At 59.8% G+C, this 57671-nt stretch carries 46 protein-coding genes (2 of these 46 only partly in view); 16 read left to right on the forward strand and 30 right to left on the reverse strand.

Annotation, left to right across the window (positions count from 1 at the left end):
• Both G5253_RS04430 and G5253_RS04435 read right to left on the reverse strand, forming a co-directional pair.
• Positions 1–1236: the 5' portion of a methyl-accepting chemotaxis protein gene (locus tag G5253_RS04430; RefSeq protein WP_266134426.1), read on the reverse strand. Its footprint begins 477 nt before the window's first position; 1236 of the gene's 1713 nt are visible here — the first part of the coding sequence; the start codon lies at positions 1234–1236; the stop codon falls past the left edge of the window.
• A gap of 224 nt (positions 1237–1460) precedes the next feature.
• Complete coding sequence (locus tag G5253_RS04435; RefSeq protein WP_266134425.1) at positions 1461–3311, reverse strand: MOSC N-terminal beta barrel domain-containing protein; 1851 nt, start codon at positions 3309–3311, stop codon at positions 1461–1463.
• A 77-nt stretch (positions 3312–3388) separates the two neighbouring features.
• Between G5253_RS04435 and G5253_RS04440 the strand changes: the two genes are divergently transcribed.
• The 6 genes from G5253_RS04440 (at position 3389) to yciA (ending at position 12109) form a co-directional block, all read left to right on the forward strand.
• On the forward strand, positions 3389–4141 hold the full coding sequence (locus tag G5253_RS04440) for a substrate-binding periplasmic protein (protein WP_266134424.1): 753 nt from the start codon (positions 3389–3391) through the stop codon (positions 4139–4141).
• Positions 4142–4317: 176 nt separating this feature from the next.
• Complete coding sequence (locus G5253_RS04445) at positions 4318–5964, forward strand: NAD(P)-binding protein (RefSeq protein ID WP_266134423.1); 1647 nt, start codon at positions 4318–4320, stop codon at positions 5962–5964.
• Positions 5961–9536 (forward strand): pyruvate:ferredoxin (flavodoxin) oxidoreductase, encoded by a 3576-nt coding sequence (gene nifJ / locus G5253_RS04450; RefSeq protein ID WP_266134422.1) that lies wholly within the window; start codon positions 5961–5963, stop codon positions 9534–9536. The genes G5253_RS04445 and nifJ overlap by 4 nt, the downstream gene beginning before the upstream one ends.
• Positions 9537–9773: 237 nt before the next feature.
• Positions 9774–10580: a hypothetical protein gene (locus tag G5253_RS04455; RefSeq protein WP_266134421.1), complete on the forward strand. Its 807-nt coding sequence runs from the start codon at positions 9774–9776 to the stop codon at positions 10578–10580.
• 246 nt (positions 10581–10826) lie between these two features.
• On the forward strand, positions 10827–11645 hold the full coding sequence (locus G5253_RS04460; protein ID WP_266134420.1) for an SDR family oxidoreductase: 819 nt from the start codon (positions 10827–10829) through the stop codon (positions 11643–11645).
• Positions 11646–11704: 59 nt separating this feature from the next.
• Positions 11705–12109, forward strand: coding sequence for an acyl-CoA thioester hydrolase YciA (gene yciA / locus G5253_RS04465; protein ID WP_005337875.1), 405 nt, complete (start codon positions 11705–11707; stop codon positions 12107–12109).
• Here the strand turns inward: yciA and G5253_RS04470 are convergent, their stop codons facing one another.
• A complete protein-coding gene (locus tag G5253_RS04470; protein ID WP_005337874.1) occupies positions 12110–12334 on the reverse strand; it encodes a hypothetical protein in 225 nt (74 codons plus the stop codon). It abuts the gene before it with no gap.
• A gap of 107 nt (positions 12335–12441) precedes the next feature.
• Between G5253_RS04470 and G5253_RS04475 the strand changes: the two genes are divergently transcribed.
• Entirely contained in the window at positions 12442–13287 is an 846-nt protein-coding gene (locus tag G5253_RS04475) for an endonuclease/exonuclease/phosphatase family protein (protein WP_005337873.1), read from the forward strand.
• Positions 13288–13410: 123 nt separating this feature from the next.
• On the opposite strand, the gene G5253_RS04480 is transcribed toward G5253_RS04475, so the two are convergent.
• From G5253_RS04480 to G5253_RS04520, 9 genes are all read right to left on the reverse strand, one after another.
• Entirely contained in the window at positions 13411–13707 is a 297-nt protein-coding gene (locus G5253_RS04480) for a GrxA family glutaredoxin (protein ID WP_223849348.1), read from the reverse strand.
• Positions 13708–13801: 94 nt separating this feature from the next.
• Complete coding sequence (gene dacB, locus G5253_RS04485) at positions 13802–15241, reverse strand: D-alanyl-D-alanine carboxypeptidase/D-alanyl-D-alanine endopeptidase (RefSeq protein WP_266134419.1); 1440 nt, start codon at positions 15239–15241, stop codon at positions 13802–13804.
• Positions 15242–15353: 112 nt separating this feature from the next.
• Positions 15354–17114, reverse strand: a complete 1761-nt coding sequence (locus G5253_RS04490; RefSeq protein WP_266134418.1) for a DEAD/DEAH box helicase — start codon at positions 17112–17114, stop codon at positions 15354–15356.
• A 115-nt stretch (positions 17115–17229) separates the two neighbouring features.
• Positions 17230–18267, reverse strand: a complete 1038-nt coding sequence (locus G5253_RS04495) for an HlyD family secretion protein (protein ID WP_075115488.1) — start codon at positions 18265–18267, stop codon at positions 17230–17232.
• 3 nt (positions 18268–18270) lie between these two features.
• Positions 18271–18609, reverse strand: a complete 339-nt coding sequence (locus G5253_RS04500) for a DUF3302 domain-containing protein (RefSeq protein ID WP_257124649.1) — start codon at positions 18607–18609, stop codon at positions 18271–18273.
• Between the two features lie 223 nt (positions 18610–18832).
• A complete protein-coding gene (locus G5253_RS04505; RefSeq protein WP_164537187.1) occupies positions 18833–20254 on the reverse strand; it encodes a carbon starvation protein A in 1422 nt (473 codons plus the stop codon).
• 140 nt (positions 20255–20394) lie between these two features.
• Complete coding sequence (gene btsR, locus G5253_RS04510) at positions 20395–21099, reverse strand: two-component system response regulator BtsR (protein ID WP_019445442.1); 705 nt, start codon at positions 21097–21099, stop codon at positions 20395–20397.
• Positions 21096–22766 (reverse strand): sensor histidine kinase, encoded by a 1671-nt coding sequence (locus tag G5253_RS04515; protein WP_266134417.1) that lies wholly within the window; start codon positions 22764–22766, stop codon positions 21096–21098. The genes btsR and G5253_RS04515 overlap by 4 nt, the downstream gene beginning before the upstream one ends.
• Before the next feature lie 353 nt (positions 22767–23119).
• Positions 23120–24355 carry an HD-GYP domain-containing protein gene (locus G5253_RS04520; RefSeq protein ID WP_266134416.1) on the reverse strand — a complete coding sequence of 412 codons (1236 nt, stop codon included), beginning with the start codon at positions 24353–24355 and terminating at the stop codon, positions 23120–23122.
• A gap of 230 nt (positions 24356–24585) precedes the next feature.
• Between G5253_RS04520 and G5253_RS04525 the strand changes: the two genes are divergently transcribed.
• The gene (locus G5253_RS04525) at positions 24586–26202 is read left to right on the forward strand and encodes a phosphoethanolamine transferase (protein WP_266134415.1); all 1617 of its coding nucleotides are present in this window, start codon (positions 24586–24588) and stop codon (positions 26200–26202) included.
• 71 nt (positions 26203–26273) lie between these two features.
• On the opposite strand, the gene nagC is transcribed toward G5253_RS04525, so the two are convergent.
• Genes nagC through nagB form a run of 3 tightly spaced genes read right to left on the reverse strand, consistent with a single transcriptional unit; the run spans position 26274 to position 29448 of the window.
• Positions 26274–27488, reverse strand: a complete 1215-nt coding sequence (nagC, locus tag G5253_RS04530) for a DNA-binding transcriptional regulator NagC (protein WP_005334312.1) — start codon at positions 27486–27488, stop codon at positions 26274–26276.
• A 4-nt stretch (positions 27489–27492) separates the two neighbouring features.
• Positions 27493–28638, reverse strand: coding sequence for an N-acetylglucosamine-6-phosphate deacetylase (nagA, locus tag G5253_RS04535; RefSeq protein ID WP_128816550.1), 1146 nt, complete (start codon positions 28636–28638; stop codon positions 27493–27495).
• Positions 28639–28647: 9 nt separating this feature from the next.
• Positions 28648–29448 carry a glucosamine-6-phosphate deaminase gene (gene nagB / locus G5253_RS04540; RefSeq protein ID WP_266134414.1) on the reverse strand — a complete coding sequence of 267 codons (801 nt, stop codon included), beginning with the start codon at positions 29446–29448 and terminating at the stop codon, positions 28648–28650.
• A gap of 273 nt (positions 29449–29721) precedes the next feature.
• Between nagB and nagE the strand changes: the two genes are divergently transcribed.
• The 3 genes from nagE (at position 29722) to glnS (ending at position 36004) form a co-directional block, all read left to right on the forward strand.
• Positions 29722–31200 carry an N-acetylglucosamine-specific PTS transporter subunit IIBC gene (nagE, locus tag G5253_RS04545; RefSeq protein WP_266134413.1) on the forward strand — a complete coding sequence of 493 codons (1479 nt, stop codon included), beginning with the start codon at positions 29722–29724 and terminating at the stop codon, positions 31198–31200.
• 121 nt (positions 31201–31321) lie between these two features.
• Positions 31322–33985: a beta-N-acetylhexosaminidase gene (locus G5253_RS04550; protein ID WP_043818486.1), complete on the forward strand. Its 2664-nt coding sequence runs from the start codon at positions 31322–31324 to the stop codon at positions 33983–33985.
• 357 nt (positions 33986–34342) lie between these two features.
• Positions 34343–36004 (forward strand): glutamine--tRNA ligase, encoded by a 1662-nt coding sequence (gene glnS / locus G5253_RS04555; RefSeq protein ID WP_005334302.1) that lies wholly within the window; start codon positions 34343–34345, stop codon positions 36002–36004.
• Positions 36005–36120: 116 nt separating this feature from the next.
• Here glnS and fur read toward each other — a convergent pair whose 3' ends face one another.
• A complete protein-coding gene (gene fur / locus G5253_RS04560; RefSeq protein WP_005334301.1) occupies positions 36121–36549 on the reverse strand; it encodes a ferric iron uptake transcriptional regulator in 429 nt (142 codons plus the stop codon).
• 241 nt (positions 36550–36790) lie between these two features.
• On the opposite strand from fur, the gene G5253_RS04565 reads away from it, so the two are divergent.
• Entirely contained in the window at positions 36791–37264 is a 474-nt protein-coding gene (locus G5253_RS04565; protein WP_005334300.1) for a DUF4442 domain-containing protein, read from the forward strand.
• 90 nt (positions 37265–37354) lie between these two features.
• On the opposite strand, the gene fldA is transcribed toward G5253_RS04565, so the two are convergent.
• From fldA to G5253_RS04585, 4 genes are read right to left on the reverse strand one after another with little or no spacing between them, the layout of a single operon-like run.
• Positions 37355–37879 (reverse strand): flavodoxin FldA, encoded by a 525-nt coding sequence (gene fldA / locus G5253_RS04570; protein ID WP_005334298.1) that lies wholly within the window; start codon positions 37877–37879, stop codon positions 37355–37357.
• Between the two features lie 39 nt (positions 37880–37918).
• Positions 37919–38215, reverse strand: coding sequence for a LexA regulated protein (ybfE, locus tag G5253_RS04575; RefSeq protein WP_005334297.1), 297 nt, complete (start codon positions 38213–38215; stop codon positions 37919–37921).
• A 20-nt stretch (positions 38216–38235) separates the two neighbouring features.
• On the reverse strand, positions 38236–38457 hold the full coding sequence (locus G5253_RS04580) for a DUF2788 domain-containing protein (protein WP_005334296.1): 222 nt from the start codon (positions 38455–38457) through the stop codon (positions 38236–38238).
• A gap of 55 nt (positions 38458–38512) precedes the next feature.
• Positions 38513–39295: an alpha/beta fold hydrolase gene (locus G5253_RS04585; protein ID WP_266134412.1), complete on the reverse strand. Its 783-nt coding sequence runs from the start codon at positions 39293–39295 to the stop codon at positions 38513–38515.
• A gap of 274 nt (positions 39296–39569) precedes the next feature.
• Here G5253_RS04585 and seqA point away from each other — a divergent pair, with 274 nt between their 5' ends.
• Positions 39570–40079, forward strand: coding sequence for a replication initiation negative regulator SeqA (gene seqA / locus G5253_RS04590; RefSeq protein ID WP_058056013.1), 510 nt, complete (start codon positions 39570–39572; stop codon positions 40077–40079).
• A gap of 58 nt (positions 40080–40137) precedes the next feature.
• On the forward strand, positions 40138–41787 hold the full coding sequence (pgm, locus tag G5253_RS04595; RefSeq protein ID WP_021231101.1) for a phosphoglucomutase (alpha-D-glucose-1,6-bisphosphate-dependent): 1650 nt from the start codon (positions 40138–40140) through the stop codon (positions 41785–41787).
• Positions 41788–41889: 102 nt separating this feature from the next.
• On the opposite strand, the gene mltB is transcribed toward pgm, so the two are convergent.
• The 10 genes from mltB to G5253_RS04645 form a co-directional block, all read right to left on the reverse strand.
• Complete coding sequence (gene mltB / locus G5253_RS04600; RefSeq protein WP_236768574.1) at positions 41890–42972, reverse strand: lytic murein transglycosylase B; 1083 nt, start codon at positions 42970–42972, stop codon at positions 41890–41892.
• Between the two features lie 132 nt (positions 42973–43104).
• Positions 43105–43719: a CDP-alcohol phosphatidyltransferase family protein gene (locus tag G5253_RS04605; protein ID WP_266134411.1), complete on the reverse strand. Its 615-nt coding sequence runs from the start codon at positions 43717–43719 to the stop codon at positions 43105–43107.
• Positions 43720–43735: 16 nt separating this feature from the next.
• Entirely contained in the window at positions 43736–44386 is a 651-nt protein-coding gene (locus G5253_RS04610; protein ID WP_266134410.1) for an ATP-binding cassette domain-containing protein, read from the reverse strand.
• A 23-nt stretch (positions 44387–44409) separates the two neighbouring features.
• Positions 44410–46044 (reverse strand): ABC transporter permease, encoded by a 1635-nt coding sequence (locus G5253_RS04615; protein ID WP_266134409.1) that lies wholly within the window; start codon positions 46042–46044, stop codon positions 44410–44412.
• A gap of 77 nt (positions 46045–46121) precedes the next feature.
• A complete protein-coding gene (locus G5253_RS04620; RefSeq protein ID WP_266134408.1) occupies positions 46122–47342 on the reverse strand; it encodes an ABC transporter substrate-binding protein in 1221 nt (406 codons plus the stop codon).
• Between the two features lie 17 nt (positions 47343–47359).
• Positions 47360–49513, reverse strand: coding sequence for an FAD-dependent oxidoreductase (locus tag G5253_RS04625; protein ID WP_266134407.1), 2154 nt, complete (start codon positions 49511–49513; stop codon positions 47360–47362).
• Positions 49513–50094 carry a carboxymuconolactone decarboxylase family protein gene (locus G5253_RS04630; protein WP_266134406.1) on the reverse strand — a complete coding sequence of 194 codons (582 nt, stop codon included), beginning with the start codon at positions 50092–50094 and terminating at the stop codon, positions 49513–49515. Before G5253_RS04630 ends, G5253_RS04625 begins: the two co-directional genes overlap by 1 nt.
• 25 nt (positions 50095–50119) lie before the next feature.
• Positions 50120–50794, reverse strand: coding sequence for a DUF1499 domain-containing protein (locus G5253_RS04635; RefSeq protein WP_266134405.1), 675 nt, complete (start codon positions 50792–50794; stop codon positions 50120–50122).
• Between the two features lie 179 nt (positions 50795–50973).
• Positions 50974–51252: a peptidylprolyl isomerase gene (locus G5253_RS04640; RefSeq protein ID WP_033136755.1), complete on the reverse strand. Its 279-nt coding sequence runs from the start codon at positions 51250–51252 to the stop codon at positions 50974–50976.
• Between the two features lie 144 nt (positions 51253–51396).
• Positions 51397–51771, reverse strand: a complete 375-nt coding sequence (locus tag G5253_RS04645; protein WP_266134404.1) for a hypothetical protein — start codon at positions 51769–51771, stop codon at positions 51397–51399.
• 514 nt (positions 51772–52285) lie between these two features.
• Here G5253_RS04645 and G5253_RS04650 point away from each other — a divergent pair.
• Positions 52286–54061 carry an autotransporter assembly complex protein TamA gene (locus G5253_RS04650; RefSeq protein ID WP_266134403.1) on the forward strand — a complete coding sequence of 592 codons (1776 nt, stop codon included), beginning with the start codon at positions 52286–52288 and terminating at the stop codon, positions 54059–54061.
• Between the two features lie 61 nt (positions 54062–54122).
• Positions 54123–57671, forward strand: partial view of a translocation/assembly module TamB domain-containing protein gene (locus G5253_RS04655; RefSeq protein WP_266134402.1) — the 5' portion only. 252 nt of this gene lie beyond the right edge of the window; only the first 3549 of its 3801 coding nucleotides appear in the window; its start codon is at positions 54123–54125; its stop codon lies off the right edge, out of view.

Consider the following 57671-nt stretch of genomic DNA (forward strand, 5'->3'; position numbering starts at 1 on the left):
ATCGGCGATGCCGCGGATAACGCCGATGATCTCCGAGATCTGCTGGGTATGGCTGTTGAGTTCTGCGATGGTGCTGGCTGCTTCACCGACCGTGGTGGAGATATTCTCGATGCTGCCAAGCGTCTCCTTGATGACCCCGGAGCCCTCCTCCAGCGTGTCGGCTGAGACCTTGCTGAGCTCGTCTGCATGGCTGGCATTGTCGGAGAGGTGGCTGATGCTCACCACCAGCTCTTCGATGGCGGCGGCCATGGTCTGGGTACTGGTTTGCTGATCGGTGGCGAACTGGGCGGTCTGCTCCGCTATCTGGGCGATGCTGTCGGCCGAATTGGACAACTCCTCGGTGGAGTGGGAGACCTTGCCGATGATCCCCTTGAGGGTGCTCTGTGTGGTGCCAAGCAGGCCGATAAGACTCTCTTTCGAGCCTTGGGGCACCTTGATGGGGCGGGAGAAATCCCCTTCCGCCAGCAGATGGAGATCGGTCTTGAGCTGTTCGACCGAGGTGCCCACCAGATCGAGCAGGGAGCGATAGGTGCGCCAGAGGAAGAACATCAATACCAGGCCCAGAGCGATAAAAAGGTAGCGCAGCATGTCGGTATTGGCGGTGGCACTCTCGACCGCCTCCTGGTTGCGCCCCTCCATCATCACGTAGAAATCGTCGATGGGTGACATGATGCGACCCTTGTTCTGGTGATAGGCCTTGTCATGCATCATGGCGATGGCCTTCTGCTGGTTGGCGGCCAGATCACCGTCCGTCTGCTGCACCAGTTTGAAGGCAGCTACCTCGGTGTTGACCAGTGCATCCGAGTTGTTCTTGGCCTCGTTGAGCTTGGCGAGTTCAGCATCGGTGAAACCGGCATCCTTCATCAGATCGATCAGGCCGCGGCGAACATTGCTGTCGGGGCGAGGATTCTGGCCGTTGGCCGCGACAAAATCCCAATAGATACGGTTGTAGCCATCCGGTCTCGGCTGTTCGCCGTTGCGAATGGCCAGTATCCGCATGTACTGCTGCTCGTAGGCTGGATCCTTGGTGATGACGTAGGTGCGACCGAGTCGGGTCAGGTCATCGGAGGATTGGCGCAGCTCGTCGGCCAGCAGGTAGGAGAGATATTGTTGTCGATAACTCTCTTCCAGTTGTTTACCCGCCCAGCTGTAGGCGAAAAACACCAGTGACAGCAGGATCAGGGTGATCACGGAGAGCAAGAGGTTGAGTTGAAAGGCGGGTTTGTTCTGTTCCATGGTTTGAGCGTCCTTATTCTCACCGGGTAACCCCCTTGGTCAGACGGCAAAGGCCGCTACGTCGGAGGGGTTTTGTTGTTATTGCTGTGAGTATAGAAGTCATCGTCGGCATGGTTGCGCAGGCGGGGCGAGAAAGAGACGAGAATGGAGGAACCGCGGGTCGACAGGGGGGAAAAGGTCGGCCAGGATCGGGGCCCAGCCAGCCTTTTCGTGGCTCGATCACCTTATTTGATGACGATGTCTGTGAGCGGTACGGCGCAGCAGGTGAGGATTTTGCCCTCTGCCCGCTCGGCGGCACTGATGGCGGGGGCGCCGGGGTGATCCACCTCGCCCGAGATCAGCGTCTGTTTGCAACTGCCGCAGATCCCGGCGCGGCAGCTCCAGGGCAGCTCTACGCCTTGCTTGTTGGCCTGATCCAGCACAGTGCCCTGATTGTTGCCGGTAAAGGCTTGGGCGCCGATACGCAGTTGTACCGCCTGATGGGGGCGGGCCACCGAGAGAATGGCGCCGCCAAAACTCTCCTGTTTGATCCGTGCGGCCGGAACGCCGAGGGCCGCAACTTTGGCGGCAGCATCGGCCATAAAACCGTGGGGGCCGCAGATAAAGACCTCTTTTTCGGCCAACCCTTTGACCAGTCGCAGATGCTCATCATTGAGTCGCCCTTGCAGCCCCTGCCAGTGATTGTCCGGCTGGCTCAGGATAATGGTGAGGGTCATGCCCTGCTGCGCCATGGCGTACAGTTCGCTGGCGGCGGGAATGTCCGCTTCACTGCGGCACAGGTGCATAAAGTGAACCTCTTCCAGCTCCCCGCGTAGCGCCAGGGTGCGGGCTATCGCCAGCATGGGGGTGACGCCGGAGCCTGCGGAGAGCAACAGGAGGTTGCGCTCGGACCCTAAGTGAAATTCGCCAGCGGGGTTGGCGGCCAGCAGCCGATCACCCACCTGCAACTGCTGGTGCAGCCAGTGGGAGATGCGACCCCCCTCCACCTTTTTGACGCTGATGCTGTAACGCTCCGGGTGATCCGGCGTAGAGCTCAGGGTATAGCGGCGCTGGATCCGCTCGTTTTTGATATCGAGACTGATGGGCAGATGCTGGCCCGGCAGGTAGTCGGGCAGGGGCTCGCCATCGGCTGCTTCGAACCAGAAGGTCTCCAGATCCCGCGCCAGCGGTTCGCGGGCCACGCAGACCAGCTCCCGCTTCTTCGGTGCGGCGGCGGGATAGACCACCGGACGGGTGCGTTCCAGTACCTCGATCTCGCTGCCTGCCTCAATCCAGCCCTCGTTCAGGGCGATCAGGTTCTGGCCGAAGTAGACCTCGCCATCCTCGCCACGGCGGTAGCGGGTGAGGGTGGCCAGCGGCTCTTTCAGTGCGTTGAAACGATCGGTGCCCGCTTCCACCGTGGTCATGATGCAGCGGCTGCAGGGCTTGACCACCTTGAATTCCACTTCGCCGATGCGGATACGCACCCAGCTGTCCTCCTCGAAGGGCTGGGTATTGCTTGCCACCAGATTGGTGCGGAACTGGCTCATCTGGTGCAGCGCATCGGAGCGCAGATTGAGATCCTCAAGGGAGGCCTGGCTTATCAGCAGCAGCGGATAACCGTCGGCAAAGCTGACCCGGGTGCCGGTCTTTTCGCGAAAACGATCCGAGGTTTCACCCAGCCAGAGCAGTTGCACCGTCTCCCCTGCCACCCGGCTTAGCCACCCATCAGCTTTGGGGTCGGTGTGCAGGGCGGTGAAACGGTCGCTCCAGACTCCGGTAGCTTGCGGGGCGCGGCTGAAGTCGACCTCTTGCAGGGTGAGGGGTTCAAAGCCCGGATAGCGCAGTTGCAAGCCCCCTTCGATGGGGGTGGCCACGACCTGTTGCAGCTGGGGATGGGTACGGGCTGTGATAAAGGTACCGTCCGGTTTGACCACCATGTAGCGGCGATCCCCTGCCAGTCCCTCTTCGGTCACCCGGGCGCGAGCCAGCGGCATACCTGCAGTCGATTTGATGGTGTAGAGGTGAATGCTGTCTAGCCTGGGCATCTTCATATCCTTGTGACGCGGCGCGATCGCCTGGAAAAAGGGGAACATAACGGTTCCCCGGCGATCCGGCAATCCTTTCAAGGGGGCGGTCTATAGTTGGGAAAACAGAACAAGAGGGCATCGGGATGAAAATAAGCTGGTTGCTGGCGGGGAGCCTTTTTTGCCACGGGCTCTGGGCGCAGGAGCTGACCTTGACCACGGGAGAGTATCCCCCTTACTGCTCCGAGACGCTGAAATATCAGGGGCTTATCCCTCATGTGGTAAGCGAGGCATTCAAGAGTGAAGGGGTGAGCGTCAAGTTCCAGTTTTTGCCCTGGAAGCGGGCCTTTCGCTTGTCGGAGGAGGGAGTGGTGGATGGCACAGTCCACTGGTATGAGTCGAGCGAGCGGCGCAAAACCCATATCTACAGCGATCCCATCCTGAGCGAGACCTACGTCTGGTTCTATCTCAAGTCAGATCCGCTGGAATGGCGTGGCTATCAGGATCTGGCGGATCGCAAGTTGGCTGCGGTCAGTGGCTATACCTACAATGCAGATTTTTTTGCAGCCATCGCGCAGGTGCCGCTGCAGGTGCAGTTCGTCACCCGGCTGCGCCAGAGTTTCGATCTGCTGCTCTCCGGCCGCGCCGACCTGACCCTGGAGAACATAGATGTCGGCTACTACTCCCTGCGTCAGTTCTACCCGGCCAGCACGGTCGATCTCTTTGCAACCCATTCAAAACCCGTGATGAAAGTTGAAGGTCACCTGTTGATCAGCCGCAAGCGTGCCAACGCTGACGAATTGATCAAAACCTTCAATCGGGGGCTCGCCAAACTGAAAGCCAGCGGTCAGCTGGAGAAGATGTTACTTGAGTCACGTTCTGGTCTCTATGAACCATAAAGTGCAACATTTTTTGATCCTGATTCGCTAATCAGTACAAAAAAGCGGCCATTATCGACTTAGTTCCCAGTTTCTAACGCTTTCGCTTCTTCCCCATCCGGCCACCGTCCGCTTCGGCTACACGGTATCAAGCGCCATCGGGTGGGGCCTGTCACACAAAAAGAAGAAAGCAATGTATGAGCAAACAACTGGACATGACCCCATTGCCGGATCTCTCCCTGAAAACGGGAACAGGCCCGGTGCGTACCCGGCTACCCGTTTGGCGGCCGGCCCTGCCACCCTGCAATCACGCCTGCCCGGCCGGAGAAAATATCCAGGCCTGGCTCTCTTTGGCGCAGGCCGGCCGTTTTGAGGCGGCTTGGCAGACCCTGATCGAAGAGAACCCCTTGCCCGCCATTCATGGCCGGGTCTGCTATCACCCCTGCGAGAGCGCCTGCAACCGCGGTCAGGTGGATGAATCCGTCTCTATCCATGCCATCGAGCGTTTCCTCGGCGACGAGGCGCTGGCCCGCGGCTGGCTGCCTGCGCCACCTGCCCCTGCCAGCGGCAAGAAGGTGCTGGTAATTGGCGCTGGCCCCTCCGGTCTCTCCTGCGCCTGGCACCTCAACCGGCTCGGCCATCAGGTGGAGATCCGCGAAGCGGGGCCACTGGCGGGCGGCATGCTGCGTTTCGGCATTCCCGCCTACCGTCTGCCCCGCGACGTGCTGGATCGGGAGGTGGCCCGCATCGTGGCGGCCGGAGTGACCCTGACCCTCAACCACAAGGTGGAGGATGTGCTGCGCGAGCGCGACGAGGGGGGCTTTGATGCCGTCTTTATGGCCATCGGCGCCCATCTTGCCAAGCGGGTCGATATTCCGGCCCGGGAAGCGGGCAAGATCCTCGATGCGGTGAGTTTCCTCGAGCAGGCCAGTCTTGCCGAAGAGAAAGGACTGCCACCGCCAAAACTGGGACGGCGGGTTGCCATCTACGGCGGCGGCAACACCGCCATGGATGCGGCCCGTACCGCTCGTCGCCTCGGGGTGGAAGAGGCGATGATCATCTACCGCCGCGACCGGGACCATATGCCGGCCCACGCCTTTGAAGCCGATGAGGCCGAGGAGGAGGGGATCAAGATCAACTGGCTGCGCAGCATCCGCCAGCTCGACAACACCAATATCGAGGTGGAGGTGATGGCGCTGGATGCAGAGGGCAAGCCGGTACCCACCGGCAAGTTTGAAACCCTCGAAGCGGATTCCCTTATTCTGGCGCTCGGTCAGGAGGTCGACCTCTCGGTGCTGGAGAGCATCCCCGGCGTGCGGGTCAACAAGGAGGGGGTGGTGCAGGTGGCGGGCAATCTGATGACAGATGTCGCCGGGCTGTTTGCCGGCGGCGATATGGTGCCCTCCGAGCGCACTGTTACCATCGCCACCGGTCATGGCAAGAAGGCGGCGCGCCACATGGATGCCTGGCTGCGTGGTCGCCACTATCAGAAGATGCTCTCCTACCCGCTGGTGGGGCCGGAGCAGTTGCAGCTCTGGTTCCAGACCCACGCGCCCGCCAGCAATCAGCCGGTCAAACCGGCGTGGGCGCGGGACGACTTTGGCGAGATCATCGGTGGGCTGGATGAGGTGGCCGCCCGTTACGAGGCGGCGCGTTGCTACTCCTGCGGCAACTGCTTCGAGTGCGACGGCTGCTACGGCAGCTGCCCCGAGCAGGCCATCGAGAAGCTGGGGCCGGGCAAGGGCTATCAGGTGGATGCCGAGCGCTGCACCGGCTGCGGCGCCTGCCACGACCAGTGTCCTTGTCACGCCATCGAGTTGCGCCAACCACAGGAGTCCCAATGAAACATGAACTGATCATGGTCGACGGCAACGAAGCCGCGGCCCGGGTGGCGTACCAGCTGAGTGAAGTGTGTGCCATCTATCCCATTACCCCGAGCTCGACCATGGCCGAACTGGCCGACGCCTGGGCGGCGGAGGGGCAGACCAACCTGTGGGGCAACATTCCCACTGTGGTGGAGATGCAGAGTGAAGGGGGGGCGGCCGGTACGGTACACGGCGCCCTGCAGGCGGGGGCGCTCGCCACCACCTTCACCGCCAGTCAGGGACTGATGCTGATGCTGCCCAACATGTACAAGATCGCCGGTGAATTGACCTCGGCGGTGTTCCATGTGGCGGCCAGATCGCTCGCGGCGCAGGGGCTGTCGATTTTTGGCGACCATCAGGACGTGATGGCGGCGCGCAGCACCGGCTTTGCCATGCTTGCCTCCGGCTCGGTGCAGGAGGCGCAGGACTTGGCCTTGGTTGCCCACAGCGTCACCCTGCAGTGCCGGGTGCCTTTCATCCACTTCTTCGACGGCTTTCGCACCTCCCACGAGGTGAACAAGATCACCGCCCTGCATCGGGATGAAATTCGCGCCCTTATCGACAACGACTGGGTGCGCGCCCACCGCGCGCGGGCCCTCAACCCGGATCATCCGGTGATGCGTGGCACCGCCCAGAACCCGGATACCTATTTCCAGTCCCGCGAGAGCGTCAACCCCTTCTACGAAGCGGTGCCGGCACGGGTGCAGCAATGCATGGACAATCTCGGCGAGCTGACCGGCCGCCACTACCGCCTGGTGGAGTACCACGGCGCGCCTGATGCCACCGATGTGATCGTGCTGATGGGCTCGGGGGCGGCTACCGCCCGCACCACAGTGGATTGGCTCAACCAACAGGATCGCAAGACCGGGGTACTGGTCATTCGCCTCTATCGCCCCTTCCCGGTACAGGCGCTGCTCGATGCGCTGCCGCAGAGCGTGCGGCGCATGGCGGTGCTGGATCGCACCAAGGAGCCGGGCGCCGGTGGCGAGCCGCTGCTGCTGGATGTGCAGAGCGCGCTGATCGATGGCTTGCAGCGCGGCCTTATCAAGCGGCTGCCGTGGCTCAGTGGCGGTCGCTACGGCCTCTCTTCCAAAGAGTTCACCCCCGCCATGTGCGCGGCGGTGTTCGAGGAGCTGGCATCCGATGCGCCGCGTCCGCGCTTTACCGTGGGGATAGTGGACGACGTGTCGGGCCTCAGTCTGGCCTGGCACCCCATCGGTGATCTGGAGCCTGCCAGCCGGGTGCGGGCGCTCTTCTTCGGCCTCGGTGCCGACGGCACTGTGGGCGCCAACAAGAACAGCATCAAGATCATCGGCGAGCTGGAGGGGTTCCACGCCCAGGGTTACTTCGTCTACGACTCCAAGAAGTCGGGCTCGCGTACCGTCTCCCACCTGCGCTTTGGCCCCGAGCCCATCGATGCCCCCTGGCTTATCGAGCAGGCGAGCTTTATCGGCTGCCACCAGTGGTGCTTTGTCGAATCGGTCGATCTGCTGGAGCACGCCGCCGAGGGGGCGACCCTGCTGCTTAACGCCCCCTATGAGGCTGACAAGGTGTGGGGCCAGCTGCCCGAGCGGCTGCGTGCCCGTATTCGCGCCCTCAATATCCAGCTCTACTGCATCGATGGGGATCGGGTGGCCGAGCAAAACGGTATGGGCAATCGCATCAACACCATTATGCAGACCTGTTTCTTCGCGCTAGCCGGAGTGTTGCCACGGGACGAAGCCATTGCGCTGATTAAGGAGAGCATCGAGAAGAGCTATGCCCGCAAGGGGCCAGAGGTGGTGGCGCGCAACTTCGCGGCGGTGGACGACACCCTGGCTCACTTGAGCAAGGTGGTCATTCCGGCCGGTGAGGAGCAGATCAGCGACTATCCGCTGCCGTTGGCACCGGGTGGCAGCGAGTTTGTCCAGCGGGTCACTGGCGAGATGCTGGCGGGGCGTGGCGATCTGATCCCCGTCTCCATGTTGCCGGTGGATGGCACTTACCCCACCGCCACCAGCCGCTTCGAGAAGCGGGATATCGCCCGCGAGATCCCGATCTGGCACTCCGATATCTGCATCCAGTGTGGCAACTGCGTCTTTGTCTGCCCCCACGCGGCGCTGCGGGCCAAGTTCTACCATCAGGACTGGCTGGCGACCGCCCCCGAGGCAGCGCAGTCGGTGCCCGTCACCGCCAAGGGTTTCCCCGACAGCCGCTACACCTTGCAGCTCTATCCGGAGGATTGCACCGGTTGTGGCCAGTGCGTGCAGGCTTGTCCGGTGCGGGCAGGAGCGGATGAGAGCCATGAAGGCGAGCGCGCCATCGCCATGATGGACAAGGCGCCCCATCTGGCTGGTCAGAAACAGGCGCTGCGCTGGTTCGAAAGCCTGCCGTGGCCTGCCCGCGAGCGGGTGGACTTCTCCACGGTGCGCGGCACTCAGTTCCTCGAACCCCTGTTCGAGTTCTCCGGTGCCTGCGCCGGCTGTGGCGAGACCCCTTATCTCAAGCTGTTGACCCAGCTGTTTGGCGATCGCATGCTGGTGGCCAACGCCACCGGTTGCTCCTCCATCTACGGCGGCAACTTGCCGACTACCCCGTGGGCCAAGAACGGCGAAGGGAAGGGGCCCGCTTGGTCCAACTCCCTGTTCGAGGACAACGCCGAGTTTGGCTTTGGTTTTCGTCTCACCGCCGATCAGCATCACGGTCAGGCGGTGGCGGCCCTCGAAGCGATGAAGGGGGAGCTGGGCGCCGAGCTGGTCGATACCCTGATTAGCGCGCCGCAGCGGCTGGAGTCGGAGATCCGCGCCCAGCGCAACCGGGTCGCGCAAGTGCGGGAGCGGCTGGAAGAGGTGAAATCCGGCAAGGCCCGCGAGCTGCTGTCACTCATCGATCAGCTGGTGCGCCGCTCGGTCTGGATTATCGGCGGCGATGGCTGGGCCTATGACATCGGCTCGGCGGGGCTCGATCATGTGCTCGCCTCCGGCCGCGATGTGAACGTGCTGGTGATGGATACCGAGGTCTACTCCAACACCGGCGGTCAGATGTCGAAATCGACCCCGCTCGGTGCCGTCGCCAAGTTTGCGGCGGGGGGCAAGACGCTGGCCAAGAAGGATGTAGCCTTGCAGGCCATCTCCTACGGCAATGTCTATGTTGCCCGTATCGCCTTTGGTGCCAACCCGCAGCAGGCGCTGCAGGCCTTGCGTGAGGCGGAGGCCTATCCGGGCCCGTCGCTTATCATCGCCTACAGCCACTGCATCGCCCACGGTATCGATATGGAGTTTGGCCTGACCCAGCAAAAACGCGCCGTGGCCTCCGGTCACTGGCCGCTGATGCGCTACAACCCGGTACTGCGACAAGCGGGGCAGAACCCCTTCAGCCTCGACAGTCTGCGCCCCTCCATTCCCCTTGCTGAATACCGGCAGGAGGAGACCCGTTATCGGGTGCTGGCCCAGAGCCATCCACAGGAGGCCGAGCGGCTGATGCAGGTGGCGCAAAAAGTGGCGTGGCAAAAGTGGGCCACTTACGAGGAGATGGCCACCCGCGAAGCCAGCCACTTTCATCCGCCGGTGTGAGGATAAGGTGAGTGAAATATAAACAAGCGGGCCATTGGCCCGCTTTTTGTCTCGGGAGGCTATTGGATGTCACTCCTCACTATCTGATAGCAACAACAGGCGTTGTGTTGGTGAAATCAAAAATGATGTGTTGATATGTTAGAGGAAGCTGGGCAGGATATATGCAGAAAAAACAGACCATTACATTAATTCTTTAACTTAAAACCGGAAAGCTTAACATTATCACGCAAGGTAAAAATGGAACATTTATTAGAAGATAAGAATATATCGTTGGCACATGACGTGATATTACCCAATGGGCAGTTGGCTGAAGGGGGAAGTAAGATTACGATTCTATCCTCTCAAGGTTGCTTTAATGGCTACAATATGCGAGTTCCACCTCCAGAGTTTGAAGCTCTTATGTTTTTCAATTCTCTTAATGCGGCTGTAAAAGCAGAAATATTAAAGAAGGGTATTAAAGTACAAAAATCAAATTTTGACAAAATGCCTGAAGTGGACTCTTCGGGAAAAAATATGAAATTATTTTTCGCAATGTGTCAGCAAGCAATGGCTGCTATCACATTTTCAATCGGAGCTATAGAGTCATGGGTTAACAAGTCATTTATTTTATACGGAACAGAAAATGGCAAGGTTTCACAACTGAAACTAGAGCGACCTGGCAAGCCGGATAGAATTATTGCAGCTGACAAAATTGCATCTGATCCATCAATACCTATTAGGCCAAAAATTTTCCAACTCGCTCCACAGATCTTCAATGTCCAGCCTCTTAAAACTCATAGCACTTTAAGAAATGCTGTTGCCGATATTGTAGATGAGAGAAATATTGTAATGCATATGCAATCTAGCTTGTCCATAAATAATATGGAGTTAGATAGGGTTAGTTATGCCGTAAAACTATACAAGATTAGTGCTTTAAATGGGCCGGAGCAGGTTTTAAAATACTTGAACTATATCTATCAAAATTCGGCAATATCTTCACCGTCTTGGTTGGAAATTGCAAGCAATGAATTAAAGGTGGTTAGGGAAAAGCTTAAGTCATTATAACGAAATATCACAATTGCCCTTAGATAACTTAGCAGTTTTTATTGTTAGGTGACTTTGATGGAATGATAGACCTGTAAATGTATTTTTTGTCGGTTCTATTTTATTTTACGTTGTGTGTTTTTACATTGCAGTTTCATTCTCAGAGGTACCATATATTCCGTCAGTATTTCGTACCTATTGTGTTTTTCTTTTTATGTAACGGCAGGTAAGCTGCGGGGCAAATAGCGTCAAGCAGGAGAAGGGACGATGACAGAACAACATATCGCCGGGACGATCGGCATTCTGGGGGCGGGTTGGCTCGGGCTGCCGCTGGCGCGGGCCATGCTGGCGGCAGGCAAGCAGGTCGCTGTCACGGTCAGTAGCGCCGAGAAGGCAGCCCGTCTGCAGGGGGAGGGGATCGATGCCTATCCGCTGACGATTTCTGCCCATATGTCGGATGCGTGGCCCATCCCCTGCGAATCGTTGGTTATCTGCGTACCGCCCAGCAAGACCGATGACTATCCGCAGGCGGTGGCAAGGGCCTGCGCGTTGGCCAAAGCGAGCGGCACCCGGCGGGTGCTGTTTGTCAGCGCCACCTCAGTGTGGGGTGCAGGGCAGCAGGAGGGGGAAGAACCCCAACCCCGCCATGCCCGTGGCGAGCGGATGCTGGCGGCGGAACAGGCGGTGCTGGCAGCCGGCTTCGAGACGGTGATGATAGTGCGCCCCTCCGGCCTTTATGGCCCGGATCGCCATCCCGGCCGTTTCCTCGCGGGCAAGACCCTGGATGGCGGCGCCCAGTCGGTCAATCTGGTCCATCTGGACGATGTGGTGGCGGCCTGCATCTTGCTGCTTGAGCGGGGCAAGGACGGGGATGTTTTCAACCTGAGCGCGCCTGTGCATCCGCGTCGCGAGCAGTTTTACCCCTTTGCGGCGCGCCAGCAGGGGCTGCCCGCGCCGGTCTTTATCGAGCCTGCCGGTGAATTTCAGCCCATCGACGGTCAGCTGATTTGCCAGCAGATGGGATTCAACTATCGCTGGCCCGATCCGGCCCACTGGTTTGCCGAGCTCGCCGCCTCGGGCAATTGAGGTTTGCCAAGGGGGTGATCGCCCCCTATCATGCCGCCATCCATGAGAGAGAGGCGGTAATGATGGTAGATACAAAACGTCACCCCGATGGGGAGTTGTTGCTGAGAACCCTGGCAATGCCAGCCGATACCAACCCCAATGGCGACATCTTTGGTGGCTGGATCATGTCCCAGATGGATATAGGTGGGGGCATTATGGCCAAGGAGCTGGCAAAAGGACGTATTTGTACCGTATCCGTCGAAGGCATGACCTTCCACAGTCCGGTCAAGGTGGGCGATGTGGTCTGCTGCTACGGCCGCTGCATGAAGATCGGCCGCAGCTCCATGAAGCTCAAGCTGGAGGTGTGGGTCAAGCCGGTACTGCGGGAAAACGATGCCCAGCGTTACTGCGTGACCGAGGGGATCTTCACCTATGTCGCCATCGACGAGCAGGGCAAATCCCGCCCGGTTCCGGTGAGTGCCTGATTAAATCAGCCGGGCATTGATGATGGATATTTCCTGCTCAAGCCCGGTTTTTTGCCGTATCATGCGTTCCAGCATCTCTTCCGAGCCCACATATTGCAGGGTGTCAAACAGGCAGAGATCGCATTGAGGGTCCCGTCTTATCTGATAGACGGTGGCCAGCTCCACTTGATGACAATTTCCTTGTTGATCATAAAACGTCACGTTGTACCGAAGTTCTTTCGCCATGAGACAAGGTCCTTCTGGTTGGGTGGAACAGGGACTATCAGCTTAGTCGGCGTGGATGACGTTTGTGATGGTCGCAACAAAAAGCAAAGGCGGGCGGTTGTTAGCCAATGAAAAATAGTTATCGCATTCTTGGCACCTCCCTGCTGACCCTGGGGTTGGTAGGCTGTTTTGAGGTGCCGGATCAGAACCATCTGGTCACAGCTCAAGGGATTGTGCCGGGACTCGACTGCCAGCGTCCGCCGCTGGTAGCGTTGGCGACCACGGCGCTGCCTCGTGAATTCGGGGTGACGGTGTGGAATCTCTACAAGGGCCAGCGCAAAAACTGGCGCGAAGGGATGGACAGTTATGCCAAGGGGCAGGATCTGGTGCTGCTGCAAGAGTCGGCCACCCGTCCCGATATGCTCGACTGGCTGCGCGCCGGTGATTTCCAGTGGCAACAGCTGCAAGCCTTCACCCAGGGCGGCGTGTCGTTCGGGGTAATGACGGTGGCCAAGACCCCGCAGGCGTTCGTCTGTGGCGTGCGCTCCCCCGAGCCTTTGCTGCGCATCCCCAAATCCGGGCTGGTGAGCCTCTATCCGCTGCAGGGCGATCCTGACGGCGTTATGGTCATCAATATCCATGCGGTCAATTTCGAGCTGGGGATGGCTACCTTCCGCGAGCAGCTCAACGATCTGACTGCGCTGGTGCGCCGCCATCAGGGGCCGGTGATCCTGGCCGGTGATTTCAACACCTGGAGCGACAAGCGCCAGTTCTGGCTGAATAAATTGGTGGACGAGCTGGGTCTGCAAGAGGCCGTGCCGGTGCCTGACTTGCGCCGAACCGCCTTCGGTCGCCCGCTGGATCACCTCTACTACCGCAATCTGGATTTGGTCGAGGTGAGCTCACCGGCGACCGACAGTTCGGATCACAACCCCATCATTGCGCGCTTTGCCGCCCAGTCTGTGACTCCCTGACCCCAGTCTGTGACTTCCTGACAAGGGATGGTGCGAGTTCCGCTAATAAAAAATCCGGCGCCTGATGGCGCCGGATTTTTTATACGTTCTGGCGGTCAACCCGCTCGGGATGACCCGCAGGCATTACTGGTAGAGACCCAGATTCGCTTTGGCGTAGGCTTCGAAATCGGTGCAGCCGCCGATGTGCTGCTCATCCAGGAAGATCTGCGGCACGGTATTGACCGGCTTGCCGGCGCTCTTGGCCAGATCTTCTTTGGTGATCCCTTCGGCATGGATATCCACGTAGCGGAATTTGAAGTCATCGCGCTGTTCGGTCAGCTGCTCGGCGATCTGTACGGCACGGACACAGTAGGGGCAACCCGGGCGACCAAAAATCACTGCAAACATATTTTCTCTCCGTTTTTTAAGCCGTTTATGTATGGCCGTTGATATGAGGCAGGCAACAGCATAGCCCTGCCTCGTGGCGACTTGAAGCCGAAATTATCGATACCGTGATTCGAGTGGGCCTATTGGCTCAGCTCTCATCGGCGATCTGGATCGGCTGCTGCTGATAGATGCTCTCCAGCACCCCCTTCTCGAATACAGTCCAGGGCCACGGCGCCTTGCTGGCACGGTAGCGCTCATGGGTGGCCGGATCTTGGGACAGGCCGCGCTGGAACATCACGAACGCCTTGCGCTGGCCGCCCGCAGTGTCGATAAAGCCCACCAGATTGGAGGTGCCGGTGATGGTGCCGGTCTTGGCGTGGACCTTGTTCTTCATCATGGGGGCGGTGACACTGCGGCGCCACGCCAGGGTGCCATCTACCTGAGAGCTCGGCAGCAGCTTGATCAGGCCAAGCTCGGCATCATTTTTCTGGATGAAGTTCAGCACCGACATCATCTGACGGGCGCTGATGAGATTGTGAGCGGAGAGACCGGAGCCGTCAGCCAGAGTGGCGTTGCCCAGATCGATACCGTTCTTGGTCAGAATGGCGCGCACCGCCATGGTGCCGCTGCGATAGCTGCCCGGCTTGTTGTAGTAGTGACGGCCCACGGTTTTGAGGAAGGTATCGGCGTAGAGGTTGTCCGATTTCTTCAGCATCTTGGCGAGCATCACCGGCAGGGAGACCGAGTAGTGGGTGCCCAGCGTCTCTGCCCCTTCAGGGGCCTTGTGGGTGACCCGCAGCAGGCCATCATGCTTGATACCGGCCCGGTTCATCGCCCAGCGGATATTGTCCCAGCCCCAGGCTTCCACGTCGTGGATGGCGAAACGCAGCCCCTGCGGCTCTTTATTCGGGGTGATGCAGCCCTTGAGCTCGTAGAAGTTGCCCTTGGCCATGTCCACTTCCAGCGCGCAGAACTGGCGCGCCATGTCGCCATAGCTCATCACCTCCACGTTGTCGGCCCCGACCCCGATGGGGACGCCGGTGGCCACATTGCCCACAGCTGGTTTGCCGATCTGGGTGGCGGTGATGGTGGCGTAGGCGCAGTTCTTGTCGATGATGACCGAGGAGACAGGTGCTGCGAAGCAGAGGGTCTGATCTCCCCACGACCAGCCGTTGCCGCGCTCGTAGCCGTTGTAGGCGCCGGTGTTGACGTAGACATTGCCCTTGATGCTGGTGACGCCGAGCTGTTTGAACAGGGCGAGCAGATCCATGCGGGAGAGGGTGGGGTCGCCGACGAAGTTAATCCAGATATCGCCGTTGATGGTGTCACCCTGTTTGGCGCCCGGCTGGGACTGAATATCGGTGGCGAAGCGGAAATCGGCACCCAGCTCGAGGCGGGCCGCCAGCGCGGTGAGCACCTTCATGGTGGAGGCGGGGGCGATCATCTGATCCGCATGGCGGGCGAACTCGACGCCGTTATTGCCCTGCACCATGATGGCGTACTGGCCACCCTGAGGGGGCGTCAGCGGGGCGGCATGAGCCGCCAGAGAAGAAAAGAGAGCACAAAAACCAATCAACAGCCGCTGCATAACATCCTCTAACGTGACGAAGGGCCCGGCAGTGGTGCCGACCCTGATAATTCAACCCGCCGATGCGGGATCGACGGGATAACGCAATTCATGCCATGTATGCCGGTCGCCATCATGTCATCGAGTTGGCGGTACGATAGCGACCCTCATAATCAAAAATTTTCTCTTTTATCTGCCAGAAGCGACCCGATTTGCGGGCGATGACAAAATCGGGATGACGGAACTGGCTTTGCGCGGCCAGCACGCTCGCCAGGGTGGCAAATTCGGGCTCCAGCCCCGGGGCGGGCCAATGATGACGCACAAAGTGCTGTTGAAACAAGCGCCGTGCGCCCGGGGAGTGAAATCCGAAGTATTCACTGAGGGTCAATCCATCCTCATCGTGGTAGGTCACCTCCAGCCGCTCCCCCTGTTTGCCGCGCCCTGCTGTGAGGGTTAGCCCCGCACAGCGGATCACCATACAATCCTTGAGATTGAGCGCCTCTTTGAGCTTGTCGTCAGGGTCCACCAGCAGCTGATCGCAGCTCTGGCAGCGGCGGGCGGCGATGTCGTTCTCCGCGCCACAGCCGGGGCAGATCTTGGCGCGAAAGCGGTAGTCGCACTCTTCACGGTTGCCCTCGTCATCTTCAAACAGCCCCTGACAGCGGCGTCCGTAGTGCTCGATCACCTTGCCATCCTCGTCGGTCTTGCCCCAGAAGGTGTTGGCAAAACCGCAGGCGGGGCAGGGTACTTGTACCGGCTCGGTACCGGCGTGGGGGCGAGGCTCCCCCACTTCGGGGGCGAACAGGTTGAAGTTGTTGCCCGCATAGTCGAGCACCAGACAATCGCTCTTGCCCGGCGAGAGGCGCAGGCCCCGCCCCACGATCTGCTGGTAGAGGGAGACCGACTCAGTGGGCCTGAGCATCACGATAAGATCGACATGGGGGGCGTCGAAGCCGGTGGTGAGTACCGCCACGTTGACCAGAAACTTGAGCTCCCGCGCCTTGAAGGCGCTGATGAGGGCATCGCGCTCCGGCCCCGGCGTCTCGCCGGTGATAAGGGCTGCCTGCTGGCCTCGGGCGCCCAGCAGACCGTGAATTTCGCGGGCATGCTCGACGGTGGCGGCGAAGATCATCACCCCCTGCCGGTCGGCGGCATACTCCAGCACCTGACTCAGGATATGGGGGGTGACCCGCTGCTGGCGCTTGAGCTCTCCGTTGAGATCTGCCTCGCTAAAGAGGCCGTTCTCCCTCGCCACCAGCTTGCTGAAGTCGTAGTGGACTATGGGGGCATCCACCATGCGCGGCGGCGTCAGGTAGCCGTTTTTCACCATAAAACGCAAGGGCAGCTCGAACACGCAGTCGCCAAACAGCCGCTCGCCGTGGCTCTTGACCATGCCGTGGTAGTGGCGCCGGTAGATCCAGCCCAGCCCGAGCCGATAGGGGGTGGCGGTGAGGCCGAGGATCTTGAGGGCGGGATTGGCGGCCTTGAGGTGGCCTAACACCTGATGGTACTGGCTGTCGTCATCGAGCGAGACCCGATGGCACTCATCGATGATCAGCAGCGAAAACGCCCCGTCGAAGGCCGCCAGATTGCGGGCGACCGACTGCACCGAGCCGAACACCACCTGGGCGCTCGCCTCCTTGCGATCCAGGCCGGCAGCGAAAATATCGGCCTTGAGCCCCCACGCCTCGTATTTAGCGTGGTTCTGCTCCACCAGCTCCTTGACGTGGGCCAGCACCAGCACCCGACCGCGCGCTTTGCGGGCCAGCTCGGCGATCACCAGACTCTTGCCGGCCCCGGTGGGCAGCACCACCACGGCGGGATCCGGGTGTTTGCGAAAGTGGCTGATAACGGCGTTGACGGCGTCGGTCTGATAGGGTCTGAGAACGAACATGCAGGCTTGGGTATGTCGATGTGGGGTGGTGCAAGATGGCGCCATTATAGGGTGCTTGCCGTCACAAAAACAGCGGGCCGGCATGATGCCGGCCCGCAGGGTGCTTGGGTGCTGATCAATGGAACGGGAAGATGTAGTTCATCCAGCTTGCCATGCGCAGCAGCACTTTGCGCATCACAGATACATGGTGGAAGTAGTGGGTATAGATGGCAGCCTGCCCGCTGGAGCCTGCAATTACCTGATACTTGGCCCACTCGGGGTCGGTGATGGAGATAACCACCGGCAGACGACCCGGGCGCACCGCAGTGGTTTGATCCAGCAGACCGGCGTTGGCCTGCACGTTACCGGCGGCAATGGCCGGAACCACGGCTGTCACCTTGCCTTTGAAGATCTTGCCGGGTACGCCATCGATCACCACTTCGGCCTCATCGCCCACCGCCAGTCTCTGCATGCTGTTCTGCCAGAACCAGCCGACGTAGGCGGTGTCATCCTTGTGGATGAAGGTCATCACCGGACGATACATGAAGGGGGTGGCGATCATGCCGGGGCGTAGGGCCAATTGCACCACATGACCATCGCTCGGGGCATAGACCACGGTTTGTGACTGCTGGTACTTGGCTTCCATCAGCTGGGCCTGCAGATCGTTCAGGGTGGCTTTCTGCTGGTCAATCTGGGCCACGATGTCGTCCACGTTGGCCTGGGTGACGTCGAGGTCGCGCTGCTTGCCCACGCCACGGCGCATCAGGTCGCTGGCGCGATCCCGATCCAGCCTGGCGGAGCGCAGTCTCGCCTCGATGGACTTGAGGTGTTCGCGGTTGGATTCGACCCGTGCGGTGAGGCTCTCCACTTTCAGGCGGAACGGCTCGTCATCGATGCGAAACAGCACATCCCCTTTTTTCACCGGCTGGTTGGCCTGTACCGGCACCTCAACCACCCGGCCCTTGACCAGCGGCACTATGGGGGTGGAGACGTAGTAGTTGCGCGCCATCTCGGAGTAGGGGTGGTTGTAGTTCATCAGCATGATCAGGGTGCCGATGAGCAGCACGCCGCCCAGTGCTGCGGTGGGGACGGTCCACTTGTTGAGCGGGATGCGGAAGATTTTGAATATGGCGACACACAGTGCCGTGTAGGTCAGGATCAGTAGCAGGTCCATGGTTTATCCCTGTTGCTCACTCTGTTCGATAGTGTTGATACGGCTCTTCAGATCCGCCAACTCCTGCTTGAGGGCCGCCAGCTCCTCTTCATCTTCTTGCAGCCGCTGGCTAAAGCCCCAGCCGCGATCCGGCCGATAGAGGGTTGCCCAGATCCAGAGGAAGGGCCACAGCACGTGCAGGGTAAACAGGCTGACCCAACCTGCCACATGAATGGCATCCTGATGAGGGTGATTCCGATGTTTGGCAATCTCGTAAGGAATATCGTGGATAACGATGACGCCATAAAAAATGACCAGCCCGACAAAGACGAGCAGACCAAGGGCAAAATAATCAAGGGCCATTTATAACCTCCACTGGCATGACGCACAGCTTAATCATGGGTTCCAACAAGCACTAAAGCAATTAAGAATCACACATTTATCGTCAGTTTGCCCGGAATCTTAAAGCTATTCGCTGTATTGAAGCTGAAGCCGTTCGACAGTTGTCTTATTAGTCTTTTTGTCATTAAAAAAGGCGCCATCAGGCGCCTTTTTTGTGCTGCTTTCGCAGCAATTTTTTGCTGCTTTACCCTTCGCTGGTACTGCTGACCAGCGGCTGGCGGAACTTCATCAGGAAGGCCACGGTAATGGCCGCCGTTGCCGTCAGGCCGATGATGGTGGAGGTCCCCATCTCCAGCCCGAACCCGATGGGGGCGTTGGCCAGATAGGTGATCACCACAGCGGTCATGAACATGGCGGGAATGGTGCATATCCAGTGCAGCTTGCCCTCTTTGATGAGGTAGGCAGCCGCAGCCCACAACATGATGACGGCGGTGGTCTGGTTGGCCCAGCCAAAGTAGCGCCAGATCACCCCGAATTCAGCCTTGGAGATGATGAAGCCAAGGATAAACATGGGGATGGCGATCAGCAGACGCTTGGCCAGCGGCTTCTGGGTCATCTTCAGGAAGTCCGCCACGATCAGGCGAGCACTGCGAAACGCGGTGTCACCGGAGGTGATGGGCAGGATCACCACGCCGAGGATGGCCAGAATGCCGCCGACTGTGCCGAGCAGGCTGGTGGAGACTTCGTGTACCACGGCTGCCGGGCCGCCGTTGGCCATGGTAGCGTTGAGCGCTTCGGTGCTGTCGTAGAAGGAGAGACCCAGGGTGCACCAGATAAGGGCGATGATCCCTTCACCGATCATTGCGCCGTAGAAGATGAAGCGGCCGGATTTTTCGTTCTGCATGCAGCGCGCCATCAGCGGTGACTGGGTGGCGTGGAAGCCCGATACCGCGCCACAGGCGATGGTGATGAACAGCAGCGGCCATAGCGGCAGCTCGGTCGGGTGCAGGTTGGAGAAGTCCATCCCGGTGTTGTAGAAGCCTTTGCCGGAGACGATCAGGCCAACGATGAGGCCGACCGACATAAACACCAGCAGGGCGCCGAAGATGGGGTAGAAGCGACCGATGATCTTGTCGATAGGGACTATGGTCGCGAGGATGTAGTAGGCAAAAATTGCCACAATCCAGTAGACCAGATCGGTGGAGGTGAGGTTGGCGAGCAGCCCTGCCGGACTCAGCACGAATACCACGCCCACCAGCATCAGCAGTACCACGGCAAACAGGTTCATGAAGTGCTTGGCAGCGGTGCCCAGATGTTCACCGACCACGGTTGGCACCGAGGCCCCCTTGGCGCGCACCGACAGCATGCCAGAGAAGTAGTCATGTACCGCACCGGCGAAGATGCAGCCAAAGACGATCCAGAGCATGGCGACCGGGCCGTAGAGGGCACCCAGGATGGGGCCGAAGATTGGGCCGACACCTGCGATGTTGAGCAGTTGAACCAGATAGACTTTCTTGTCCGACATGGGGACATAGTCCACCCCGTCAGCCATGGTGATGGCGGGGGTTTTCAGCTCGGGTTTCGGGCTGAATATCCGTTCGATGAATTTGCCGTATATGAAGTAGCCGGCCACAAGTAAGCCGACACAGAGGAAGAACCAGATCATTGCTACGCTCCTGCATTGTTATTTTTTAGTGTGCAGCGCGAGTCTAAAACGGTTGCGCCTGACTGGCAGGTGAAACTCCCCGAGCGGCGCTTTGGCGTGCCGAGCGGTTGGCGGCTGTGATCCGGCGCACACTCCGCGGTTCAGTCCAGCCCCAGCTGATCTTTGAGCTCCTTGAGATAGCGACGACTGACCGGCACCCGGGCGCCGCTCGGGGTGACAATCTCTGCAAGCTGGTTATCCAGCAACCGGATCTCGAAGATGGCGTTGGGGGAGACCAGATACTGGCGGTGGCAGCGCAGCAGCGGGCTCTTTTCTTCCAGCGATTTGAGGGTGAGCTGGGTGTGGAACAGCTCGCCCTGACAGGCCACATGGACCCCGCCCAGATCGGAGAAGGCATACTCCACCTGCGCGATGGGCAGCAGCCTGACCCGATTGTGCAGATAGCCCGGAATATGTTCGATAGTCGGGGCCAGCCGATCTATGGGCTGCGGGGAGATATCCTGCTTGAGGCGAGCGAGGGTCTTGGCGAGCCGAGCGGGCTCCACCGGTTTGAGCAGGTAGTCGAAGGCGTTCTCTTCAAATGCCTGAATGGCATATTCGTCAAAGGCGGTGACAAAGACAATGCGGGGCAGGGGGTCGAGCATGGCGACCAGCTCCATGCCGCTCAGCTTGGGCATCTGGATATCGAGGAACACCACGTCGGGCTTGAGGCGCTGAATAAGCGGCAGCGCCTCGATGGCGTTGGCCGCTTCCCCCACGATCTCGATGGCAGGATCGCAGGCCAGCTGTTGCCTCAGCTCTTCGCGGGCGTAGTGTTCGTCATCGACTATCAGGGTGCGGATCATGGTTGCTCCTTGGGGATGGTGAACGAGACCTGGGTCCACTGCTCAGGCTCGCAGGCAATAGTCACGCCATAGCGCTCGCCAAAGGCGCTTTTCAGCCGCCGATCGACAATGGTCATGCCCAGACCGTCGCCAGCGGGATGTGCTTGCCAGGTGCCTGCATTATCTTCCACATGGATGGTGACGCTGGCGGGTTGCTCATCGGTCCAGAGGCGAATGCGCCCCTGCTCCAGCAGGGTCGAGATGCCGTGCTTGATGGCATTCTCGATCAACGGTTGCAGGGTGAAGCTGGGCAGTCGCAGTGTGGCCAGATGGGGCGGGATCTCGTTTATCACCGTCAGTCGATCACCAAAGCGGGCCAGCTCGATCTCCAGATAGGATTGGCAGTGCTCCTGCTCCTCCTGCAGAGTCGCAAGGCCGCTCTGGCGTTTGAGGTTCTTGCGAAAGAACAGCGACAGATGCAGCAGCAGATCCCGCGCCTTGTCCGGATCGCGCCGGGTGATGGCACTGATGGTGTTGAGGGTGTTGAACAGAAAGTGGGGGTTGATCTGGGCCTGGATCAGCTTGAGTTCGGACTGCACCAGCAGCCGCTGATGCTGCTCCAGCCGACCGGCCAGCAACTGCTGTGACAGCAGGTTGGCAATCCCTTCCCCCAGGGTGTGGTTGATCTTGAGAAACAGCCGCTTCTTCGGTTCGTAGAGCTTGATGGTGCCGATCACCCCCTTGTCCCCCTGCAGCGGGATCACCAACACAGAGCCCAGCTGGCAGGCGGGTGAGAGACTGCAGCGATAGGGCTGGCTGTTGCCATCGGCAAACAATACCTTGTTGCGGGCGATGGCCTGCATGGTGATGGCTGACGCGATAGGGGTGCCCGGCAGATGATGATCTTCGCCGGTGCCGATAAAGGCGAGGATCTGCTCGGTGTCCGTGATGGCGACCGCCCCCACGCCGGTCTCCTCCTGAATGATGCGGGCAATCTTGTTGCTCGCCTCCGGGGTAAAGCCCTGACTCATGATCCCCACTGTACGGTTGGCGATATTGAGCGCCTTGGCGGAGAAGACCCTGGAGAACTTCTCATACATCCGCTGCTGGTCGCGGATCATGCTGATAAAGAGCGCCGCGCCACAGGAGTTGGCCAGAATCATCGGGGTGGCGATGGTGCGTACCAACAGCAGGGATTTGTCGAACGGGGTCGCCACCAGCAGGATGATGACCATCTGCATGATCTCGGCATAGAGAGTGGTAAAGAAGGCGATGCGTGGTTCAAACAGGGCATCCGTTCGCCCCGAGCGCATCAGTCGCCAGTGCACTATGCCCCCGAGCAACCCCTCGCAGGTGGTGGAGATGGCGCAGGCGAGATCGGTAAATCCCCCCAGCGTATAGCGGTGCAGACCGCCGGTCAGCCCCACCAGAAAGCCTACCAGCGGTCCCCCTAATAATCCCCCCAAGACGGCGCCGACCGCCCGGGTGTTGGCGATGGCATCGTCGATATCGAGGCCTACATAGGTTCCGAGGATGCAAAAACATGAAAATATTATGTATATCAGTATCTTGTGAGGAAGCCTCACTGAATAGTTGGCAAGCGGGCGAAGCAGCGGGCTTTTCGAGAAGAGATAGGCGATCACCAGGCTGACGCTCATCTGCTGTAACAAAGAGAGAACCAACTGCATAAAAAACGCGCCTCATCAGCCAGCCTAAAAAACAACCAGCCCGTGAATAAGTGTGATCAGGATCTTGTTCTGTTGGCCCAACTGGGCGCAACGGGCCGTCAGTTTGCCAGAAAAACTGGATAAAACTACATTAAATCAGCATGTTAAATTGATATTTGTGTAAGAGGTGATGGATTGCTATTGATGAATGGAGCATGAATGTATCCGCCGGATACGCCACACGGAGGTGGCATGCTCCGCCCGGCCCCTTGGCTGGGCGTTTTTTATACATGGTCAGTTGGCAACCTTCTGATGGGGGTTTGAGCAATTATTCCGGTTTGTCCAATGAGTTATCCCCAGCTTCTGGGGATAACTCAGAATGCAAAGTAGTAACAGAAGCGGCGGGTCAGATTGAAGAACTGCCGCTGTCCCTCATCCAGCTCCTCCTGTTTGATAAAGGCACTGATGGTGCGTTCATCTTCCCGCAGATCGATCATGGCGACCGCTTCCGGCCGCTGGGCCTTGATATAGGGCAGGATCTTCGGCTTGAGGGGCATGGTGGGTTCGGTAGATAGCACCAGCGCAATGCTCTCGTCGGAGAGTTTCACCAGGGAGCCCGGTGGGTAGACCCCCAGCACCTTGACCAGCAACTTGACCAGATTCTGGTCGAACTTCTTCTGGGATAACTTGTAGAGCTGGCTGATGGCCTGACTCGGTGCCGCCGGCGTGCCACTGTTGCGGGGATGAAGCAGCTCGTCGTAGAAGTCGACCAGTCCGATCAGCCGCGCCAGCGGCGGGATCTCCCCCCCCTTGATCCCCAGCGGATAACCGCTGCCGTCGAGCCGTTCGTGGTGCAGATGGGCTACCTGACGAATTTTGGGCTCAAAGGCATTGAGTTGGTTCAGCATGTCAAATCCGTACTGGGGATGCATCTTGAGGAAGTTCTGCTCGGCCTTGTTTAGCTCACCACGCTTTTGGGTGATCTGGCTGGGAATTTTCAGTTCACCTATGTCGTGGATAAGTCCCGCAAGGCCGGTCTCTTCCAGCTCGATGGGATTCATCCCCAATTCGCGGGCCATCAGCATGGCAATGAAAGCCACATTGAGACTGTGCTGCAGCAGGACATCGGTGTGGGGACTACGGATCAGGTGGAGCCCGAGGGGGCCCTCGTGCTGACTGAGGGTGAAGGCGGCATTGCGGACGATCTGGGCGGTGTTGGCCAGCCCTTCATCCGGTTTGAGGTTGAGCGCCCCGAGTGCATCGCGTAGCTCGCTGATGGATTGGCCAAAGGCCTTGTCGGCGGCGCGCATGGAGCGGCGAAAGGCTTTCTCGTCAAAGGGGGGCGGGCCCGAGGCAATCAGCTCTTCCAGTTCATCAAGATCAGGCCCGGCATCGGGGATATCGCCACGCAACAGTGGCTCGATAGGCAGATCGCTCTTGTCCGGATCCACCATCATCAGGCTCAGATCAAGGTGGCGGATGATATCCAGCTGCTGCTGATCTTTGATTTTGAAGGCATTGAACATAAACGGGTGGTTGGTCCATCCGGTGGGGAGATGGATATAGTGGCCTACCCGCAACTGTTCTATGGAGGCTTGGATCAGTGCCATCGGTTAACCTGCATTTCTGGAATGCCTACTCAACAAGCTAGCAAAATCCGATGGATAGACAACTAAAAATCCATTTCGGGGCAGCGGAGCACCCCGTGCTGTGATGGGGCGCACGAGCGCCGTGCTTCTCCTCTTAATTCGCGCTTAAGTTTTACTTCCTACGCTGGCCCCGTCGTTTTTGTTGGCTTGGCCGGCCCGCTGCACTGCAGGCCGGTATGTAGGAGTTGTTTATGCGTGTAACTCTCGGTGTACTGCAAACCAATCTGTTGCTGGTGCTCTTTTTCGCCCTGGTACTGAACTGGCCAATCTTTTTGCATTTCTATACGGTGCTCAGCGCCCTGACCCATGTCAAAGCCGGATTTGCCATCTCGATCCCGCTGGTGCTGATCGCGGCGCTCAATGCCGTGTTTATTCCCTTCACGTTCCGGTTTGTGCTCAAGCCCTTTTTTACTGTGCTCATTCTGACTGGCTCCATCGTCAGTTACGCCATGCTCAAATACGGCGTCATCTTCGATGCCGGCATGATCCAGAACATAGTGGAGACCAACAGTGGTGAGGCGTGGGCCTATTTGAATGGCTCGGTTGCGCTCTGGTTTCTGCTGACCGGGCTGCTGCCTGTTCTGGTGCTCTGGTCACTGCGGATCCGCTATCCGGCTCGCTGGTATCAGGGGGTGGCGTTGCGGGCATGTGTATTGGCTATCTCTCTGCTGTTTATCGGGGGCGTCGCGGCACTTTACTATCAGGATTACGCCTCGGTCGGGCGCAACAACAAGTCGCTGGCCAAAGAGATTGTGCCTGCCAACTATGTGCACGGCCTCTACAAATATGGGCGGGATGTGCTGTTTGCCACACCGATCCCCTACCAGCAGTTGGGGACCGATGCCAGGGTGGTGGCACGGGGAAGCAAGCCGACTTTGATGTTCCTGGTGGTGGGGGAGACGGCACGCAGCCAGAACTACTCCCTTAACGGGTATGGCAAGGCAACCAACAGCTTTACGGCAAAAGAGCAGGGGGTGGTGTCGTTCAGGGATGTGCGCTCCTGCGGCACGGCCACCGCCGTCTCGGTGCCCTGCATGTTCTCCAACCTCACGCGCCGCGGCTACGATGACCAGCTTGCCAGCTCCCGTGACGGCCTGCTCGATGTGCTGCAACATGCTGGAGTCTCGGTGTTGTGGAAAGAGAACGATGGCGGTTGCAAAGGGGTGTGCCGCAATGTGCCGACCATCGAGATCCTCCCCAAATCCTATCCTGCGCTCTGTCAGGGGGAGTCCTGCTATGACGAGGTGCTGCTGGAGGGGCTGGATCAGCAGATTGCCGGCATGAAGGGCAACAAGCTGGTGGCCTTTCACCTGATGGGCAGCCATGGCCCGACCTATTTCCGTCGTTACCCTGCCAGCGAGCGCGTCTTTATGCCGGATTGCCCGCGCAGCGACATCGAAAACTGCAGCAACGAAGAGCTGGTCAACACTTATGACAACACCATCCGCTACACCGACAAGGTGGTGGGGCTGCTGATAGACAAGCTCAAGTCGCTGGAGAGCCAGTACGATGTGGGGCTGGTCTATCTCTCCGATCACGGTGAATCCCTTGGGGCTATGGGGCTCTATCTGCACGGCACGCCCTACAAGTTTGCGCCGGATGATCAGACCCGGGTGCCGCTGCTGACCTGGTTCTCGCCTCAGTTACAGGCCGATCGCCAGCTTGATATGGGTTGCCTGGCAGCGGAGGCGAGCAGTCAGCGTTTCTCCCACGATAATTTGTTCCACTCCATGCTGGGGATCATGGATGTGCAGACCAAGGTTTACGACGGGGCTCTGGATCTGTTCAAACCGTGCCGGGCGGGCTAAACCGCCAGCAAGCACACAATAGAAAACGGCAGCCAGTGGCTGCCGTTTTGTTATCTCGCAAGGTCAGTGCCTTACTTCTGCTCCATGATGATCTGCAGCAGATCTCCCTCCAGCAGGGCGCGCTTGACCAGCGCAAAGCCGCCATAGGTCGGCTGGTTCTGGAAGCGGGCTTTCACGATGGGCAGGCCACGGTGGAAGCTCGGCAGGGATTGATGCTCGACGCAGCGACGGATGGCCGGGAAGAGGATCTCTTCGGCGGCGGTGATTTCACCGGCGATCAGCACCTTCTGCGGGTTGAACAGGTTGACCGTGATGGCCACTGCCCGTCCCAGATGCTCACCCACGTTCTCGATGACGCTGCGGGCCAGTTCATCACCTGCCAGCGCCGCCTTGCACACCTCCTGAATGGTGATGTGCTTCTCCTGCAGCGCGCTCTGGTGGCCGCGGCTGATGAGCTCCTTCACCTTGTCGATGATCGCTTCGTTGGAGGCGATGGTTTCGAGGCAGCCGAAGTTGCCACAGTGGCAGCGCTTGCCGAGCGGCTCGACCTGAATATGGCCGATCTCGCCGACGTTGCGGTTCTGACCGAGGAACACCTGACCCTTGGTGATGATCCCGGAGCCCGTCCCCTGATGGACACTCACCAGAATGGAGTCCATGCAGTCGCGGGACTCGCCGAAGAAGTGTTCGGCCAGTGCCAGAGAGCGGGTGTCGTTGCCCACGTAGCAGGGGAGGTTGAAGTGGTTCTCAAGCAGCTTCGCCAGCCCCAGATTGCGGATCTGGTACTTGGGGGTGTAGATGACCATGCCGGATTCCGGGTTGACCAGACCCGGCATGGTCAGCGCGATGCTGATGAGGTTGCGACAACGTTCGCGGTTGGCATCGATAAAGGCGCCAATCTCCCGCAGCAGCATGTCGACCACGGGTTGCTGGTCGATCTCGGTCACCTGAATGACGTGCTGGTCGAGCTCCTTGCCATCGAGGTCATAGAGACTCAGTTGCAGATAGCCGCGGCCCAGCTTGGCAGAGACAAACTGAAAGCGATGTTTGATGGTGGTCAGGGAGATGGCACGCCGCCCGCCGGTTGAGGCTTGCGGAGAGGTCTCCTTGATCAGGCCATGCTCGATCAGTTGCCGGGTTATTTTGGTCACGCTGGCCGGGGCCAGCTGACTCAACTCGGCAATCTTGACCCGGGAGATGGGGCCTTGCAGGTCGATGAGCCGATACACGGCTGCACTGTTGACCTGCTTGATAAGATCTACGTTTGCTATTTGTCCGCCAGTCATGATGTCACTGTTGTGTGTAGTGTCCGTTAACCACGGTCCCACGGACCGTGAAGTCCTGATCGAAGACAGTGAGGTTGGCTACTTTACCGACCTGGATACTACCGAGACGTGAGTCCCATCCAATGGCGCGAGCGGGGTAGAGGCTGGCCATTCTCAGTGCTTCATCGAGCGGTAATCCGACCTGCTTGACCAGATTTTCCACCCCCTCAATCATGGTGAGGGAGGAACCGCCGAGTGTACCATTCTCGTCGACACACTGACCATCGCGTAAAAAGACGGTGGTGCCACAAAAATCAAATTTCTCAAAGCCTTCCGGTGCACCCGCTGCTGCGGTGGCATCGGTGACCAGCACCAGCCTTTCCCCCAGCGCCTTGTGAGCCAGACGCACGTTGGCCCAGTGCACATGGTGGCCATCGACGATGATGCCCGCGTAGACATCTTTGCGATCGTAGATGGCGCCCACGACGCCCGGCTCGCGACCATTGAGGGTCGGAGTCATGGCGTTGTAGAGGTGGGTCGCAAAGCGAATACCGTTATCGAACCCGGCCATCGCCTGATCGTAACTGGCGGCAGTGTGACCGGCCGAGACCAGAATGCCCGCTTCCACCAGACGGCGGATATGGGCCGGCTCGTTGCGCTCCGGAGCCAGGGTGATTTTGGTGATGGCATCCGCGTTGGCGCAGAAGAAGTCGATCATCTCGTCCGCTGGCTGGCGAATTTGCGCGGCAGGGTGGATCCCCTTGCGCTTGAGGTTGGTGTAAGGCCCTTCCAGATGGACGCCCAGCACCTCGTTGGGGTGTGCCGCCATGTAGTCACGGGTCACCGCAACGGCCTGCTTCATGTCGGCATCCGGACTGGTGATCAGGGTCGGCAGGAAGCTGGTGGTACCGGATTTGAGGTTGGCCGCCTGCATGGTCGCCAGGGTCTCGACCGTAATGTCAGTGTTGAACATCACCCCGCCACAGCCGTTGAGCTGCACATCGATAAAACCGGCGGTCAGGTTGGCGCCTTTGAGATCAATCAGCTCGATGCCTGCAGGCAGTTCGGCCAGGTGAGAGATGGCGACAATCTTGTCGCCCTCGATAAGCACCCCGTAGCCGGTCAGCACGCAGCTGCCGGTGTAGAGGGTGCAGTTGGTCAATGCGTACATGACGACTCCTTACAGACGGCCGATGTTGGCGGCTTCCAGCTGCTGGAAGTAGCGAACGGTCTTGACCTTGAGCTCCATGGTGGAGGGCTCGTCGCACACCATCATTCCCTTCGGATGCAGTTGCAGGGTGGAGATGGTCCACATGTGGTTGACGCTGCCTTCCACGGCGGCCTGCAGGGCCAGTGCCTTGCTGTGACCGGTGACCAGGATCATGATCTCTTCCGCATCCATCAGGGTGCCGACACCCACGGTCAGGGCCAGTTTGGGCACCTGCTCCATGTCGCCACCGAAGAAGCGGGAGTTGGCGATGCGGGTGTCTTCGGTCAGGGTCTTGACCCGGGTGCGGGAGGAGAGGGAAGAAGCTGGCTCGTTGAATGCGATGTGGCCGTCATTACCCACGCCACCCATGAACAGGTGGATCTTGCCGTAGGACTTGATCTTGTCTTCGTAGCGCTTGCACTCGGCCACCAGATCCTCGGCATTGCCGTTGAGGATGTTGATGTTCTCGGGACGAATGTCGATGTGGCTGAAGAAGTTGTTGTGCATGAAGCTGTGGTAGCTCTCCGGGTGATCTTCCGGCAGGCCGACGTACTCGTCCATGTTGAAGGTGACCACATTCTGGAAGCTCACTTCACCGGCTTTGTGCAACTCGATCAGGCGCTTGTAGGTGTTGAGCGGGGTGCCACCGGTGGGCAGGCCCAGTACGAAAGGGCGATCGCTGGTCGGCTTGAACGCGTTGATGCGGTCAACGATGTAACGAGCAGACCACAGGCCTACTTGGCTGGCAGATTTCAACGGGATCAGGCGCATATGGGATACCTCTGTGTCGGGTTGCGACCGGTTTGGCGGTGGCAATTGGCTAAGACGGATTCAAGTTGTTTTATAGCGTAAATAAAGATTGCGAACTAAGCCACATCTATCCACCACCTTTATCTTGTTTGGGTGATAACGATCACGATTATTGGTTTATTAATTTGCGCAGCGAAATAAAAGCCCTAGACTGCCAATCAAGCCTTGATGGCTTATGCGTCAAACGTGATAAGCACTTAATTTCTAGAAAAACATTAACTAAGGAGAGGAACCGTGAACATTCTCGGTTATTTGCAAAAGATCGGCCGTGCCCTGATGGTGCCGGTAGCGGTATTGCCTGCCGCAGCGATCCTGATGGGGGTTGGCTACTGGATTGACCCGAATGGTTGGGGTGGTGACAGCGCGCTGGCTGCCTTCCTGATTAAAGCGGGCGCAGCCATTATCGATAACATGTCCGTACTGTTCGCAGTCGGTGTTGCCTACGGTATGTCCAAGGATAAAGACGGTTCTGCTGCGCTGGCAGGTCTGGTCGGCTTCCTGGTCGTTACCACCCTGCTGAGCCCGGGCGCTGTGGCCCAGATCAAGAGCATCCCGGTGGAGCAGGTTCCTGCCGCGTTTGCCAAGATCAGCAACCAGTTCGTGGGTATCCTGTGTGGTGTTATCGCCGCTGAGCTGTACAACCGCTTCAGCAGCGTCGAGCTGCACAAGGCACTCTCCTTCTTCTCCGGTCGTCGTCTGGTACCGATCGTAACCTCCGTGGTGATGATCGTCGTATCTTTCATCCTGATGGCCGTATGGCCGGCAATCTACGGTGGTCTGGTCTCCTTCGGTGAGTCCATCGTGAGCCTGGGCTCTACCGGTGCCGGTATCTACGCCTTCTTCAACCGTCTGCTGATCCCGATCGGTCTGCACCACGCCCTGAACTCCGTGTTCTGGTTCAACGTGGCCGGTATCAACGACATCCCGAACTTCCTGGGTGGTCAGGCTACCATCGATGCCGCTCTGGCCGCTGGCAAGAGCCTGGAGCAGGTGAAAGGCGTGGTCGGTATGTACCAGGCTGGCTTCTTCCCCATCATGATGTTTGGTCTGCCGGGTGCCGCTCTGGCCATCTACCACTCCGCCAAGAAAGAGAACAAAGAGAAAGTTGCTTCCATCATGATCGCAGCTGCCTTTGCCTCCTTCTTCACCGGTGTGACCGAGCCGCTCGAGTTCTCCTTCATGTTCGTGGCGCCGGTACTGTATGTCATCCACGCCGTACTGACCGGTATCTCCGTGTTCATCGCTGCCTCCATGCAGTGGATGGCCGGTTTCGGTTTCAGTGCCGGTCTGGTGGATATGGTGCTCTCCAGCCGTAACCCGCTGGCGACCAACTGGTACATGCTGATCCCTCAGGGTCTGGTCTTCTTCGGCCTCTACTACACCGTGTTCCGCGTAGTGATTGCCAAGCTGAACCTGAAAACCCCGGGTCGTGAAGATGATGAAGAGAGTGCTCCGGCTGCCGCTCAATCTACCAACCGTACCGAGCTGGCCAAGCAATACCTGGAAGTGCTGGGTGGGCAAGATAACCTGGTCTCCATCGATGCCTGCATCACCCGTCTGCGTCTGACTCTGAAAGACCGCAGCATCGTCGATGAGCGCAAGCTGAAAGCCCTGGGTGCGGCCGGTGTGGTCAAACTCGGTGAGCAGAACCTGCAGGTGATTCTGGGCCCATTGGCCGAAATCATCGCCGGTGAGATGAAAGCCCTGCGTTAATCGAGCGACTCGCTCACCTCAAGTCTAAGTCCATTGTTGACATAACTAAGGGCCCCGCTCAGGGGCCCCATATAAAAAAGCCAAGAAAATCCAACCTTTACTTCAAATGAGAGCAGCAGTTATGAACTTGAAACATTCTCTGTTAGCCATTGCCATGTCTACCGTTTTTGTCAGCCAGGTCCAGGCAGCCGATGCCGCCAAGCAGGCTGTGGTCGACTCCCTCGCCAACAATCTGGTGGTCAAGTATGAAGTGGTCACCAACGACGGTGCCGGTGCCGGCCTCGATTGCCAGGCGCTGGGTTCCGAGTGGGCGAGCTGTGGCGTTGCCAAGCTGCACCTGACCAATACCGGTGCGGACGTGACCTCCAAAGACTGGAGCATCTACGTCTCCTCCATCCGTCGTATCCAGCGTGTGGATAACGACCAGTTCACCATCACTCACCTGACCGGCGATCTCTATCGTTTGACGCCAACCGAGAAGTTCCAGGGCTTTGCCAAGGATGCCACGGTCGAAGTGCCGCTGGTGGTGGAATACTGGGTACTGTTCGAATCTGACATCATGCCGAACTGGTATGTCGCCAGCGAAGGTGCCGAGCCGAAAGTACTGGCCAGCATGAGCAACATCAATGATGCCAGCACCTACGAGAAGCCGATGCCGGCTGATGGCTGGAAGCGCACCAAGGATGACAAGAACATCCTGATGAACAGCGAGACCCGTTTCGCGGCCAACCAGACCAGCACCCTGCTGCCGGCTGGCAAGATTGACAACCAGATCCTGCCGACCCCGATGAAGCAGGTAGTCAAAGCTGGCCCGCAGGTTGACTTCTCTACCATCAAACTCAATGCCCTGGATCTGCCGAGCGATCGCGCCGAGGCCCTGAAGGCTCAACTGACCAAGCTGGGTGTTACCCTCTCCGACACCGGCTACCCGGTGACCATCAAGCTCGGCAGCAAGCTCAAGCAGGCTGAAGGCTATGACATGACCATCGGTCAGAAGGGCACCGTGATCCAGGGTCGCGACATCGACGGGGCATTCTGGGGTGCACAATCCCTGATCTCCCTGCTGGGTGTTGATGACAAGCTGGTGAGCCCGATGACCGTCGAGGATGCGCCGCGCTTTGAATACCGTGGCATGCAGACCGACGTGGCCCGTCACTTCCGCAGTCTGGATACCATGAAGAAGCTGGTTGACCAGATGTCTGCCATGAAGCTCAACGTGCTGCACCTTGGCCTGACCAACGATGAAGGCTGGCGTCTGGAGATCCCGGGTCTGCCGGAGCTGACCCAGGTCGGTAGCCAGCGTTGCCACGACGAGTCCGAAACCAAGTGCCTGATGCCGCAACTGGGTTCCGGCCCGACCAGCGACAACCAGGGTTCCGGTTTCTACAGCAAGTCTGACTACGTGGATCTGGTGCGTTATGCCAAGGCCCGCGGTGTGACCGTGATCCCCGAGATCAACATGCCGGCTCACGCCCGTGCTGCCGTGGTCTCCATGGAAGCGCGCTACAAGCGTCTGATGGCGGAAGGCAAAGAAGCGGAAGCCAACCAGTTCCGTCTGACTGATCCGGCTGACACCTCCAACGTCACCTCCGTCCAGTTCTACGACAAGATGTCCTTCATCAACCCTTGCCAGCCGGGTGCTGCCACCTTCGTGGCCAAGGTAATGGATGAAGTTGCCCAGATGCACCAGGCCGCCGGTCAGCCGCTGACCGCATGGCACTACGGTGGTGATGAGGCGAAGAACATCATGCAGGGCGGTGGCTATCAGGATCCGGCCGTCACCAAGAAAGAAGAGCTGGTCGCCTGGAAAGGCAACGTCGACTCCAGCAAGCAGGACAAGCCGTTTGGCAAGTCCCCGATGTGCCAGAAGATGATCGACGAAGGCAAGATCAAGGAAGTGGGCGAGCTGCCGGTTTACTTCGCCAAGGAAGTGGGCCAGATGGTCAAAGATCGCGGCTTCTCTACCCTGCAGGCGTGGGAAGATGGTCTGAAGTACGCCAGCGGTGCCAAGGACTTCGCCACCGACAACACCCGTGTCAACTTCTGGGAAACCCTCTACTGGGGTGGCTTCAACGAAGCGATGAAGTGGGCGCACAAGGGCTACGAAGTGGTGCTGTCCAACCCGGATTACCTCTACTTCGACTTCCCGAACGAAGTACACCCGGCTGAGCGTGGCTACTACTGGGCAACCCGTTTCAACGACACGCGCAAGGTGTTTGCCTTCGCCCCGGAAAACCTGCCGCAGAACGCCGAGACCTCGGTTGACCGCGATGGCAACGCCTTCGTGGCCAAGGGTGACCAGGATCCGGTCAAGTTCAAGGGGATCTCCGGTCAGCAGTGGAGTGAAACCGTGCGTACCGATGCTCAGTACGAGTACATGGTCTACCCGCGTATCTTCTCCGTGGCCGAGCGTGCCTGGCACAAAGGTGGCTTCGAGCTGAACTATGTGAAGGGTCGCGAGTTCTCCGGCGAGACCAAGTTCGTCAACAAGGCCACCCTCAACAAAGAGTGGAACCAGTTTGCCAACGTACTGGGTCAGCGCGTGCTGCCGAAACTGGATCAGGCCGGTGTTGAATACCGCCTCTCCGTACCGGGTGCCAAGGTAGTGAACGGTGTGCTGGAAGCGAACGTGGATCTGCCGGGTCTGCCCATCCAGTACAGCCTGGACGGTACCAACTGGAGTGCCTATGACGCCGCGGCCAAGCCGAGCGTGAATGGCAAGGTTTACCTGCGTACCACCAGCTTCGATGGCAAGCGCACCAGCCGCGTCACCGAACTGAACTGATAGCAGTCAACCGTTAACATGAGGTGGGTCGCAAGACCCGCCTTTCCCAAGGGCGATGGCGCATCGGGTTTGGGAAAGGTTGACTGTGCGTGTGAGCCTTTGTTGTGTGTAATTGTCTGTTTTGTGTTTTTCATCACTTTCAGCCCCGCCTCGTGCGGGGCTTTTTTATGCATTTGGGGTGCAATGTGCCAAGCCACGCCGTTTTTAGCGGTGCAATGGCCGGGAAATGGCCCGGAAGTGCCAAATTCAGGTTGAGACAGCGCCCGTAATAAGGGATCATACCCGGCTTGACGGCGGGGGGATGAAAGGGTGCCAGCCGGCACAACTTCCGCCAGTGACGCTTTTTTGAGGTGAGCCATGAGTCAGGCGAACAGCCCAACTAACTTTATTCGTCAGATCATTGATGAAGATCTGGCCAGCGGTAAGCACAGCAGCGTGCATACCCGTTTTCCGCCCGAGCCGAACGGTTATCTCCATATCGGCCACGCCAAGTCCATCTGCCTGAACTTCGGCATCGCCCGCGACTATCAGGGCCAGTGCAACCTGCGTTTCGATGACACCAACCCGGTGAAGGAAGATATCGAGTACGTAGAGTCCATCAAGCAGGACGTACAGTGGCTCGGCTTCCAGTGGAACGGCGAGATCTGCTACTCCTCCGACTATTTCGACAAGCTGCACGGCTACGCCATCGAGCTGATTGAAAAGGGTCTGGCCTATGTGGACGAGCTGACGCCCGAGCAGATGCGCGAGTACCGTGGCACCCTGACTGAAGCAGGCAAGAACAGCCCGTTCCGCGATCGCAGCGTGGAAGAGAACCTGGCGCTGTTTGCCAAGATGAAGAATGGCGAGTTCGCCGAAGGCACCGCCTGCCTGCGCGCCAAGATCGACATGGCATCCCCCTTCATGGTGATGCGTGATCCGGTTATCTACCGCATCAAGTTTGCCCACCACCACCAGACCGGTGACAAGTGGTGCATCTACCCGATGTATGACTTCACCCACTGCATCTCGGACGCGCTGGAAGGGATCACCCACTCCATCTGCACCCTGGAGTTCCAGGACAACCGTCGTCTGTACGACTGGGTGCTGGACAACATCACCATCGACTGCCACCCCCGTCAGTACGAGTTCTCTCGTCTGAACCTCGAATACACCGTCATGTCCAAGCGCAAGCTGAACCTGCTGGTGACCGAGAAGCACGTCGATGGTTGGGACGACCCGCGCATGCTGACCGTCTCCGGTCTGCGTCGTCGTGGTTACACCCCGGCCTCCATCCGCGAGTTCTGCAAGCGCATCGGTGTGACCAAGCAGGACAACATCGTCGAGATGAGCATGCTGGAAGCCTGCATCCGCGAAGACCTCAACGAGCATGCACCGCGCGCCATGGCCGTGCTGCACCCGGTGAAAGTGGTCATCGAGAACCTGGCTGCCGACGAAGTGCTGACTGCCCCGGCCCACCCGAGCAACGCCGAGATGGGCACCCGCGAGCTGAATTTCACCCGTGAAATCTTCATCGACGAAGCGGACTTCAAAGAAGAGGCGAACAAGCAGTTCAAGCGTCTGGTGCTGGGCAAGGAAGTGCGTCTGCGCAACGCCTATGTGATCAAGGCCGAGCGCATCGAGAAAGATGCCGATGGCAAGGTCACCTGCATCTACTGCTCCTACGACCCCGAGACCCTGGGCAAGGATCCGGCCGATGGCCGCAAGGTGAAAGGGGTGATCCACTGGGTCAGCGCCACTCACTCCCTGCCAGCGGAAGTGCGTCTCTACGATCGTCTGTTCAAGGTGCCGAACCCGGGCGCCGAGGATGACTTTGAAGCTGCGCTGAACCCGGAATCCCTGGTGATCATCGAGGGTGCCCGTGTCGAGGCATCCCTGAAGAACGCCAAGCCGGAGCAAGCTTACCAGTTCGAGCGTGAAGGTTATTTCTGCGCCGACAACAAGCTCTCCAGCCCGGAGCATCTGGTGTTCAACCGCACCGTTGCCCTGCGCGACTCCTGGGGCAAGGTAGAAGGCTAAGCCGATGGGGTAGGGGAAACCCTGCCCTGTGTGCTGCCAGCGGCCTGCGCCGGACAATAAAAAAGCCAGCTGATGCTGGCTTTTTTATTGTCCGTTATCTGCAAGTCGCAGGCGAATTATTCGTCGTGCTTGCACTCACCGGTAGCACAGTGACCGTAGAGGTAGAGGCTGTGGTTGGTGAGACGGATATTGAATTTCTTGGCGATCTCGCGCTGGCGCTGTTCGATAACTTCGTCGGAGAACTCGATCACCTTGCCGCAGTCGAGGCAAACCAGGTGGTCGTGGTGCTCCTGAGTGGCCAGCTCGAATACCGACTTGCCACCTTCGAAGTGGTGACGGGTAACGATACCGGCATCATCAAACTGGTTGAGAACGCGATAGACGGTAGCGAGACCAATCTCTTCACCCAGGTCGATCAGTCGTTTATAGAGATCTTCGGCGCTGGTGTGCTGGCAATCCGGCTGTTGCAGGATTTCCAGGATTTTGACCCGGGGCAAGGTGATCTTGAGCCCGGCCTTTTTTAACGCTTGGTTGTTGTCTGCCATATTCTACTTATTCGCATTCTCGAAGGTGGGGTTATTCTGATGGACTGCCGCAGGAATGGCAACCTTGAACTCGCTTGGCCTGTCATTATAGGTCGTAGCCTCCCTAAAAATAAACCCAGCAATTCAAGGGGTTTAGTCATAAATGGCCGGTTGGATTGAAATAATCAATCGTGTCGTCCGACTTGCTGGCATGGCAGATGTTGATAAGATGTAACTTTCATATTCTGGTCGGATGAGATCCATGGATTGGCTTTTTGACAATGCGGCCTGGGTGCGCCGCGCACTCAACGCCTGGCCCCCTTTCTGGGGTGCCGGTATCAAGATAGAGACCCTGAGCGATGACTTTCGCTACTGCCGGGTGACCCTCAAATCCCGTTGGTGGAACAAGAATGCCAACCGCACCCAGTTTGGCGGCAGCATGTTTGCCATGACGGACCCCATCTATCCGCTGATGCTGATGGGCTACTTCAAGAATCGCTACTACGTCTGGGACAAGGCGGGCAGCATCAACTACATCAAGCCGGGCAAGGGCAAGCTGGTGGCCGAGTTCAACCTGACCGAGGGAAAGCTGGCCGAAATCGTGGCGGCGACCGAAGGTGGCAACAAACACTTCCCAGAATTCGAGGTGACGGTGCAGGACAAGAGCGGCGAACTGGTGGCGCAGGTCAAGCGCACCCTCTATGTGCGAGCCAAACCGGAGCACAGAGGTGAATAACAGGGGAGAATGAAGGCAGGCATCGCCACTTGCAGATACAACAAGGGCCCCGTCGGGGCCCTTGTTGTCAGAGATATGAGGGGAAGCGGATTACTCCAGCTCGCCCAGGCACATCTCTTCGTGCAGTTGCTTGCACCAGCCCTTGACGCGCTCGGCGGTCAGCTCCGGCTGGCGATCTTCATCGATACCCAGACCGACAAAGTGCTTGTCATCAACCAGGGCCTTGGAGGCTTCGAACTCGTAGCCGGCAGTCGGCCAGTGACCGATGATGATGGCGCCTTTGGCTTCGACGATGTCACGCAGGGTGCCCATGGCGTCGAGGAAGTACTCGGAATAGTCTTCCTGATCACCGCAACCGAAGATGGCGACCAGCTTGTTGGTGAAGTCGATTTCGCCCAGATCGGGGAAGAAGTCGTCCCAGTCGGCCTGGGCTTCGCCGTAGTACCAAGTCGGGATGCCGAACATCAGCAGATCAAAGCTCTCGATGTCGGCCTTGCTGCTCTTGGCGATGTCACGGACTTCAATCAGGTTTTTGCCCAGCTCTTTCTGGATCATCTTGGCGACAGCTTCGGTGTTACCGGTATCGCTGCCAAAAAACAGACCTACACTTGCCATAGTGTTTAGTTACCCGTATTTGGTGTTAATGCTCAACGCTCAGACTGCAATGTCCACCGCAAAGGCGGACTCAATCTGTTGTTTCAGGATAGATTGGATCAGCTCGGCTCGGCTGATGTTCTGTTGTAACGCAAGTTGGTTCAGGCGCTCCAGCAACTCGGCCTCCACCTTTAACTCTACCCGCTTCAGCCCATTTTCCCGATCGCGCTTAAGCTGGTTACGCTTGTTGATCTTGAGCTGGGTCTCGCGGGGGAGTGGATTGGTCTTTGGCCTGCCGGGGCGCTTCTCATTTGCGAACAGATCCAGTGTTGTTCGATCAGTTTGCTGTTTGGCCATACATCACAGATGAAAATAAGTTAGCCGAGTCCTGAGCCTTCCCAGCCCAGTTCGATCAGCCCCTTGGCGACAAAACCCGCACAACCCAGAAACAGTACCAACCAGACGATAAAACGACCGAAACGTGGCACGTTGCCGCGCTTGAGCACGTCCTGAATGGCCAGGCCAATCAATATGAAAATGGCCACAAAGAATAGCTTGAGGCCCAAACTTTCGATCAGGTCGATATGTTCACTTAGCATGGATTGCGCACACTCCTTATGACGGGCGCACTATATCACAAAGGATTTGAAACTGTTAACCGCCTGTCGACAGGAAATCCACAACCAATTTGTTGAACAGAGCCGGTTTTTCCGCATGCAGCCAGTGGCCGGTACCCGCGATGACACGCACCTTTGCCGCCGGGAATTGGGCTAGTGCCGTCTCGCTGTATTGGGGCTGCATATAGTCAGAATCCCCGCCTTTGATAAAGAGCACAGGCCCCTCGAAGCGATGCTCATCCTCTGGCCAGCCCATGATGTTGGCGTAGTTTTGCTCAAGGGCGGGCACATTGAAGCGCCAACTCCAGCCATATTCACCTTTGGCGAAGGATTTGAGCAGGAACTGGCGTACCCCGGCGATCTCGATATGCTGCGCCAGCATGGCTTCCGCTTCACTGCGGCTTTGCGGCGGCGTGCGCAGCGTGGCGTTGAGTCCGGCAAAGACATTCTGGTGGCGGGAGTGGGGATAGGCGACCGGCGCCATGTCGGCCACCACCAGCTTGGTCACCCGCTCTGGCGCCAGCTTGGCGACCTGCATCCCTACCTTGCCACCCATCGAGTGGCCAATCAGGGTCGCTTCGGCAATATCCAGCCGCTCCATCAGGGTCAGGATGTCGGCCGCTTGCACCGGGTAGCTCATCTCGTCCGAGTGAAAGGAGGCACCGTGGTTGCGCAGATCGACGCTGATGACCCGGTACTGTTCGCAGAGGGCACGGGCCAGCAGGCCGAGGTTGTCGAGGCTGCCAAACAGGCCGTGGATCAGAATGACCGCCGGGCCCTGACCCTGCTCCTTGAAGTTCAATATGCTGTTTTGTTGCAAAATGACACCTTGTCGGTCGTGGGTGCGTATCGCTGTTTTATTTAACGCACTGGAAAGAAAAGGATTTCGTCCAATGGATTGGGATTTTATGTGGTTTTTTTTCTAAAAAATCCCGTCCGGATCGGCTATCAGTGCGGCTGATCACACACTTGGCCCGCTATTATGCCGTATTCTCGACGAGATTCATGTACATCTGCCAGCCCCTTGCTTGGGCTGTCGGGTTTGCCTATGTATAATCGCCGCATCCGAATTTCGACGAGTCCAGCGCATCCCTATGAAAACCATCGAGCTTGATGACGATCTCTACTTCTATATCGCCAGCCAGACCCGGCACATTGGTGAGAGTGCCTCCGATATCCTGCGCCGTCTGCTGGAACAGCCTGCTCACCAAGGTGTGCCGGTTGCCGAGCCCGTTGCCGTCGCGCAGCCCAGTGCGGTAGCCACCCAACAAGGGCTGCAAGCCCTGCTCGATTCCGGTGAGCTGCAAAAGGAAGAGAAGTCCATCAACCGCTTCATGCAGGTGCTCAGTACCCTCTACCGGGACGATCCGGTCGGGTTTACCCAAGCCACCGAAATCAAGGGGCGCAAGCGCGTCTATTTCTCGCAGGATCCCGAGGCTCTGCGTGCCAGTGGCAGCACCACCAAGCCCAAGCCGGTACCGGAGACCCCGTTCTGGGTGATCACCAACACCAACACCAGCCGCAAGCAGAACATGGTGGCCCAGCTGATGGCCAGCATGGGCTATGGCGAAGAGGTGATCGCGCAAGTGTGTGGCGCAATTTAACGATTCTTCAAGACTCAGGCCTTGCCCGGCAAGGCCGCCATTACGCAAGGAAAACGCCATGGCTCAGCATTCCCACGCCGGTCAGCCGGCCCGTTTAAGCGACCTGACCAATATTCCCCGTCTGGTCAGCGCCTACTACCTCAACAAGCCGGACATGAGCCGCCCCGAGCAGCGGGTGGCCTTCGGTACCTCCGGCCACCGCGGCAGCGCCCTGCACAGTGCCTTTACCGAATCCCATATTCTGGCGGTGACTCAGGCCTTGGTGGAGTATCGCCAGCAGGCCGGTATCACTGGCCCGCTGTTTGTCGGCATGGATACTCACGCCCTGTCCGAATCCGCCTTTGCCAGCGCCGTCGAAGTGCTGGCCGCCAACGGCGTTGAAACCCGCATTCAGGCTGGCCTCGGCTTTACCCCGACCCCGGTCATCTCTCACGCCATCCTGCGCCACAATGCTGGCAAGCCTGCTGCTCGTGCTGACGGCGTGGTGATCACCCCGTCCCACAACCCGCCGGAGGATGGTGGCTTCAAGTACAACCCGCCCCACGGTGGCCCTGCCGAAGGGGAGATCACCAAGTGGGTGGAGGACCGCGCCAACGCCATTCTGGAAGCGGGTCTGGCCGGCGTGAAACGGATGCCGTTCGCCGAGGCGCTCAAGAGCCCGTTTGTAGTCGAGCACGACTATGTCACCCCCTATGTGGATGATCTGAAGAACGTGCTGGATATGGATGCCATCAAGAACGCGGGCATCAAGATCGGTGTCGATCCGCTGGGTGGCTCCGGCGTTGCCTACTGGGACGTCATCGCCAAGACCTATGGCCTGAATATCGAGGTGGTGAACTACAAGGTCGACCCGACCTTCTCCTTCATGACCCTGGATAAAGATGGCAAGATCCGGATGGACTGCTCCAGCCCGTTCGCCATGGCGAGCCTGATTGCCCTTAAAGACAAGTTCGACATCGCCCTTGGCAACGACCCTGACTACGATCGCCACGGTATCGTCACCAAGTCCGGCCTGATGAACCCGAACCACTATCTGGCGGTGGCGATCCAGTATCTGTTTACCCATCGCACTGGCTGGTCTGCCGATGCAGCCGTCGGCAAGACGCTGGTCTCCTCGTCCATGATCGACCGGGTTGCCGGCGAGATTGGCCGCACTCTGAAAGAGGTGCCGGTCGGCTTCAAGTGGTTCGTGGATGGCCTCTACAGCGGCGAGTTCGGCTTTGGCGGCGAGGAGAGCGCTGGCGCCTCCTTCCTGCGCAAAGACGGCACCGTCTGGACCACCGACAAGGATGGTTTCATTCTGGCGCTGCTGGCGGCGGAAATTCTGGCTGTCACCGGCAAGGATCCGCAGGCTCACTACGACGCACTGGAAGCCAAGTTTGGCCGCTCCAGCTATCGCCGTATCGACGCCCCGGCCAACAGTGCCCAGAAAGCGGTGCTCTCCAAGCTGGATCCGGCACTGGTAGAAGCCTCCACCCTGGCGGGTGAGCCCATCATCGCCAAGCTGACCAAGGCACCGGGCAACGATGCCGCCATCGGCGGTCTCAAGGTAGTGACCGAGAACGGCTGGTTCGCGGCGCGCCCCTCCGGTACCGAATCTATCTACAAGATCTATATGGAGAGCTTCAAGGGCGACGCGCACCTCGACCTCATCCAGCAGGAGGCCCAGCAGATCGTCTCTGCTGCGCTGGCCAAGGCAGGCGTCTAAATCAGGTAGCCATCCTTGAGCCCCTGATGAGGTGGAACGTTGGATATAACAAAGGAGCCATGATGGCTCCTTTTTCATTGTCTGTTTTATGCCAGCGAGTTATCAGCGCGCCGCCTTCACCGCCAGCCCCAGCTGCCACACCGCCATGGCGTAGTGGGTGCTGTGGTTGTAGCGGGTGATGGTGTAGAAGTTGGGCAGGCCGTACCAGTATTGGTAGCCGGTGCCGACATCGAGGCGCAGCAGGCTCGACTCGCTGTGGTTGCCAAGGCTGCTGGTGGGGGTGAGCCCTGCGCGGCGCAGGGTAGCGACCGGGTAGCGGGTCTGGAAGCCATGCTCATAGCCGGGCAGTTGGCCCTGACCGCGCACCGCAACCGGTTGGCCTTTCTCCCAGCCGTGGGCCTTGAAGTAGTTGGCGACGCTGCCGATGGCATCTACCGGATCCCACAGGTTGGTGTGGCCGTTGCCATCAAAGTCCACCGCATAGCGCTGGAAGCTGGAGGGCATAAACTGGCCGTAGCCCATAGCGCCCGCATAGGAGCCCTTGGGTTCGGTGGGATCCATCCCCTCGTCGCGGGTCATCACCAGGAAGGCTTCCAGCTCGCTCGTGAAGAACTCGGCGCGGCGCGGATAATCAAATGCCAGAGTGGCCAGCGCATCCAGAATGCGGGTCTTGCCCATCACCCGGCCCCAGCGGGTCTCCACCCCGATAATGCCGACGATGATCTCCGGCGGCACCCCGTAGATCTGCTCCGCCCGGTTCAGCTCGCTTGCGTATTCACGCCAGAAGTTGACGCCGTTCTGTACGTTGTCTGGGGTGATGAACTTGGCGCGATAGCGGTTCCAGGCGCCGGTCGGGCCGGTGGGCTTGGCGGTAGTCGGCGCCTGGGCATCCATCAGGCGGATGATCCAGTCGTAACGCTCTGCCTGTGCCAGCACCTGATGCAGCTGGGCGTTGTCAAAACCGTGCTTCTCGACCATTTTCTGGACGAACCGATCCACGTTGGGGCGATTGGCGAAGTCCCCCTTGCTAACCCCTTGTGTATAAACGGGTTTGCTCGATGGCGCTTGATTGATAAAGGCGCTCTTGGGCTGGGGGACGACCACGGGCTTTGGCGCGGGGGCGCTGCTGCAGCCACCGAGCAGGGGGAATAACGACAGAGTGAGAAGAGAGGCAAGGCGACGCATAGGGTTCTCAAAGAGACTGATAAAAGTGTCGTCATGGTAAAACATTGCCATCCCCGTGCAAGTGTTCCGTGCGCCTTGTTTGCCGCCAATTCATCGTGCGATGGATTAGCCCTTCTGTGAGGGCTGTGCTGGTTAGCGCTCGGGGGGACGCAGGGTGTGGTAACCGCTCCAGAGCCGGGTCAGGGTGGTGATGGCGCAGAGCAGGGCAAAGCCGTAGGCGAGCGTGGCGAACGCGGCGGGCCACAGGCACATCAGCACAAAGAAGGCTATGGTCTCGCTCCCCTCGGTGAGGCCACCCAGATAGTAGAGGGACTTGTGGTGGTAGACCGGATTGTCGATCCCCCGCTTGCCCGCCATGATGGCAAACGCCAGAAAGCTCGAGCCGGTACCCATAAAGGCAAACAGCAGAGTGGCGGCGGGCAGCGCATTGGCAGGGGCGGCGAGGGCAAAGCCCAGCACCACAGCGGCGTAGAAAATAAAGTCGAGCGTGATGTCGAGAAAGCCGCCGCAGTCGGTGATGCCGGTTTCCCGCGCCACGGCGCCGTCCAGCCCGTCCAACAAACGGTTAAGAAGGATCGCTGCAAGCGCCCATTGATAGCAGCCAAAGGCCAGCAGCGGCAACGCCAGCATGCCGATGGCAAAGCCGGTGAGGCTTATCTGGTTGGCGCTGATCCCGGCGCGGCAGAGCGGTTTGGCAAGCTGGGTGAGGGGGCTGCGGATCACGGGGATCAGATGGCGATCAAACAAGGTGAACACTCCTCGGTTAACAGTGGCATTCGGTGAGGTTGAGTATGGTGCCCGGCGCGTCTTCCGCATCGTGGGTCACCAGGATGGCGGGGATGGCCAGCGCCTTGATCTGCGCGAACACCAGCTCGCGAAAGGCGGCCCGCAGCGGCTTGTCGAGGCGGGAGAAGGGCTCGTCCAGCAGCAGGGCGTCGGGTTCCGCCAACAGTGCCCGCAGCAGGCTGACCCGCGCTCGCTGACCCCCTGACAGCAGCTGCGGCAGCTTGTCAGCCTGATCTGCCAGTGCGACCTGCGCCAATGCGGTCAGCGCCTTTTCCCGCCGCGCACGTTTTCCCTTGATGGTCGCCGGCATGCCGAACATCAGGTTTTCCGCCACCGTCAGATGGTCAAACAGCAGATCATCCTGAAACAGCATGCCGATGCGCCTAGCCTGCGCAGGCAAGGCGCTGAGTAACCGCTTGCCGAGCCTGATTTCCCCTTCCAGCCGGATCGGGCCGCTATCTGTCTGCGTGCCGGGCAGTACCCCCGCAAGCGCCGCCAGCAGGGAGCTTTTGCCGCAGCCGCTGGGCCCCATCAGGGTCAATACCTCGCCCGGCGCCACCTGCAGGGGGGGCAGCGAAAGCAGCAGATTTTCATCAAGGTAAAGTCGAAGAGGCGTGGTGCTCAGCATATGGCTGTTTCCATCGTGAGAGTTCATCGTGAGCCGCCCCCCTTGAGCGCCGGATTGATCTGCGCTGGCAGCCAGAGCGCCAGCAGATAGATAACGAGCGGCAGCAGCAGTTGCAGCAGGCCGTATAGCCCCGCCAGTCGCCGGTTGAGGCCGCTGCCGATGGCCACCGCTTCGGTGGTGATGGTGGCGACCCGGCCTGCGCCAAAGAGCAGGGTCGGCAGGTATTGGGCCAGGCTCACCGCAGCCCCCACCGCAAAGGCAAACAGCAGCGGGCGCGCCAGCAGCGGCGCTTTCACTTGCCACCAGGCTCGCCATGGCGTTGCCCCCAGCAGCAGGGCGCTCTGGGTGATCCGCGGATCGAACTGGCGATAGGGGCCGTGCAGGCACAAATAGACATAGGGAAAGACAAACAGCAGCTGACTCCAGAGCACCCAGCTCCAGCCAATGCCGCTGCTTATCGCGTCATGTGCAAGCCAGTCCAGCCCGATCCGGATGCCAAACAGCAGGCTCGCCTGCGGCAGCAACAGTGGCAGGCAGATAAGCCAGAGTGGCCAGGGGCGGCGGCCGGCTTGTGCCTCCAGACTCAGCACCGCCATCATCAGCGCGAGCAAGCCGCTCGCCAGTGCCAGCAGTGCGCTGGTTGCCAGCAGTGGCAGCAGGGTTGGCAGCAGATCCAGCCAGTAGTGACTGCTCCACTGGCTGGGCCAGAGGGCGGGAAAGGGCCAGCGGCGCGCCAGCGACCAGAGCAGCAGGGCCACCAGCACCGCCAGATTGACGGTGATCAGAGTGAATGCAGAGCCTGCTGCGAGCCGGTTGGCAAAGGAGTGGGACGCAGCCCGTTTGCCATCGAGCCAGCAGCCTTTGCTCACCTCTTGATGAAGCCACTCCAGTAATCTGAGCATGGCGATCAGCAGCGCCGTGATGGCGAGCAGCAGCAGGGCGCCGCTGGCGGTGGCGCCGCGCCAGAGCAGATCCGGGTCCTGATACCAGAGCCACAACCGCACCGCCAGCGGGGCGGGGGCATCGGGCCCGAGCAGCTGGGCGAGATCCACCACCGCCACACCGTAGGCCGCCACCGCATAGATGGGCAGGCGCAGGGCGGGCCAGAGCGCCGGTAGCAGCAGGCGCCACCAGATCTGGGGGGCGCTAAAACCGAGGCTTGCCCCCAGCCACTGCTGGCGTGCCAGCAAGATGGGCTGTTGTGCGGCCATCGCCATCAGCAGCAAAAAGGGGGTCTCCTTGAAAACGAGCAGTGCAATCAGCCCGAGCCCCCAAGGGTCGCGGATGGTCTGCCAATCGGGGGGGAGATCAAACCCCGTCAGAGCTGGCGAGATGAGCCGCAGCAGCCAACCGGAGGGGGCGAGCAAAAAGGCAAAACCGATGGCAAAGGCGACGTGGGGCATGGCCAGCATGGGCGAGAGCAGGCGGCGGAGCAGCCCGAAAGCCCGGCTGTCGCTGTGGGCCAGCAGCAAGGAGGTCAACAGCAGGCTGCCGAGGGTGGAGGCGGCGCCAATCCACAGGCTCAGCGCAGCGGAGTGCCACAGGCCTGGCTGGGCCAGCAGCAAGGCGAGATGAGAGGCGGTCATCCCTTCCGCCAGCAGTTGCCACAGCCCCGCCAGCAATGGGATGACGAAGAGCGCCAGATAAATGACCGCCATCCCCGTACTCATACTGGGGGGGCGTGTCAACCGGCGCCACGGTCGGGAGCGGGAAAGCGGGTGACCAGCGGCACTCATCAGTGACCGTAACGCTCGGCCCAGGCCGCTTCCAGCTTGAGCTGCCAGCTGGGGTGAGGCTCGGCCACCGCTTTGAAGCGTAGTGCCGGTTGCTCTTTGGCGGAGTCAGGCAGGGCATCGGCCCGCAGCACGCTGGGATCACCCCATAAGGCCGGATTGGCCTTGCGCGCCTGCGCCGCCGGGCTCAGCAGGAAGTTGGCCACCACCTTGGCACCCGCACGGGCACTGGCGTTGAAGGGGATGGCGAGAAAATGGCTGTTGGTGAGCGCCCCTTTCTCCATGGCTACCGCTTCCACGCTGGGGGGCAGGGCGCCAATCTGGGCGGCGCTCTGCGCCTCCTGCGGATTGAAGCTGATGGCCATGGCCAGTTCGCCATCATCGAGCAGTTGGCGGGTCTCGGCGGCGCTGGTGGGGAACAGCTTGCCCTTGCGCCAGAGTGCCGGATGCAGCTCATCGAGCCAGGCCCAGAGCGGGGCGGTGAGTTGGGCAAAATCGCGCTCGGTCGCCTCCCGATAGAGGGGGGCGGGGTCTGGCGTCAATTCCAGCAGGATCTGCTTGAGAAAACTGGAGCCATGGAACTGGGGCGGCTTGGGATAGGTGAAGCGACCGGGATGGGCCTTGGCCCATGCCAGCAGGGCTGTTGCCGAGGTGGGCGCTCTAGTGACCTCTTCGGTGTCGACCATCAGATTGAGCTGGCCGATGCCCCAGGGGGCTTCCAGCCCTTCCACCGGCAGGGTGAAGTCCTCACTCACCGGCAGGCTGCTGTCTACCAGCGCCATGTTGGGCAGCTCGGCGGTAAAGGGAGCGCCGAGCAGTCCCTGCTCCTTGAGCGCCTTGAAGTTCTCGCCGTTGACCCAGAGCAGGTCGATGGGGCCGCCAGTTTGCTTGCCCGCCTGTTTGTTGGCCAGCAGCTGGCTGACGCTCTGGGCGATATCATCCACCTTTACCTGTACCAGCTTGACCTGATAGTCGCGCGCCAGCTCCTGCCCGGCCCACACCAGATAGGCGTTGATCTCCGGGCTGCCGCCCCAGGCGTTGAAGTAGACGGTCTGTCCCTTCGCCTCCTCAAGGGTCCGTTGCCAGCTGTCATCAGGAGTGGCTAACAGCGGGCCGCTGGCGAGCAGTGGCAGGGTGCACAGCAGGGCATTTAGCCGCTGTTTGAGCCGAGAGTTGAGGCGTGATCTGAGGCGTGAGTTGAGCAGAGAGCATGGCTTGAGCATAAACGTTTCCCTTATTGTCAGGCGCCACGGCGCCAGCGGTGATAACGGGCCAGCAACGCCAGCACCCGGGTGGGCTGGTGGGCCCGTTTCCATTCACCTGCCACATATTTGTTCCCCTCCATCAGGGTGGGATAGGCGTGAATGGTGCCGAGGATCTTGCCAAGGCCGAGGCGGTGACGCATGGCGAGCACGAACTCGGCGATCCGTTCACCGGCGTGAGTGCCCACTATGGTGGCGCCAAGGATAGTATCCTTGCCCGGTACGGTCAGCACCTCGACAAAACCGTGGCGCTCGCCATCGGCAATGGCGCGATCCAGCTCGGCCAGCTCAAAGCGGGTCACCTCGAAGGGAATCCCTTGCGCCTCGGCCTCCTTGCGATTGAGGCCGACCCGGGCAATCTCCGGCGTGGTGTAGGTGGCCGCCGGAATGACCCTATAGTCCGCCCGAAAGCGCTTGAACTGGCCAAACAGGGCATTGACCGCCGCATACCAGGCCTGATGGGCGGCGAAGTGGGTGAACTGGTAAGGGCCCGCTACGTCTCCCACCGCCAGTATGCTGGGGAAGTTGGTGGCAAGGAAGCCATCGACCGCTAGGGTGCCGCGGGGGGCAAGCTCGACCCCCAACGCTTCGAGCCCGAAGCCGCTCACATTGGCGACCCGTCCCAGTGCCAGCAGCAGTTGATCCCCTTCCACCACCTGTATTTTTTCGCCTCGGCGCAGTTGCAGCCGGATGGGGAGATCCCCATCGGCTGTGGGCAGATAGTCGGCTCGTTTGGCGCGCCAGCCGGTGAGTAGCTGCACACCATCGCGGCTCATCTGCCCGGCCAGGGTGTCGGCTACCTCTCTATCTTCGCGGGGCAGCAGTTGCTCCGAGAGTTCCACCAAGGTCACGGGAATGCCGAGCAGGGCGAAGCTCTGGGCCAGCTCGCAGCCGATAGGGCCACCGCCCAGCACCAGCAGGCGGCGCGGCGGGGTGCGCAGCTGCCAGAGGCTATCCGAGGTGAGGTAAGGCACCTGATCCAGCCCCGGAAGCTTGGGCACCAGCGGTCGGGCGCCGGTGGCGATAACGATATGGCGGCTGGCAAGGCGCTTGCCGTTAACCTCCACCTCCCAGGGGGAGACCAACCGCGCCTCTCCTTCGATGCACTCCACTCCAAGCCCCTGATAGCGTTCGATGGAGTCGTGGGGCTCGACCTCCTTGATAACCTCAGCCACCCGCTCCATCACGGCGGCAAAATCGGCGCGGGAGTGGCTTGGGCTAAAGCCCAGCTCGTCGGCCTTGCGCTGCTCTGCGGCAAAGCGGGCGCTTCGGATCAATGCCTTGGAGGGGACACAGCCGCTGTTGAGGCAATCGCCCCCCATCTTGTGTTTCTCGATGAGCGCCACCTTGGCCTTCACCGCTGCCGCGATATAGCTGGTGACCAGCCCACCTGCACCGGCTCCGATCACCAGCAGGTTGTAGTCATAGCGAGCGGGTTTGCGGTAAGGGGCGAGCAGGCGCCGCTGGGCGAGGTATGCGGTCAATTTCTTGACCAGCCAGGGCATCAGCCCCAGCAGGGTCAACGCGACCATCAGGCCGGGGGAGAGGATATTGCCGGTGCTGGTTAACTGGCCAAGCTCGCTGCCCGCCAGCACGTAGACGAAGGTGCCAGGCAGCATGCCAAGCTGGCTGACCCAGTAGTAGGTGCTGACTCTGATGGGGGTGAGCCCCATCAGCAGATTGACCAGAAAGAAGGGGAAGATGGGGATGAGGCGCAGGCTGAGCAGATAGAAGGCCCCCTCCTTCGCCATGCCGGACTGAAAGGTGGCCAGCTTGTCGCCAAAGCGGACGGTGACCCAGTCGCGCAGCAGAAATCGGGCGCTGAGAAAGGCCAAGGTTGCGCCTAGGGTGCTGGCAAAGGAGACAAGCAGCAGCCCCCAGGCAACGCCGAACACCGCGCTGCCCCCCAGGGTGAGCAAGCTGGCGCCGGGCAGGGAGAGGGCGGTGCTCAGCACATAGATAAGCACGAACAGCAGGCTGGCCGAGACAAAATGGCTGTCGACCCATTGCGCCACTGCCGCCTGCTGGGCCTGCAAGGCGTCCAGAGTGAGGTAACGACCGAGATCGAGGGCAAAAAAGGTGCCGATAAGGCTCCCCATCACCAGTGCAAGCAGCAGGCGGGTCCGGTTCATCAGGCGTCCTTGCTGTCTGGCTGGGCGGGGCGTTCCGGCTGCACCGGCAGCTGGCAGAAGCCCTGCGGCGCGATATCGAGGGCGGCGTTGAACTTGGCCGACATGTTCTGGAATGCGATAAGGCCGGTCAGCTCCACCATGGCATCGTCGTCGAACCAGGGCTTGAGGCGGGCCGCCTGTTCATCGCTCACCCCATCGAGGCCAGTCATCGCTTCTGCGTAGTCGAGCACCGCTTTTTCCCGCTCGTCAAACAAGGAGCTTTCGCGCCAGTTGGCCAGCGCCTCCACCTTCTCGCTGGAGCCGGCTCTCTTTACCAGGGTCATGGCATTGATGTCGACGCAAAAACGACACCAGTTGAGCTGGGAGACCCGCACCGTCACCAGCGAGCGCAGCACGGGATCGATGGGGGAGCGTTTGCGGTTGATGACGCCGTAGAGGGTGGCGACGGCGGCAAAGAGGCGCGGCGAGCGGCCCCAGCACTTGCCCGGAATAAGCACCTGACCATAGTTGCGCTTTTGCAGCCAGAAAAAGGGGCGGATAAACCAGGCATATTCCCGGTCGGGTTTGACCTCAACGCGCATCAGTTACCTTCTTGTTGTTTCACTCTTACGGTTTCAAATTGGGTTTGTAGGCCTGACCGAGGCGCTCGTTCAGGCGGGTCAGGAAATCCTCGATCCGCGCCCGGTTGGTGCCCAGATCGCTTTGCCCCTGACGGGAGGCTGATCGCATATCGATGCGGGTCTCTTTGGGGCCAGCAAAGACCCGCAGCGCCACATCATCCTGAAAGCCGAACCAGCCGGTGGTAACCACTGCATCCAGACCGTCGGGGCTGGGTCGTACTTGCCAGCCCAGCTCCTGCATCAGCTCCTCAGCCTCAATAACCACCTCTTCGGGGGCGGTATGGGTAAAGAGAGGACCGGGATTTCTTTCAAATGCTTTCAGCGGGGCGCTATTTATTGGCAGATCCTGCGCCGTTCTGAGCTCTGCCGCCCAGCGTAGCTGGGGGGGATTGTAGGGATCTGTGCTCACATCGTTGATCAGCGGCATCCGCAGCGCCTGCAGCACAAAGGTCAGCGGTAGCAGCAGTGGCAAGGCGCCAAGGCCGCTGGCGTAGCGGTTGCGGCTCCAGGGCAGACGCACCAGCAAGATCAGGGAGACAAGGGCTCCGATGAGACAGATCGCAAAACCGATCCACCAGGGCCAGAGATGAAGGCGGCTGCCGAGGGCGCCAGCGAGCGGGAGTAACCAGGCCAGCAGGGGCCACAAGCAAGAGCGGGGCATAGCACGGGATCCATCGTCGAATGTGGACAATGCCGAGAAGGATAAACTTAATTGCCTGATAACGTTAGTAAATTGATGAGAGTTTGGCGTGGTTTTGGTCAGTTTTGCGAGGGAGATGCAGAGGTCGATGAAGCCCGCCTGACGGGAGCTTCACCGAGAAAATGGTCAGTTGCGATGACTTAGTTGCGATAGAGCACTTTGATCAGATGAAAGCCGAACTTGGTGCGCACCGGCCCCAGCACCTTGAGCAGTTCGCCCTTGAAGACGGCATCGTCGAAGGGCTTGACCATATCCCCTTTATTGAACTCCCCCAGATCGCCGCTGCGCTTTGAGGAGGCGCAGGTGGAGAAGCGCTTGGCCATCTGGCCGAAGTCGGCTCCTTTCTCGATCTTCTCCTTGATCTCCAGACACTGTTTTTCGGTCTTGACCAGAATGTGCTGGGCACAGGCTTTTTTCATCGGGGCGCTCCTGGGAGTGATGGCGGCGATTGTTAACGCCAGGATGGCGGTACATCGTATTGACAAATGGGGCGCAAGAGTACCCCAATTTGCCACTGGCGTCAGCCATCACAGCCTGCCATTTACCGGCGATCGTCAGCCCTGTTACTGGCGAGCGCGGGTGGCCAGCATGGCGCGGGGACGCGCTTGCCAGATGATCTCCAGCCCGAGCAGGGCGTAGAGGCTCCAGATGGCCAGCGGATTGAGCCACTCACCCCCCAGTTGCAGGGTCATCAGGGCGCAACCTGCCAGCAGCAAGGTGATGCCCGGCAGCCGCCAGTGGACGGGCAGGGGGGCCAGCAGCGCCATCCCCAGCAAAATGCCGAGGCCAAACGGCAGGTTCAGGGCGGTAAAGGCCAGCGCCTGCTGGCCACTCATGCCGGTCAGCAGGGCCAGCAGGGCGCTGCAACAGGCGAGGAAGGTGATGAACTCGAGACGATCGGCAATATAGTCAGCCATCTGTTCGCTACGTGCATGCATGATGTGTCTCCTTCAGTTGATGGTTCAAGTGTGAGGGAGGGACGTTCGCAAAGGCAGCGGGATAATTCGATTGCGCTGAACGAGCAATTCTTAATCACCCGCTACGGCAGGCTTTGGCGTGTGCCGGGCCTGTTAAACGGTGAGGGTGGGGCTATGCCGACAAACTCTGTCGTGGTGGGTTTCTGGTTGCAAAGAGAGGAGGAGAGGTGACAAATGGTGCCTGATGGTGGGGTGAGCCTTATTCAGGGCGGGTCAATTCGCTTCCATCGGGAAAGCGGGCGGCGTCATTGTCACCAAAATGTGTGATTTGTGGTCAACCTCTTAAAAGATATGGCGAATTTGCCAATGGCACCGCGCTGTCGCTGGCCGACGCCTATGTTAGGATAAGGTTCGCCATTTTTCTGGCGCGCATTTTTGTGTCACGGCCATGCACGGCATGGTGTGCTGCGCCGCATTCGGGGTTGGCCCGAAAGGGCGCTGGTTTCCTTCACCACAGATTCAGGAATATTGACCTTTGACAGGATGCATTTCATCCCTGCTGGCAGGGCGTTCACTGTCTGGCTCTGCGTTTCGCCGCGGCCTGCGGGTACTGGGGGTGGGCCTGTTGCTGTCACTGCTGGCTTCGCCCGCGTTTGCCGCCAAGCTCACCTATCAGCTCAAGGGGTTGAAAGGGGAGAACAAGGATAACGTCGAAGCCTACCTCAATGCCCTGCCAGTCTATCAGGAGCGGCAATACCGCCCGGCCCGCGCCAAAATCACCGAGAGCGTGCAAAAGGCGCTGCAGGTTTATGGCTACTACCAGCCGAAAATCACCCTGAGTCGCGACAAGAAAACCCCGTCCAAAGTGGTGATTGAGGTGGACAAGGGGGAGCCGGTCATCGTCTCCCGCCTCGATATTCTGCTGGAGGGGGATGCGGGCAGCGACGAGCTTTACAGCGCCCTGTTGGACAAGTTGCCCCTCAAAGAGGGCGAGCCCCTCAACCACGCCAAATATGAATCCATCAAGGCCGATCTGGGCAGCCTCGGGCTGGCCCGCGGTTACTTTGATGCCAAGCTGAGCAAGAGTCAGGTCAAGGTGTTCCCGGACAAGGGGACGGCGGAGATCTTTATTCTGTTCGAATCGGGCCATCGCTACCGTTTTGGCGAGATCCGCTACGATGCCACTCCCGAAGCGCTTCACCTTATTCGCCCGCTTATCAACATCAAGAGCGGCGATCCCTATCTCGCCATCCGTCTGGCCGAGATGTCGCAGGATGTCTCCTCCACCAAGCTGTTCCGTCAGGTCGATATCAAGCCGGTATTGAGCGAGGCGAGCAACTATCGGGTACCCATCGCGGTGACGCTGGATAACCGGGTCGATCACGAAATCGAGACAGGTATCGGTTACGCCACCGACGTAGGCCCGCGGATGAGTGCCACCTGGGAGAAGCCCTGGGTCAACCGCTATGGTCACCGTCTGTTTGCCACCGCCAAGGTGTCGGCGCCGGAGGCCGAGCTCAGCTTCGACTACCAGATCCCGGTGGGCAACCCGCTGCGGGACTACTACTCCATCCAGACCGGTTACCAGTACAAGGACAACAACGATACCCGATCCGATCTCACTACCATCGGTGTGCACCGCTGGACGCGGCGGCCGGAGAGCTGGGATCGGGACGTCTTTATCCGGCTGGAGAACGAGATCTATACCCAGGGCGCCGACGAGGGGAACAGCTTGCTGCTGATCCCCGGGGTCTCCTGGTCCCGACTGCGGGTGCGCGGCACCCTGGTGCCCGACTGGGGTGATCGCCAGCAGCTGACGCTGGAGTTCTCCGACCCCAGATGGGGTTCCGACATCAGCTTTATGCGGGTGTGGGGGCGCAGCAAGTGGCTGCGTACCCTCGGCGATAACCACAGATTCCTGATGCGGGCCGAGCAGGGGGCCATCATAGGTGACAGCTTCTCGCTGGTGCCGCCGTCCTTGCGCTTCTTTACCGGTGGCGATCAGACGGTGCGCGGCTTTGGTTATGAGAGCATCTCCCCCACCGGGCCGGATGGCAAGCTGACCGGTGGCCGCTACACCAGCGTGGCCAGTCTGGAATACAACTACCGCTTCAGCGAGAAGTGGCTGGGGGCCATGTTTGTGGATGGCGGCACCTCCACCACCGATTACAGCGAGCCCTGGAAAATAGGTACCGGCGTCGGTGTGCGCTGGGTCACCCCCATCGGCCAGGTCAGGCTGGATCTGGCGGTCGGGGTATCGGAGGAGGACAAGCCCTTGCGGCTGCATTTCGCATTGGGGCCTGAATTATGATGTTGTCTAAACGCTTTTTTCTTTGGCCGCTGCGGCTGTATCTTGCGCGGGGGTCTGCATTGTGATCTGGCTAAAACGCATCTTTCTCTGGCTGATGGGGCTGGTGTTCCTGCTGCTCATCGGCGTCAGCCTGCTGGGCTTCACCCATCAGGGCAACAAGTGGTTGTGGCAACAGGCCAAAGGGGCGCTGCCTTCCCTCAAGGGGGAGCTGGTTGCCGGTCAGCTTGGCTATGGCTGGACCCTGGAAGGGGCCGGCTGGCAGGATGAGCTGGTGGATGTAACGGTGGATCGCGCCGTGCTCGACTGGGATCTTGGCAAGTTGCTGCAGGGCAAACTCTGGATCAAATCGCTTGAAGTGACTCATCCGGTGGTCAAGGTGGCGGACTCGGAGCCTGCCCCGGAAGAGCCGTCGGAGCCTTTTGTCTGGCATCCGCTCCCCCTCAAAATTCAGGTCGACAGTCTCAAGGTGGCTGACCTCGATCTGGCGGTACCCGGTGTTGCCGTGACGCTGGGATCCCTCGATATCGGCGCCACCCTCAACCGCAAGGGGCTGATTGTACGCGGCCCGGTGCTCGATAACCTGACGGTGACGCTGGATGACGCGACACCTGCCAGCGCAGCCAAATCCGCCAAGCAGCCGGCCGCTAACGAGAAGCAAGCCGGTGCTGCGGTTGCTCGTACCGACAAGGCCAGCGCCAAGACCGTCAAACAGGGCAAAGGGACGCCAGCTCCAAATACGGCAAAGGCTGCCCCCATTCTCCTGCCCGCCATTCATCTTCCTTTCCCCATCCAGCTGGAAGGGGTCAGCGCGACCCAGGTGCAATATAAGCAGGGCGAGCTGATTGAAGGGCTCGACAAGCTGCTGCTCTCGGCCACTGCTGCCGACGATCGCATCGAGGTGCGCGAGCTCTCGCTGCGCCACGCCATGGCCGATCTGGCGCTCAAGGGCCACATTCAGCTAAGTGATGACTACCCGCTGGCGGTGACGCTGGATGCCAAGGCTCGCAAGGGGTTGCTGGATGGCGAACTGCAGGGTGAGCAGGCCACGTTGGCGCTGAGCGGTTCGGTCGGCAAGCTGGGGCTGGCGTTGTCGGCAAAGGGGCCGATTGCAGCCAATCTCAAGGGCTCGCTGGCCGCCCTCGACCCGGATCTCCCTTTTGATTTGACCCTCGACTGGAAGAGCCTCGGTTGGCCTCTTCACAAGCCTGCCAAAGATGAGCCGAGCTATCGGCTGGATAAAGGGAGCCTGACTGCCAAGGGTAAGCTCTCCGGCTATCAGTTTGCCCTCAATACCTCCGGCAAGGGAACCGATGTCCCCCCCTTCAAGCTTGCGCTGGACGGGAAGGGGGAGCTGGAGCGGCTCAGCAAGATAGCCTTGCAGCTCAATGCCCTCAAGGGGGAGTTGAAGCTCGATGGCAAGCTCGCCTGGAACAAGGGGATCGAGTGGCAGGGAACGACCCTGTTCAAGGGGATCAATCCGGCCGAGCTGCTGCCCGAGCTGAAAGGGACGCTGGCCGGTGAGCTGGAGAGCCGTTTCGTGATGAACGAAGCGGGCCACTGGGAGCTGAAACTGCCCAAGCTCAAGGTGGATGGCAAACTCAACCAGTACCCGCTGGCCCTCAAGGGGGTGCTTAGCGGCAACGACAAGATGGAGTGGCTGATCCCGGCGCTCTCGCTGCAAAGTGGCCCCAACCAGTTGCAGGCCAAGGGCAGTATCAGCAGCGCCCAGTGGAAGCTCGATGCCAACCTGCAGGCTCCCCAGCTGGGGGGCATCTATCCTGGCCTGAAAGGGGATATCAAGGGACAGGTGAAGGTCAGTGGCAATCAGCAGACGCCAAAAATCGATGCGGATCTCGCCTCCGACCGGCTCTACTATGCCGGCACCGACCTGAAGGGCATTAGTCTCAAGGGCAATGCAGTGATCGGCGCCAAACCGGCCGGTGAACTCGCATTGTTGGTGGCGCAGCTGAAACAGGGGGATACCAAGCTCAGCCAGCTGGCCTTGAACCTCAGCGGCGATATCAGTCAGCATCTGTTGACCCTGACCATGAAGGGTGACCCTGTTGCCGCCAACCTCAAACTGGGGGGCGGTGTGCGGGGGGATCACTGGCGCGGGGCGCTCTCCGAGTTGCGGCTGAAAACCCCGCTGCGCCGTTGGGACTTGAGCTCCCCCTGGGCACTGGATCTTGATCTGCCGCGTCAGCGGCTGGCGATGGGGGATCTCTGCCTCGGCTCCCAGGGGGCCAGCCTCTGCGTCAAGGGGAGTCAGGTCTCTGCTGCGCAGGGCACCCTGGAGTTTGCCCTGAGCGAGTTTGATCTCAAGCGGCTGCGCCCCTGGTTGCCGGACAACTTCCGCTGGCAGGCGATGCTCTCCGCCGATGGGCGTGCCAGCTGGCGTGGCAATCAGCCGACCCTGCATGCGGTGGTGCGCACCACGCCGGGCACTTTTGTGGCCGATGGCCTCAAGACCGACTATCAGCAGCTGGCTCTGGCCCTGGATTTCGAGCGGCAGCAGGCGGCCATTCGCCTCGATTTTGCCTCCAAGCAGATCGGCAATATCGATACCGATTTGCTGATCAGGGAGCCTGCCGGTCGCGGTCTGCTCGGCGGTCAGCTCAAGTTTGACGACCTCAAGCTTAATATCTTTGCGCCGCTCATCCCTGAGGTGCGCTCCCTGCAAGGGATCATCTCCGCCGATGCCCGCTTCGACGGCACCCTGGCGGCGCCCCTGCTGTTTGGTCAGCTCAACCTGCGTGACGGTGAAGTGCAGACTCACTCCGATATGGTGACCCTGACCAAGCTGGTGACCCGCCTCAAGATTGAAGGCAATCGCGCCGAGCTCGATGGCTCCATGCTGGTGGGCAAGGGGCCGCTGGCGTTGGGCGGCTGGCTCAGCTGGGCCAAGATGCCGGTCAGCGGCAGCCTCACCATTCAGGGCAAGGATCTGGAGGCACAATATCCGGGCATGGGCCGGGTCAGAGTCTCGCCCGATATCGCGGTGTCGCTGGGGGAGGAGACCCGGATTACCGGTCAGGTGGATATTCCCTGGGCGCGCATTCTGGTCAAGAGCCTGCCGGATTCGGCGGTGGCGGTCTCCGACGATGTGACTGTGGTCTATGACGATCTGCCCCCTGCTCCCAAGCAGGCCAGCCTGCCGCTGGCGATGAAAGTGGCGATCCGCCTTGGCAACGATGTGAAGCTTGATGCCATGGGGCTGAAGACCGATGTCTCCGGCGGTCTCAATATCCGTCAGGATCCCGAGAAGCCGCTGGCAGGTAACGGCCAGCTGGTGCTGACCAACGGCCGCTTCAAGGCCTATGGTCAGAACCTCATCATCAAGGAGGGGCGGATCCTCTTCTCCGGTCCGCTGGATCGGCCCTTCCTCAACATCGAGGCTAACCGGGATCCCGATACCATCGAAGGTCAGGTGACGGTTGGGGTGCGGGTGACCGGCCCTGCCAGCAAGCCTGAGATCACTGTCTACTCCGAGCCGCAGATGGCGCAGTCGGAACAGCTCTCCTATCTGCTGCGTGGCAAAGGGTTGCAGACCGGCGGTGATGATGGCGGTTTCAACGGTCTGCTGGTGGCCGGTGCGGTGAGTCAGGCCAAC

The organism is Aeromonas sp. 602658, from assembly GCF_049173005.1.
Taxonomy (GTDB): domain Bacteria; phylum Pseudomonadota; class Gammaproteobacteria; order Enterobacterales; family Aeromonadaceae; genus Aeromonas; species Aeromonas veronii_A.

Bases quoted from the DNA above. Each gene is read 5' to 3' on its own strand.
- G5253_RS04435 (WP_266134425.1), bottom strand. From the start codon at position 3,311: ATGTTCCCCTTTTTCCAGGCGATCGCGCCGCGTCACAAGGATATGAAG.
- G5253_RS04440 (WP_266134424.1), top strand. From the start codon at position 3,389: ATGAAAATAAGCTGGTTGCTGGCGGGGAGCCTTTTTTGCCACGGGCTC.
- G5253_RS04445 (WP_266134423.1), top strand. From the start codon at position 4,318: ATGAGCAAACAACTGGACATGACCCCATTGCCGGATCTCTCCCTGAAA.
- nifJ (WP_266134422.1), top strand. From the start codon at position 5,961: ATGAAACATGAACTGATCATGGTCGACGGCAACGAAGCCGCGGCCCGG.
- G5253_RS04455 (WP_266134421.1), top strand. From the start codon at position 9,774: ATGGAACATTTATTAGAAGATAAGAATATATCGTTGGCACATGACGTG.
- G5253_RS04460 (WP_266134420.1), top strand. From the start codon at position 10,827: ATGACAGAACAACATATCGCCGGGACGATCGGCATTCTGGGGGCGGGT.
- yciA (WP_005337875.1), top strand. From the start codon at position 11,705: ATGATGGTAGATACAAAACGTCACCCCGATGGGGAGTTGTTGCTGAGA.
- G5253_RS04470 (WP_005337874.1), bottom strand. From the start codon at position 12,334: ATGGCGAAAGAACTTCGGTACAACGTGACGTTTTATGATCAACAAGGA.
- G5253_RS04475 (WP_005337873.1), top strand. From the start codon at position 12,442: ATGAAAAATAGTTATCGCATTCTTGGCACCTCCCTGCTGACCCTGGGG.
- dacB (WP_266134419.1), bottom strand. From the start codon at position 15,241: ATGCAGCGGCTGTTGATTGGTTTTTGTGCTCTCTTTTCTTCTCTGGCG.
- G5253_RS04490 (WP_266134418.1), bottom strand. From the start codon at position 17,114: ATGTTCGTTCTCAGACCCTATCAGACCGACGCCGTCAACGCCGTTATC.
- G5253_RS04495 (WP_075115488.1), bottom strand. From the start codon at position 18,267: ATGGACCTGCTACTGATCCTGACCTACACGGCACTGTGTGTCGCCATA.
- G5253_RS04500 (WP_257124649.1), bottom strand. From the start codon at position 18,609: ATGGCCCTTGATTATTTTGCCCTTGGTCTGCTCGTCTTTGTCGGGCTG.
- G5253_RS04505 (WP_164537187.1), bottom strand. From the start codon at position 20,254: ATGATCTGGTTCTTCCTCTGTGTCGGCTTACTTGTGGCCGGCTACTTC.
- btsR (WP_019445442.1), bottom strand. From the start codon at position 21,099: ATGATCCGCACCCTGATAGTCGATGACGAACACTACGCCCGCGAAGAG.
- G5253_RS04515 (WP_266134417.1), bottom strand. From the start codon at position 22,766: ATGCAGTTGGTTCTCTCTTTGTTACAGCAGATGAGCGTCAGCCTGGTG.
- G5253_RS04520 (WP_266134416.1), bottom strand. From the start codon at position 24,355: ATGGCACTGATCCAAGCCTCCATAGAACAGTTGCGGGTAGGCCACTAT.
- G5253_RS04525 (WP_266134415.1), top strand. From the start codon at position 24,586: ATGCGTGTAACTCTCGGTGTACTGCAAACCAATCTGTTGCTGGTGCTC.
- nagC (WP_005334312.1), bottom strand. From the start codon at position 27,488: ATGACTGGCGGACAAATAGCAAACGTAGATCTTATCAAGCAGGTCAAC.
- nagA (WP_128816550.1), bottom strand. From the start codon at position 28,638: ATGTACGCATTGACCAACTGCACCCTCTACACCGGCAGCTGCGTGCTG.
- nagB (WP_266134414.1), bottom strand. From the start codon at position 29,448: ATGCGCCTGATCCCGTTGAAATCTGCCAGCCAAGTAGGCCTGTGGTCT.
- G5253_RS04550 (WP_043818486.1), top strand. From the start codon at position 31,322: ATGAACTTGAAACATTCTCTGTTAGCCATTGCCATGTCTACCGTTTTT.
- glnS (WP_005334302.1), top strand. From the start codon at position 34,343: ATGAGTCAGGCGAACAGCCCAACTAACTTTATTCGTCAGATCATTGAT.
- fur (WP_005334301.1), bottom strand. From the start codon at position 36,549: ATGGCAGACAACAACCAAGCGTTAAAAAAGGCCGGGCTCAAGATCACC.
- G5253_RS04565 (WP_005334300.1), top strand. From the start codon at position 36,791: ATGGATTGGCTTTTTGACAATGCGGCCTGGGTGCGCCGCGCACTCAAC.
- fldA (WP_005334298.1), bottom strand. From the start codon at position 37,879: ATGGCAAGTGTAGGTCTGTTTTTTGGCAGCGATACCGGTAACACCGAA.
- ybfE (WP_005334297.1), bottom strand. From the start codon at position 38,215: ATGGCCAAACAGCAAACTGATCGAACAACACTGGATCTGTTCGCAAAT.
- G5253_RS04580 (WP_005334296.1), bottom strand. From the start codon at position 38,457: ATGCTAAGTGAACATATCGACCTGATCGAAAGTTTGGGCCTCAAGCTA.
- seqA (WP_058056013.1), top strand. From the start codon at position 39,570: ATGAAAACCATCGAGCTTGATGACGATCTCTACTTCTATATCGCCAGC.
- pgm (WP_021231101.1), top strand. From the start codon at position 40,138: ATGGCTCAGCATTCCCACGCCGGTCAGCCGGCCCGTTTAAGCGACCTG.
- mltB (WP_236768574.1), bottom strand. From the start codon at position 42,972: ATGCGTCGCCTTGCCTCTCTTCTCACTCTGTCGTTATTCCCCCTGCTC.
- G5253_RS04610 (WP_266134410.1), bottom strand. From the start codon at position 44,386: ATGCTGAGCACCACGCCTCTTCGACTTTACCTTGATGAAAATCTGCTG.
- G5253_RS04615 (WP_266134409.1), bottom strand. From the start codon at position 46,044: ATGGCGGTCATTTATCTGGCGCTCTTCGTCATCCCATTGCTGGCGGGG.
- G5253_RS04620 (WP_266134408.1), bottom strand. From the start codon at position 47,342: ATGCTCAAGCCATGCTCTCTGCTCAACTCACGCCTCAGATCACGCCTC.
- G5253_RS04625 (WP_266134407.1), bottom strand. From the start codon at position 49,513: ATGAACCGGACCCGCCTGCTGCTTGCACTGGTGATGGGGAGCCTTATC.
- G5253_RS04630 (WP_266134406.1), bottom strand. From the start codon at position 50,094: ATGCGCGTTGAGGTCAAACCCGACCGGGAATATGCCTGGTTTATCCGC.
- G5253_RS04635 (WP_266134405.1), bottom strand. From the start codon at position 50,794: ATGCCCCGCTCTTGCTTGTGGCCCCTGCTGGCCTGGTTACTCCCGCTC.
- G5253_RS04640 (WP_033136755.1), bottom strand. From the start codon at position 51,252: ATGAAAAAAGCCTGTGCCCAGCACATTCTGGTCAAGACCGAAAAACAG.
- G5253_RS04645 (WP_266134404.1), bottom strand. From the start codon at position 51,771: ATGCATGCACGTAGCGAACAGATGGCTGACTATATTGCCGATCGTCTC.